Genomic DNA, 57,671 nt, shown 5'->3' on the forward strand with positions numbered 1-57,671 from the left:
GGCTTCGCTATCGGCATAGCGGTCGCTCAAGGGGTCTCGACTATCGGCATCGCTTCGTTTCCTGGGGAACGGGATGAAGGTACCGGTAAGGCTGCAGAGCTCGCCCTCTCCGAAGCCCCTCTTGCGGAGGTTCCAGCCGGCATAGGTTCCAAGCGGCGCCTGAACATAGGCCATCCTGATACCGCCGAGCGGATTGCCGTCCGTATCTACGGCGGGCAGATATACCGGATAGGCCTTGCCCCGCGACGGCGGTTGGGAGGAGTAATCCATCGCCCTGAGCTCGTTGAAGACCGGCCGCGCCACTTCGCCATTGATCTTCGGCAGTTTCAGCTTGTCCAGGCTGACGAGCGTTCCGTCTGTCAGGCTCGGATAGCGGCTGGGAGGTGGAGCCCTGTCCTCAGAGACCCAGTCCGCCATCGCCACATATAGCGCCCGCATGACCGGCGCGGCGCTCAGCGGATTTGTCGGAAAGGCGCAGGCCGCTTCCTCTCCGGATTTCGCAGACCAATCGTTGGAATGCGGCGCCCCCGCGATGAAATAGAGCCGCACATTGTCAGGCATCTCGATCTGTTTGCCGTCCGGCGACGTCGTGACCAGGGACGCGCGAGCCTGCCAGAACTCGGTCGAGGTGTCGGTATGCATTATCTTCGGGCACGTGTCCGTCGGGCTGCAGACCGAAAGAATGCTGCCGCTCTCGCCGCTCACGGGGTCACGGGTTTCGGTGTATGTGAAGGGGAACTGATCGCCCGGATAGTCGTGGTCCTCGTGCTGGCGCGAATAGCGGCCCGGCTGGGCGAAGCGGAAATTGGTGAAGCTCTTGCGCGAGCCGGCGATATGCGGGATCGCTCCGTCGAAGACCCTGTTACCTTTCTCGTCGGCGTTGAAGCCCTGAAAGATCATGTCGCGAAGGAAGCGCCCCGATTGGGAGATCCCCATGCCGATCGTGTGCTGCACGCCGTCGAGCGGATTTTCCGCCTCGTGACCTTGATTGCCACGCAGGAAAGAGATCAGGTCGCTGGTGGCGGCGAAAGCCAGGCCGGCCGGGACCGCATCCTTTGCCGAATAGACGAATTCATAGATCGCACCGGCATCCATGTCTGAAGGCCGGGTGATTTCGATTTCCGTCGGATTCAGATATCTGAAGCCCAGCCCCGGCCTTTGTTGCGGCGCGTCGCGCTCCCTGGCGCGGACCGTGAGCCTGGCCTTCGACGGATCGAGGTCGGCCGCCGGGTAAGTGAGTTTCGCCGTGCTCGATCGACCGGGTTTGTCGAAGATGAACTGTTCGCGCGACTGGCCCGTGACGCCGTCAAGGACGGGCAGGTCGATGTTCAGGAACTCGTCGGCAAGGCCCGTCTGCCAACCGCTCCAGACGATGGTGTCGCCGCGTTTCATGAGAAACCCATCGCCGGCGTCCGCGGCGGTGGCTGGGACACTATTAGACTTGGCGCGGTTAAGGAGTTGGAAGCTCAGGTTCCTGCCGCGGTTAGGCACCTCGTAGAAGAGAAAGGCCGAGCGCTGCGCCGCATTCGACGGCCTCAGGATCGAAACCTCGGTGCTGAACACGACGTCCCCCGACGCATTCGCCGGCGCCTTGTCGATATCGACGATACCGGCGCGGCGCGGCGACTTCGGATCGATGGCAAAAGCGGCGATCGCATCAATCCGTTCGTAGGTACCGATCTCGCCGAAGGCTTTGCCCTCAAAGGCAGGCCCGGACGCCTTGATCTCAAAGGCGATCACGCGGGCCCAGGAATTGCTCGGCAGCAGAGCGAAGGACAGCATGGCTGACATGAAGGCCAAGCGTTTCAACATGTATTTCCTCCAGTTTGGATGAACGGCACCGGGCATTCCTCGGTCGGCGACCCTGCCGTCAAACCAGGCCAGGTACGACGAAGACCAGCCAGGCGACCACCGGCCCGATGATGGCGATCAGCGCGCTGTAGACCAGTAGCTGGCGCAGCACGTGCTCGCGCTTGTCGTCCGGCGCGTTGGCAACGACGAGCGCGCCGTTCGTCGAAAACGGGCTGGTATCGACGATCGTCGTCGAGATGGCGATCGCGGCCACGACGCCAATGGCGCTGATCTCGCCCTGCAGGAGGAACGGCACTGCCAAGGGGATGATGGCGCCGAGCAGTGCCGTCGAGGAGGCAAAGGCGGAGACGATCGCCCCGGTGAAGCACAGGAGCAGCGCCACCAGGAGCGGCATGCCCAGACTTGAGATGCCGCTGGCGACATAGTCGATTGTCCCGGCCTTCTCCATGACGCCGACATAGGTGATGATGCCGGTGATCAGCAGCACGGTCGACCAGCTCACCTTGTCGATTGCCGCCTTCTGGGTTTTCGGCGACAGCAGCGCGAGCACGACGGCGACGGTGATCGCCACCAGGCCGACATTGAATTTGAAGACCAGGGCGCCGATGCCGAGCGCCGTCAAGCCGACCAGCGTCGTGATCCTCTCACTGTTCAGTCGCATCGTCGTAGCGGTGTCAGCTGCGGTGCCGTATGTGTGCGCCCGGATCGGCTTGGCAGGCGTGCCGCCATGGCCTCTGATCGACGCCGACACGCCTTCGGGATGCAGTTCGGGCAAGGGACCAAAAGATGCGGGTTTCTGCTTCATCACCCGCGCACCGCCGAACACGAAGAACACCAGCACCGCGATCGCCAGGTTGAAGAAGAAGCTGGAGAGGAAAAGGGATGTAGGCGCGAAAGGCAGGCCGGCCTTGACGACGATCTGGTTGGTGATGCCGCCATAGACGCTGATCGGCGAGAATCCGCCGGCCTGCGCGCCATGGATGACCATCAGGCCCATCATGGCCGGGTGGATGCGGTACTGCACGGCAAAGCTCAGCGCCACCGGCGCCAGAATGGCGACGGCCGCCGGCCCGAGCGCGCCGAATCCGGTGATGACGGCGGCGACCAGGAACATCACCCAGGGAATCCAGGCGACATGGCCGCGCACCAGCCGCACGGCGCATTCGACGAGCCAGTCGATCGTGCCATTGATCTGGGCGATGGCGAAGAGGAGGTAACGGCGACCAGCGTCAGGAACAGGTCGCTCGGGAAGCCGGCGAAGATGTCATTGGCCTTCATGCCGATGATCAGCGATCCGAGCACGAAGGTGCAGCCGAATGCCAGCGCTCCCATGTTGATCGGCTGGATCGTCGCGATGACGAACATGCCGATCAAGAGCAGTATGGATAGGATTTCGATGCTCATGATTCCCCTCCCTCCGGCGCGTCCAGCGCCGTAGTTGTCGTTTTCCGAGATTGAAGATGATGTCCGTGCGCCTTCCTCCCAGAGGGCGCGTGGTCACGTCCTGGCGTATAGGTCGGCGTATTGCTGCCGCAGCACGTTCTTCTGGACCTTGCCCATCGTGTTGCGCGGCAAGTCGTCTGCAAAGAGGATGCGTTTGGGTTGCTTGTAGCGCGCCAGCCGGTCCTTGAGCGCGCCGAGGATGGCGCTTTCGTCGAGCGCCGCCTCCGGCTTGCGTACGACGATGGCGGTGACGCCCTCCCCGAAATCGGGATGCGGGACGCCGATCACGGCGCTTTCGGCGACACCCTCGAGCTGGTCGATCTCGCCCTCAACCTCCTTGGGATAGATGTTGTATCCGCCGGAAATCACCAGGTCCTTGCTGCGGCCTGAAATATGGACATAGCCATCCCTGTCGATCTTGCCGAGATCGCCACTGATGAAGAACCCATCGGCGGTGAATTCCGCGGCGGTCTTTTCCGGCATCCGCCAGTAGCCCTTGAAGACGTTCGGCCCCTTGATCTCGATCATGCCGGTCTCCTCCGGCGGCAGGGCAGCGCCGGTGGCCGGATCGGTGACGCGCACCGTCACGCCGGGCAGCGGGAAGCCGACCGTTCCGGCGATCCTTTCTCCGTCGTAGGGGTTCGAGGTGTTCATGTTGGTCTCGGTCATGCCGTAGCGCTCGAGGATCGCGTGACCGGTACGCTTCCTGAACTCGACATGTGTTTCGGCCAGCAGCGGCGCGGAACCGGAAACGAAGAGGCGCATGTTCGCGACCGCCAGCCGGTCGAGGCGCGGGCTCTGCAGGAGGCGCACGTAGAAGGTCGGAACGCCCATCAGGAGCGTCGCCTGCGGCATCAGCGACAAGACCTCTTCCGGATCGAACTTCGGAAGCAGGAACATCGAGGCGCCGGCAAGCAGCGTTACATTCGTGGCGACAAACAGCCCATGGGTATGAAAGAGCGGCAGGGCATGGATCAGCCGATCGCCGGCGGTCACGCGCCAGCAGTCGCGCAAGGTCATGGCATTCGAGAGCAGGTTGCCGTGAGTGAGCATGGCGCCCTTGGACCGGCCGGTCGTTCCCGACGTATAGAGGATCGCTGCCAGGTCATCGGCGGTGCGCGAGGCATCGACGAAGTCGGCCGGTTCGTCGCGGGCGAGATCGAGCAATGAGCCCTTGCCGTCGGCGTCGAGCGTTTCGACGATGGCGCCGTGAGGCTCTGCGATTGTTCGGACACTCTCCCGGGCCGCCGAGGAAACGACGACCAGGCGCGGCTCGGCGTCGCCGATGAAATAGTCGAGTTCGGCGAGCGTATAGGCGGTGTTCAGCGGCAGATAGACCGCGCCGCTGCGCAGGCAGGCGAGATAGAGGATCAGCGCTTCGGGGCTCTTGTCGACCTGTACTGCGACCCGGTCGCCCGGGCGGATGCCGAGCGTATCGATGGCGCCGGCGATGCGGCTCGATAGGTCGCGCGCGTCCTGATAGGTCCAGGTCCGGCCGCCATTGAGCCGGATGAACGGCGCATCGCCGGAAGCGGCCGCCCGCATGGCGTCGAAAAGATGGTTGCTCACTTGCGCCCTCCTCCAATCTTGCCGTTCATGACCTGTGCGAACGGTCGCGAAAGTTCGCTCTTGCCGCCACGGCGGCTGTCCCCGTTTCGGCCGATGAGGATCTTGACGGCCGGCGATGCCGTCACTTCGCCGCGTTGCGCCAGCGCCTCGTGGTTGGCCTCGATGTCCTCGAGCTTGTAGAGGTAGTTGACCATCAGCCCGTGCGCCTGCTGCATGGCCTTGGCGGAGCGGTCGCCGAGGAAATTCAGCCTGTCCAGCCGGGCCCCGTTGCCGAGGTGGAAGCGGGCGACCGGATCGACGGGACGGCCTTCCGGCGTCCGTTCGACCAGGAAATAATGGGCTGCGAGCGGTAGCAGCACACGCTCGACCTCGCTTGCCGTGCTCGCGTCATTAACCCATGCCGGATCATCGAGCAGCACCAGGACCTTGCGGTCCTCGTCGGTCAGCAGCGGCTCGGCTTCCGGGCTGCGCGCCTTGGCGAGCCAACGCGCAAAGCCCGGAACCGGTGAAAGCGTGACGAAAGTCCTGAGGCCGGGCAGGTCGCGGCGCAGGTCCTCGACGACCTGCTTGATCAGGAAATTGCCGAACGAGATGCCGCGCAGGCCGTCCTGGCAGTTGGAGATCGAATAGAACACGGCGGTCGTCGCCTGGTCGGGATTGATCTGCTCCCTGCCTTCGTCGAGCACGTCCTTGATGGCGCTTGGGACGGATCGGGTGAGCGCCACTTCGACGAAGACGAGCGGCTCGTCCACCAGTCGCGGGTGGAAGAAGGCAAAGCAGCGCCGGTCGGCCGGCGCCAGGCGACGGCGCAATTCCTGCCAGCCGGCGATCTCGTGCACCGCCTCGTATTTGATGATCTTTTCGAGGATGTGCGCCGGCGTCGTCCAGTCGATCGGGCGCAGCGTCAGGAAGCCCCGATTGAACCAGGAGCCGAACAGATGCGCGAAGTCGGTGTCGACGGCGCGAAATTCCTCGGGCCGCTCCTTCAGTCCAAGCAGTTGCTGACGCATCTGGACGAGTTTGGCCGTGCCGTTCGGCGCCAGGTTCAGCCGGCGCAGAAGCTCCTGGCGGCGCGGTTCCGCCGCCTTGTGAAGCGCGATGATCGCCGTGGGGGTCTTTTCGGCACGGTACCTGTCGACCGCCTTGTCGAGCTTCGCCGTATCGGCACCGAATTTCTCAGAGAACATGTGCAGGAACTGCTGCACGCCGGCACTGTCGAGTTTGCTCCAGCGCTCGAGGATCTCGGCGGCAATGGCCATGCCGGAGGCTTCGCCGCGGCTCGACAGCAGCATTTCGCATAGCGTCGCGAGATCGGCTTCGACCGTGGCATCCGTGGTGCGCGAACCGGCAAACAACAGCTTGCGGCCGCGCTCGGTGATACCCTGGAGCATGTCGCTGAAAAAAGAGGTCCCGGGCATGCCACTCTCCTCCTGCTGCATGGGCGGGACGACCGACTAAGGCCTCCGCATTCGCCAGCGTTCTCATTTCTGAGGCTTGGCAGTATAGTATATAAGGTGACACACTGCGTGCACGACGTCAATCGTCGTGTATACAAGAACTTCAGTGCTGTATTATGAGGTCACGAACGAATGTCCGAGAATGTCGGCCGGTGGCTCCGGGACGAGATCGAGAACGCAATTCTTTCCAATGAGTTCGCCCCTGGCGAACGGCTGGACGAGATGGTTCTGGCCAGCCGCTACGGCGTATCGCGGACGCCGGTTCGCGAGGCGCTGATGCAGCTCAATGGGATCGGCCTCATCGAGATTCGGCCTCGGCGCGGCGCCGTCGTCATCGATCCGGGACCGCACCGCATCTACGAAATGTTCGAGGTCATGGCGGAGCTCGAGGGCCTGGCCGGGTCGCTTGCCGCCCGCCGCCTCGACGAGGGTTCCCGTCAGGCGATCACGGCGGCCCACAAGCGCTGCGAGCAATCAGCCGATGCCGGCGACAGTGACGCCTACTATTACGACAACGAGGAATTCCATAAGGCGATCTACGCGGCAAGCCGCAGCGACTTCCTCGAGGAGCAATGCATGCAACTGCATCGGCGGCTGCGTCCCTATCGTCGGCTGCAGCTGCGCGTGCGCAATCGCCTCTCGACGTCCTTCTCGGAACATTGCGGCATCGTCGGCGCGATCTTTGCTGGGGATGGGGAAGAGGCCCGCCGGCTGCTGCGGACCCATGTGGGCATCCAGGGCGAAAGGTTCAGCGATCTGGTCGCCAGCATGGCGACCAGATGACGGGGGCTAACGCCAAGCTGCCGTCTTCCGGATCCATTCCGTCGTCCGGCCTTCCGGGTCGGCGTTGAGCGTGATGTCGGTGACGACGGCGGCGCAATCGGCGCCATGGGCAAAGACGCCGTCGATCCGATCCGGATTGAGCCCGCCGATCGCTACAAGCGGCAGCGGCTGGACGCGATCGCGCCAGGCGGAAAGCCGCGCCAGGCCCTGCGGCGCCCATTTCATCTGTTTCAGGATCGTCGGATAGATCGGCCCCAGCGCCACATAGTCCGGCTCGGCGGCGAGCGCCGTTTCGAGTTCCGTCTCGTCATGGGTGCTGACGCCTAGCTTCAGCCCGGCGGCGCGGATCGCGCCGAGATCGGCCTCGGCCAGATCCTCCTGACCGAGATGGACGAAGCCGCAACCTTCCTCGATCGCCAGCCGCCAATAGTCGTTGACGATCAGTTGACAGCCGTGGGCGGCGCAGACCGACTTGGCAATACGGATCTGGCCGCGGATTTCTTCGTCGCTGGAGTCCTTGATCCTGAGTTGCACGAGCTTGACGCCGAGCGGCACCAGCCGTTCGATCCAGGCAGCACTGTCGACGATGAGATAGAAAGGGTCGAGTTTCACGAGAAGACCGCCTTTCCGATGACGGGGGTCGAAGGGACCGCCATGTCACGCGGCTCCAGCATGCCGGCGCCATGGGCCATGTGTCCTGCCTCAATCGCGCTGGCGAAAGCTTCGGCCATGGCGGCCGGATCGGCGGCCCCGGCAACGGCGGTGTTGAGCAGCACGGCGTCATAGCCGAGCTCCATGACCGTTGCCGCATGCGACGGGCGGCCGATGCCGGCGTCGACGATCAGCGGCACGTCGGCAAACGCGGCGCGCATGGTGCGTAGCGCGGCCAGGTTCCGTGGACCCACGGCGCTGCCGATCGGCGCACACCAGGGCATCAGCACCTTGCAGCCGGCCTCGAGCAGCCGTTCCGCCACCACCAGGTCATCGGTCGTATAGGGGAACACCTCGAAGCCTTCGCCGGTGAGGATGCCGGCCGCTTCGACGAGGCCGAAGACATCCGGCTGCAGCGTATCATGATGACCGATCACCTCGAGCTTGATCCAGTTGGTCGCAAACACGTCGCGCGCCATCCTGGCCGTCAGCACCGCTTCCGACACGGAATGGCAGCCGGCTGTGTTCGGCAGCACGTGGACGCCGAGCTCGCGGATGAGCTGGAAGAAGGCGCCGCCATTCTTGCCGCCGGCTGACTCGCGGCGCAGCGACACCGTAACGATATCGGTGCCCGAGCGGCGGACGGCCTCGGCAAGTATGGCCGGGGAGGGGTAGCGGGCGGTGCCGAGCAGCAGTCGCGACCGCACCTCGGTTCCATAGAATTGCGGCATGTTCAGCCTCCCTGCATGGGGGACAGGACCTCGATGCGGTCGCTGTCTTTCAGGAGATGGATTCGGCGATCGGCACTGTGCACCAGCTCGCCATTGACGGCCGTGGCGAGCCAGTCGCCGTCGTATTCGAGGAAAGCGAGCAGTTCGGCCAGGGTGGCCGCCTGGAGTTCGTGCTCCTCGCCATTGACGATGAGCTTCATCGGGCATGTCCTCTCTTCAATTGTCCGCCAACGACCAGCGTCGCGACCTCCTCGGCCAGCGCCGGAGACAGGAGGAAGCCGTGACGGTAGAGCCCGTTGACGGTGATGGTGTTCTTCTGCAGGGAGACGCGCGGCAGGTTGTCGGCAAAAGCCGGGCGCACACCGGTGCCGGTCTCGACGAGGCGCGCCTCGGCGAAGGCCGGATGCAGCGCATAGGCGGCGTTCAAGAGCTCCATCAGCGAGCGGGCGGTGATCGGACCGGCGTCATCACTTTCGATCATCGTCGCCCCGCACATGAAGAGCCCGTCGCCGCGCGGCACGATATACAGCGGGATGCGGGGATGCAGCATGCGCACCGGACGCGAGAGCGCGACCTCATCCGTATGCAGATAAAGCATTTCGCCGCGAACGCCGCGCAGTCCCGCAGCGTCGCCGATCCTTGCGGCGCCGGTGCAATCGACGGTCAGGTCGAAGTCGCTCTCGTCGATATCGCCGCCGAACGGGACACCGCGGGCTTCGAGGTCCGCCCTGAGTGTCGAAAGTGCATTGCGCGGGTCGAGATGCGCCTCCTCCGGAAAGAACAGCGCCTCGCGGAAACGGCCGGCAAGCGCCGGCTCGAGCGCGGCGATTTCCTCCGCCGCGAGCCAGCGGAAACCGGAGGTCCGTAACGCGAAGCGCCTGAGTTCGCCGCTGTCGCGCGGCGGCGCCACGATAAGCGTGCCGTCGCGATGCACGGAACCGGCGGGAAGGGCGGCTTCCCACCAGTCCACTGCGCCGATGCCGCGCGTGAGGACCGCTTCCTCGGCGCTTTCCCGCTCGCACCAAGGCGCCAGCATGCCGCCTGCATACCAGGAGGCGGCGCCGGCGACGCCCGGAGAGGGCTCCGAAACGGCGATCTCCACGCCGCGCGCGACGAGCGCATGGGCGGCCGCAAGGCCGGCGACGCCGGCCCCCTTGATCAGCACGCGCATTCTACTCTCCGGCGGGTTGGCCGGCACCGTCGAGCGGCATGTAGAGGTCGCCGCCGTCGCGGTATTTCGCAGCCATCGCTTCCAGGCCATCCTTCTGCGCCTCGGCGCGGATGTCGTGGGAAATCCGCATCGAGCAGAATTTCGGGCCGCACATCGAGCAGAAATGCGCGACCTTGTGCGCCTCCTTCGGAAGCGTCTCGTCGTGGAAATTGCGGGCCGTTTCCGGATCGAGCGACAGGTTGAACTGGTCCTCCCAGCGGAACTCGAAGCGGGCGCGCGACAGGGCGTCGTCGCGGATGCGAGCGGCCGGATGGCCCTTGGCGAGATCGGCGGCGTGGGCGGCGATCTTGTAGGTGATGACGCCCACCTTGACGTCGTTGCGGTCCGGCAGTCCCAGATGCTCCTTCGGCGTGACGTAGCAGAGCATGGCGGTGCCGAACCAGCCGATCATCGCCGCGCCGATGCCGGAGGTGATGTGGTCGTAGCCAGGGGCGATGTCGGTCGTCAGCGGCCCTAGCGTGTAGAAGGGCGCCTCGCCGCAGACTTCAAGCTGCTTGTCCATGTTCTCCTTGATCTTGTGCATCGGCACGTGGCCGGGGCCCTCGATCATCACCTGGCAGTCCTTCGCCCAGGCGATCTGCGTCAGTTCGCCGAGCGTTTCGAGCTCCGCGAACTGCGCCGCATCGTTGGCGTCGGCGATCGAGCCGGGGCGCAGCCCGTCGCCGAGCGAGAAGGAGACGTCATAGGCACGGCAGATGTCGCAGATCTCGTCGAAATGCTCGTAGAGGAAGCTTTCGCGATGGTGGTGCAGGCACCACTTGGCCATGATCGAGCCGCCGCGCGAGACGATGCCGGTGACGCGGTTGACGGTCAGCGGAATGTAATGCAGCCGCACGCCGGCATGGATGGTGAAATAGTCGACGCCCTGTTCGGCCTGCTCGATCAGCGTGTCGCGGAAGACTTCCCAGGTCAGGTCCTCGGCGATGCCGTTTACCTTCTCCAGCGCCTGGTAGAGCGGCACCGTGCCGATCGGCACCGGCGAATTGCGGATGATCCAATCACGGATATTGTGGATGTTGCGGCCGGTCGAAAGGTCCATGACCGTGTCAGCACCCCAGCGCGTCGCCCAGACCATCTTCTCGACTTCCTCGGCCATCGACGAGGTGACGGCGGAATTGCCGATATTGGCATTGATCTTCACCAGGAAGTTCCGGCCGATGATCATCGGCTCGGATTCCGGATGGTTGATATTGGCCGGAATGATCGCCCGCCCGCTCGCCACTTCCTGGCGGACGAATTCCGCAGTGACGAAATCGGGCACCGCCGCGCCGAAGCTCTCGCCGTCGCGCTGAAGCGTCTCTTTCGCCGCCTTGCGGCCGAGGTTCTCGCGGATGGCGATGAATTCCATCTCCGGCGTGATGATGCCGGCCCGGGCATAGGCAAGCTGGGTGACCGCTTGCCCCGGCCTGGCTCTCAGCGGCTGGTGGCGCAGGGGGAATTCCGGCGTCAGCCGCTCGCCGGTGGCAAAACCGTTGTCCTCCGCCTTGATGGCGCGTCCGTCGTAGCTTTCGACATCGCCGCGAGCAAGGATCCAGTCGCGGCGAAGGGGTGGCAGGCCTTGATCGATGCGGATGTCGGCGTCCTCCAGCGTGTAGGGCCCGGAGGCATCATAGACGGTGACCGGCGGCTCGCCGGATGTCGGATGCAGCGCGATCTCGCGCATAGGCACGCGGATATCGGCATGGATCTCTCCCGCCTTGTAGACCTTGCGGGACGCCGGAAGCGGCCCCTGCGTGACCGCCGGTGTCGCGGGGTGAGGCTTGAAAACGTTCATCTTGAGGCTCCAAAGTTTTCGCGTTGGAGACCCAGTTCTGAAGCCGGAAGGATGAAAAGACGTATCGCCGGTGGATCGCGGGAAATACGGAATCCTGGCATCAAGCGTCTGCACCGTCCCTACGCCAGTATGAACTGGATCAGGTTCAACGGGTCACTGCGCGCTCTAGCAGTATCTCAGCCCCTTGCCGGGACCCCCCTGGTGAATGGACGCCAATAGTCATCGATATCGGCGCGCCGTCAAGACTGTTTCTATCGGAAAGCGGGATCGGCGAGGTCGCGACGGTGGATGCCGCGTTGAAAGTCCGGTCTTGGCCGAGATGCAAGGAGATCGGCCCGGGCTGCGACCATCGCCCGGCAGGCCTGGGCCGCTTCGCCCCCTTTGATCACAAGTGATCCTGAAAAAGCGGATGTGCGCCTCCGTCTCCTGGAAATTATGAGGCGTCAATACAGCCGACAGAACCGGTACGCCGGTGTCAAGCTGGACGCGCATAATGCCGTCGAGCACGGTTCTGGCAACGAAATCGTGGCGGCAAATGCCGCCATCGACCACAAACGCGCAGCCGAGTATCGCTTGATATTTGCCGGTGCGCGCCAGCGTTTGGGCTTGGAGGGGGATCTCCAGTGCACCCGGTGCGTCGAAGAGATCGACTTCTGTTCGCCGGCCGCCGAGGGCTTCCCATTCATCGACGAAGGCGTTTGCGCTCTGGTCGACGATGTCGGCGTGCCAGCGTGTGCGGACAACGGCGACCCTGGTCTGGTTCGCCTTTACTGCAATGGTCATGAACTCGTGCCTTTCAGGAGTCGTGCGGCCTTGCCTCACGCTACCGAGACCAGGTGGCCCGGCTTCCAGGCCGCAGCCAGCCCGGCCCGCATCGCGAAGGCGCCCTGGATGACCTGGGTGGCCAGGATCTTCAACTGATCGGCAATTGCGGCGTCGCTCGGTTCTTCGCCGGGCGAGAAACGGCAGGAGGCGCTGTTGATGCCGACACCGAGCGGGGTCGGCCAGCCGCGCAGAGCATGGACGATGGAGCGCAGCGCGACCAGCGTCGTGCCGGCCGCCTGCGGGCCATAGGCGCAGGTAATGCAACCGACCGCGCGCCCGTCGAGATAGACCGCAGGGTCGTTGCGCATGTCTTCGGTGTAGTCGAGGGCGTTCTTGACGAGCTTCGGCCTTACCGCAAGCGTCGCGGCCCGCGCGCGGCCGCTGCCGGCAGCCGCCCCGAACATCGATCAGGCTTCGTCGCTGGCGGCGAAAAACCGTGAATTCCTGGATCGAATCGACCATCTGCTCGCCGAACAGCAACTGGCCCGTGACGAAAACCTGACCCCGTCGCGGCTGGCGCGCGCGCCGGCCCGGCAGGTATCCGGTGCAGTCAACCGGTTGGCGCGCAAGAACGTCTCTCACTATATCAACGATTTCCGAATTGCCGAAGCCTGCCGGCTCCTTCGGGAGACCGACATGCGGTGACCGCAGCGATGTTCGAATCCGGTTTTCAAACGAAGTCGAACTTCAATCGGGAATTCCGCCGGGTGACCTCCCTCAGCCCGGCTTCCTGGCGCGAGCGAAACCGGGCGTCTTCAATGTGTTCTACAGCGCCGCGCGTCTTATCAGGCGCGCAAAGATTGCTGTAGCACTTTGAATTGCTCCATGTTTATCCTTAAATTGGCTGCCATCTGAGGAAGCGTGCAGTAGTGCAGGCGCCTGAGCTTGTCGGGGTTTCTCACCCCTGCTCACTCCCGAAGCGATGCTTAATTGGGAGATGCCCGTCGGCCAGAGCGGTACTTGCCACCCATTTCCGTTCTCAGTTGGAACTTGTCGCCTCCGAAACGGAGGCGCGGGAAATCAGCGTCGTGGGCAGAACAATGTGCCGAGGTTCCGCAGCCTCGCCCTTCATGCGCGCCACCAGGAGCTTCGCCACGGCTTCGCCAAGCCGATAGACGGGCTGGTCGACGACGGTGATCGGCGGGGTCGTGACGCTCGTCCAATCCGCATCGTGGAAGGTGATCAGCGACACGTCATCGGGGATCCCGAGGGAAAGTTCGCGGATCACCTTGAACACTTCCAGAGCGATGAGGCTGTCGGAGGCCAGTATCGCGGTCGGCCGCTCGTGTGAGCCGAGAAGCTCGAGCGCAAGTTTGCGGGTTTCGGCGCGGCCGTTGGCGCCGAGCCGGATCAAACCGGTGGGATCGAGGATCCGCGCCCTTTCGCAGGCAGCGAGGAACCCTTCGATGCGCAGGCGAACCGAGGCGGTGTGAATGTCTTCGATGGTAGCGTACCGGTGCTCCGGCGTATCGCAGGCGGTGATATAGGCGATCTTGCGGTGACCCCGGCCAATCAACAGCTCTGTCGCCGCCTCTGCCGCTTCGCGGTCGTCGACCGTAACCGCGTCCACCGACAGGCCCGGTATGGCGCGGTCCAGAAGCGCCAGCGGCCTTCCGGATCGAACCACGTCCTCGAGATGCGACGTCTCACGAGCGCGCGAGGGCGTGACGATCAGACCGTCGACGCGTTTGGCGAGCAGGGTTTTGACCGCGGCTTTTTCGGCTTCGATGTCCTCGCCGGAGTTTGCGAGGATGACGTTGAACCCGGCGGTTTTGGCAATATCCGCGATGCCGCGTACCGCGGCACTGAAGAACGGGTTCTCGATATCGCCGACGACGACGCCGATCGTCCCCGATCGGCCGGTCGTCATGCTGCGTGCCAGCTCGTTCGGCCTGTAGTCGAGCCTGCGCGCCGCCTGCAGGACGTTTTCCCGGACGCCGTCGCTGACCGTTCCATAGCCGCCGAGAACGCGCGCAGCGGTGGCTTTCGATACGTTTGCGGCGCGCGCGACGTCGGCCACCGTGACAGAGGGTTTTCGCGGGAGATGCTCATCCATGCATTAGCATTACAAGAGATGTTGACGAGTGGTCAATGCGCAGCTAACAATCATCAAGTCCGAAAGAGACCGGTCTCATTCACAAAAGAGACCGGTCTCATCGGATAAACTGCACCGGCATGCCGAAGAGGCATTTCGCCGGACGGGCGGTGCCGACCTCCTGTCCGCACGCGACTGCTCTGCCTGAAAGACACGTCGGCGCAGCAATAACGGAACACCAGAGCGGAGAACCTATTGATGAACATGATGAAGACTGGAGCATCGTTGCTCACTCGAACGCGCGCCTCTTTCGTGGCGCTTGCGCTGTCTGTCCTCGGTGCCGCCGTTTCGGGCGCCACCGCCGAGGAAAACAAGCTGGGACTCATCGACCCCAAGGTGATCAGCGTCGGAACCATGGGGGACGCCAAGCCCTATACGTTCGCCACCGCCGATGGCCAGTTCACCGGTTTCGATATCGAGCTCTTCCTCAATGTCGCCGAGCGCATCGGCTACAAGAAGGATCAGGTCGTCTTCACCGGCCAGGAATTTTCGGCGCTGATGCCATCCGTCGCCAATGGACGCTTCGATGTGGCGGTTGCCGCCATCGGGACGACCGAGCAGCGCAAGAAAACGGTTGATTTCTCCGACGGCTACCTTGCCGGCTATCTGTCCATCCTCACGGCCGACGAGGCGATCAATAAGCCTGAGGGCCTGAAAGGCAAGCGCCTCGGCGTCGTGCAAGGAACATTGCAGGAAATCTACGCGCAAAAGAACTTCGCCGGCACGGATCTGGTCAAGTTCCCGGACAACAATTCGGCGGTCGTCGCTCTCAACAACGGGACGATCGACGCCCACTTCCTCGATTACGAAGCCGCCAAGGACTACACCGGCCGTTACGACAACCTGAAGGTGACGGTCAATATCCCGAGCTTCGATGCGCCCGCGGGCTTCGTCATCCGCCAGGGCAATGACGGCCTGCGCGAAGCGCTGAACGAGGGACTGCATGCGGCCATGCAGGACGGAACCTGGAAGACGCTTTACCAGAAGTGGTTCCCGGGCTCTCCGATGCCGGACGAATACCTTCCCAAGAACTAGTGATCCGCGCCCGGTCGCCCATAAGGCGGCCGGGCCGCCCGGATTGAAGGGGTAAGGACATTTCCATGAATTGGCTTGAAAATCTCCGCCGCAGCTTCCTCGATTGGGAAGCAATGGCGGAAGTGCTGCCGACGATGATTGCCGTCGGCCTGAAGAACACCCTTATTCTCGCGGCGGCCTCGACGGTGCTCGGCGTCGTCATCGGCATGGTGCTGGCGATCATGGGGATCTCGCGCTCGCCGTGGCTGCGCATCCCGGCAAGGGTCTATACAGACATCTTCCGCGGCCTGCCCGCGATCGTCACCATCCTTTTGATCGGCCAGGGTTTTGCGCGGCTCGGTCGCGACATCTTCGGGCCGTCTCCCTACCCGCTCGGCATCCTGGCGCTGAGCCTCATTGCCGGCGCCTATATCGGCGAGATCTTCCGCTCGGGTATCCAGAGCGTCGAGCGCGGGCAAATGGAGGCCTGCCGGGCGCTCAGCATGAGCTATGGCCAGGGCATGCGGCTGATCGTCGTGCCCCAGGGCGTGCGCCGGGTGCTGCCGGCGCTGGTCAACCAGTTCATCGGCAACGTCAAGGATTCGAGCCTGGTCTATTTCCTCGGCCTGCTTGCTTCGGAGCGGGAGATCTTCCGTGTCGGCCAGGATCAGGCCGTGGTCACGGGCAACCTCTCTCCGCTGCTGCTCGCCGGTGTCTTCTATCTGGTCATCACCGTGCCACTCACCCATGTCGTCAACGCGATCGACAACCGCCTGCGCCTCGGCAAGCAGCACCCGGGCGGGGTCACCAGCGGCCTCGACGAGGTCAGCGAGCTGGAGTCGGAAGGCAAGGCCAAGGACGAAACCCTGCCGGTCTTCAAGGGCGGCAGCCTGGAGGTACGCAAGCTCAGCATGGCCTATGGCGACCTCGACGTGCTGAAGGGCGTCGATCTGACAGTCAAGCCTGGAACCGTTACCTGCGTCATCGGCCCATCCGGTTCCGGCAAGTCGACGCTGCTTCGCTGCCTCAATCGCCTTGTCGAGCCGAAAGGTGGCGACATTCGTCTCGACGGCGAGAGCATTCTTGCCATGAAACCTGAGAAATTGCGCCGCCGGGTCGGCATGGTCTTCCAGCACTTCAACCTCTTTCCCGATCACACGGCACTCGAAAACGTCATGCTGTCGCTGGTGAAGATCAAGGGTATGCCGAAGGAGGAGGCCGGGCGGATAGCCATGGCGCGCCTCGACGATGTCGGGCTTGCCGGCCGCAAGCATCACCGCCCGGGGAGTCTTTCGGGTGGGCAGCAGCAGCGCGTCGCGATTGCGCGGGCCCTGGCGATGGAGCCGGAGGTTATTCTCTTCGACGAGGTGACGAGCGCGCTTGATCCGGAACTGGTGAAGGGCGTCCTGAGCCTGATGGCCGATCTTGGCCGCCGGGGCATGACGATGGTCGTCGTCACCCACGAAATGGGCTTCGCCCGCCGCGTCGCCGATCAAGTCGTCTTCATGGACGAAGGCAAGGTCATCGAAGCCGGCCCGCCGCAGCAGATCTTCGATCGCCCGCAAAGCGAACGGCTGAAGCGCTTCCTGGCGGAAGTCCTCTAGCCGTGTCGCCCGAAACACCCTTTGAGTCATAGGCCTGGAAGAAAATCCCATGCAGAAGAACAGAGTATCGAAAGTCGTCATCATCGGCGCGGGCATCTTCGGCGTATCCACCGGCCTGCAACTGGCGCGTCGAGGAATAGAGGTGACCATCGTCAATGACGGTCCCCCGGCAAACGGTGCCTCCGGCCGTTCGCTCTCCTGGCTCAATTCCTCGCGCATGCGTTCGCAGGCCTATCACCGCCTGCGCATGGCCGGTATCGACCGTTATCGGACGCTCAAAGCCCGTCAGCCGGATGCGGATTGGCTGTCGTTCGACGGTGGCCTCACCTGGGATGCGGACGACGAGACGAACGAGATCGAGGCCGCTTATCGCCACGAAGTCTCGCTCGCCTATGATGCGCTCCATCTGGCGCCAGACGCCGTCGCAAAGATCACCCCCGGCGTGGATGCAAGAGCGATCACCAGGCAGGGGGCGATTTTCAACCCCGGCGAGGGCTGGGTCGACCTGCCGAAGCTGATCGGCGTGCTGCTTGCCGAATTCGCCGAACGCGGCGGCACACTGGTCACCGATAGCGGCCGCGCTAGCGTGGTCGTAGAGGGCGGGCGTGCCTTGGGTGCTTCGACGTCCTCGGGAACGTTCTATCGCGGCGATGTCGTCCTTCTTGCAACGGGGCCGTCCGTGCCGAAGATGGTCGCGGAGGCCGGGCAGCGGATCGACGATGCAACGCCGGTGTCGCTGCTCGTGACGACGAAACCTGTCGAACTGCCCTTGAAGGCGGTGCTCAATACACCGCGCGTCGCGATCCGCCCGGCGCCCGAGCAGCGCTTCGTTCTCGATGCCGCCTGGTCCGAGGAGGAAGTCGTCGAGACATCGGAGGGAAACTACGAGGTGAGGGCCGAAACGCTCGAGGGTCTGCTCGCCGAGGCTTCCAGGGTTCTTGAGGGCAATCCAAGGCTGGAACTCGAAGGCTATGGCGTCGGCCGCAAGCCGATTCCGGGCGATGGCGAGCCAGTCTTCGGCGAACTCATGGCGATCCCAGGCTATTTCGTCGCCTTCAGCCATAGCGGAGCGACGCTTGGCCTGATCGCCGGCGAGCTTCTGGCTTTCGAAATCGCCACGGGTGAGAAGCACCCCATGCTCGCGAATTTCCGACCGGAAAGATTCGAAGCTGCCTGACGCCGCGAGCATGCTTGCCCGGCCGACCGTCTGGCCAGCCGGGCAGGCAGGTTTACGCGTTCAGCGATTTTGCCAAAGGCATGACGCGGATCCGCTTGCCGAGCGCCTTGTAGGCGGCGTTGGCAACGGCAGGGCCGATCGGCGGCACGCCGGGCTCGCCGATACCGGAGGGCGGGTTTGCGGAGGCGACGATGTGGACCTCGACTGCCGGCATCGCATCGATCCGCAGCGGCGTATACAGGTCGAAATTGCCCTGGTCGACCTTGCCGTCAGTCAGAGTGATTTCCTCGCCGAATATGGCGCTGAGCCCGAAGCCGATCCCGCCCTCGACCTGGGCGCGGACCTGATCCGGATTGATCGCCAGGCCGCAATCCACCGCCGCGACGACGCGTTCCACCTTGATCTGTCCTTTGCCGTCGGTCGAGACCTCGGCGATCTCGGCGACCACGGAACCGAAGCTCTCGGCGATGGCCACGCCGCGGAAGCGTCCTTCCGGCAAGGGCTTCTGCCAACCGGCTTTTTCCGCCACCAGCTTGAGAACCGTTGCGTGACGCGACTCCGGCTCGAGCATGGAGAGACGGAATTCGACCGGATCGCGTCCCGCCGCCTCGGCGACTTCGTCGAGGAAGGTCTCTGCGGCGAAGGCGGTGTGCGTCGAGCCGACCGAGCGCCACCATAGAACGGGAACGCCCACCTCCGTGCTCGTCAGGCCGACTGTCTGGTTGGGAATAGTGTAGGGCAGATTGCTTGCCCCCTCGACGGAGGTCGGGTCGACCCCGTTCTTGACCATACCCTCGAACGCCGTCTTTGCCACGATGGATTGGCCGACGATGTGATTGTTCCAGGCCACGAGTTTTCCGCCGTCGTCGATGGCGGCCTTGAGGCTGTGCACATAGGCGGGTCGATAGCGGCCCCCCCGCATGTCGTCCTCGCGGGTCCATTGCAGCTTTACCGGCGCACGGAAACCGATGGCCTTGGCCACATGCACCGCCTCGACGACGACGTCACCGTCGAAGACCGCCCGCCGGCCAAAGCTGCCGCCGGTCTTCATGACATGCAGGCGTACCTTCTCAGGGGCGATTCCGGCCGCATCTCCAGCGAGTTTCTGGTAAACGTCCGTGAACTGGTGCCCGCCCCAGATTTCCAGAGTGCCGTCTTCGTTCATGCGCGCGACCGCGTTCAGCGGTTCCATCGCCGCATGCGCCAGGTACGGGAACTCGAAACTCGCCTCGATGACTTTCGCGGCCTTAGCGAATTCAGCCTCGGCGTCGCCGTCCTTACGCGCGACCGCCGCCGGGGGCTTCTTCACGAGGTCGCGGTACATGGACATGAGCTGCTGCGTTCCACGCTTTTCCGCTCCTGCCTCGTCCCATTCGACGGTGACGGCTTCGCGTCCCTTGATCGACGCCCACATGTTTTCACCGACCACGGCGACACCGCGCGGCGTTTCAACGACGTCGACAACGCCCTTAATGGCGCGCGCGGCCGCCGCATCGAAGGACTTCACCTTGGCGCCGAAAAGCGGCGGATGGATGATCACCGCAGTCAGCATGCCGGGAAGCTTGACGTCGATCGTATATTGCTCCGTCCCGTTCGCCTTGCGGGCGCTGTCGAAACGCTTCAGTTCGGAATTGCCGATGAGCTTCCAGTCGCTCGGCTGCTTCAGCGTCACATCCGGGGGCACCGGCATTGTTGCCGCCTTGGCGGCGAAGACGCCGAAACCGCCGTTCTTGCCGGAGGGATGGGAGAGAACGCCCTTCTCGACGGCGATTTCGGCCGAATCGACACCCCACTCGGAGGCCGCGGCGGCAACCAGCATGGCGCGGGCCGCGGCACCCGCCTTGCGATAGCGTTCCCACGAGGTCACCATGGAGGTCGAGCCTCCGGTTCCCTGCATCGTACCGCCGAAGGCGATGTTGCCGTAGGCTTTGATATTGCCGGCAGCCCCCTTCACGTCGATCGTCGACCAGTCGGCATCGAGTTCCTCTGCCACCAGCGTGGCGATGCCGTTATAGGAGCCTTGCCCCATTTCGAACTGGGAGGAAAGGACGGTCACCGTTCCATCGCCATCGATCGTGAGATAGGGGGAAAAGGCATGTGAACCGTGTGTTGTCGCCGTCTCGCTCGCCGCCGCCGGCGACGCAGACAGGAGGCGGAAGCCGATGGCAAGGCCGGTGCCGGTCGCCAGCGCGCCGATCAGGAATTGCCGCCGCGAAGCCTCGACCCGCGCGGCGGGGAGGGTAACCGATTGCATCAATTTTGGTAGCATGGTTCAGCCCTCCAGGCGCTTTGCGGCTTCGTGAATGCCGGCACGGATGCGATGATAGGTGGCGCACCGACAGAGGTTGCCCGACATCGCAGCGTCGATGTCCTCGTCGTTGGGCTTCGGATTGCTCGTCAGCAGTTCTGTCGCCGACATGATCTGGCCCGACTGGCAGTAGCCGCACTGCGGGACGTCGAGATCGGCCCAGACGGCCTGCACCGCTTCTGCGACCTTGCCCTTCAGGCCCTCGATTGTGGTTATCTGCGCGCCTTCGATGTCGCCGATCATGGTCTGACAGGATCGGACCGCCGAACCGTCGACATAGACTGTGCAGGCGCCGCATTGCGCCATGCCGCAGCCGAACTTCGTGCCGGTTAATCCAACCAGATCACGGATCACCCAAAGAAGCGGCATATCCGCCTCGGCATCGACCGAATGTTCGACGCCGTTGATAGTCACAATTGCCATGGTGTTCTCCTCGCGTTGAGACGCGGATCTCGGGATGTTCGGAAAATACCGCTCGCGCGCCGCAGCCATTCGCCAGGCTGCAGCGGCAGATTAGAAGACAAGCTTCCGGCCCGGTAGATTCGATCCTGTCGGATAATTGCCTATTCCTGTCGCGGTGACGGGATCGTGATCATAGGCGCGGTTTGAGACGCGTCTGCGCTAACCGACGGAATCGCGCTTGGTGGAATCGCTGGAGTTTAGGATTGCCCGGATGTCGCGCAGCGGCGGGTGGCCGAAAGCGCGGCGATACTCGCGGCTGAACTGTGTCGGGCTCTCATAGCCGACGCGCAGCGCCGCCGTCGCCGCGTCGAGCGATTGCGACAGCATCAGTTCCCGTGCGTGGTGCAGGCGGAGGTGCTTCTGGAACTGCAGCGGGCTCATGGCGGTCATGGCGCGGAAATGGTGGTGCAACGTCGAGACCCCCATATTGGCGATCTCCGCCAGTTCTTCGACGCGCAGCGGCTGGGTGTAGTTCTCTTTCAGCCATGCGATTGCTCGGGCGACACGGTTGCTGTTGGTGCCGGCCAGCGCGAAGCGTCTGAGTCGCGCGCCCTGCTCGCCGGTGAGCAGCCGATAGAGGATTTCATTGTGAATGTGACTTGCCAGGAACGGTATGTCGGCCGGCGCATTTGCAAGCGAAATCAGTCTCAGAAAAGCGTCGAACAGTGCGGGTGTCGCGGCGCCGACGGCGACGCCGACGAGGTCGCGTTCGGGCGCCTCCGTCGGATGCAGGTCGTGGTCGGCGATGATCCGCCGCAGCCTCTCGAGATCGAGCCGGAGCGAAGCTGCCACATAGGGCTCGTCCAGGCTCGCCTCGCAGATCTGGCCGGTCGCCGGCAGTCCGAGGGCCGTCAGGAAAAAGCAGGAGTCGTCGTAGACGAGCGTCTGATTACCGACATGGACGCGTTTGCTCCCCTTGATGATCAAGGACAGGCTAGGCTCATAGACGGCGGAAAAAGGGCCGGCCGGCTCGACGACACGGTAAAGGGAAAGCTCCGGGACGGTGTGGCTGTAGCGCAGACCGTCCCACTGCAGCTGCGCGAGTTCGTCAAGGATACGCGCACGAAGCGGCGCGGTCTCCTCGCGTAGGCGCTGTCGCTCAATGATGGCCTTGGCCTCGCTCATGGGCATGGCTGTCGCCGCTCCGCCGGTAGATGTCAAATCATCTGTTTATCACATTCTTTTGAAGCGTGCAGGATTAGGCAAGAAATCGCAACTGCGGCGCTAGGGATGCCGTTGCTGATATACTCATTGACTCATCATACCAGTTCGTCTATCGCTTCCGTTATCGACATGCGGGAGATGCAGATGACTTCGATTGCCCTATTGGGCGCCGGTGGAAAGATGGGCTGCCGGCTCGCCAAGAACCTCAAACACTCGCACTTCGACGTTCGCCACGTCGAGGTTAGCGAGACAGGCAAAGCGCGGCTGGCAAAGGAACTCGGGCTCGAGACGGTCTCGATCGACACCGCACTCGAGGGGGCCGAGGTCGTCATCCTTGCGGTGCCGGATACGGTGATCGGCAAGGTAGCGGCCGGCATTGTCGACAAGCTGAGGCCAGGCACGATGATGATCGTCCTTGATGCCGCCGCACCCTTTGCCGGTCATCTGCCGCGGCGCGACGACCTGACCTATTTCGTCACGCATCCCTGCCATCCGCCGATCTTCAACGACGAGACGGAGCTTGCCGCGCGCAAGGATCATTTCGGCGGCGTCGCCGCCAAGCAGCACATCGTCTCCGCGCTGATGCAGGGGCCGGAGGCGGACTACGCCAAAGGCGAGGAGATCGCCAAGATCATCTGGGCGCCGGTCATGCGTTCGCATCGGGTCACCGTCGAGCAGATGGCCTTGCTCGAGCCCGGCCTGTCGGAGACGGTCTGCGCATCGCTGCTCGTCGTCATGCGCGAGGCCATGGACGAATGCGTCGCCCGCGGCGTGCCGAAAGAGGCGGCCCGCGACTTCCTGCTCGGCCACATGAACGTGCTCGGCGCCGTGATCTTCGAAGAGGTCGAGGGCGTCTTCTCGGATGCCTGCAACAAGGCGATCGAGTTCGGCAAGCCGATGCTGATGCGCGACGACTGGAAGCGCGTCTTCGAGCCGCAGGAGATCGCCGACAGCATCCGACGCATCACCTGATCGCGTGAGACACCGGGGCCATGGGGCGGCTCCGGTCATTTTTCAACCTGGGAGGAGAGAACCGATGAAACTAACACGCAGAATGACCGTGGCCGCCTTTGCCGCATTCCTGGCGGCGGGCTCCGCTATTCCCGCTTACGCGGCGGACCTGATTGCGATCATCACGCCGTCGCATGACAACCCGTTCTTCAAGGCCGAGGCGGTCGGGGCCGAGGCGAAGGCCAAGGAACTCGGCTACGAGACGCTCGTCCTCGTGCATGACGACGACGCCAACAAGCAGTCGCAACTGGTCGACACCGCGATCGGCCGCGGCGCCAAGGCCATCATCCTCGACAATGCCGGCTCGGAAGCCTCGATCGCCGCCGTGCAGAAGGCGAAGGACGCCGGCGTGCCGTCCTTCCTGATCGACCGGGAAATCAACGCCACCGGCGTCGCCGTCTCGCAGATCGTCTCCAACAACTACCAGGGTGCCCAACTCGGCGCCGAGGAATTCGTCCGACTGATGGGCGAGTCCGGCAACTATGTCGAACTGCTCGGCCGCGAAGCCGATCTCAACGCCGGCATCCGCTCCAAGGGCTATCACGACGTCATCGACGAATATCCGGAGATGAAGATGGTGGCGCAGCAGTCGGCGAACTGGAGCCAGACCGAGGGCTACAGCAAGATGGAAACCATCCTGCAGGCCAATCCCGACATCAAGGGCGTCATCTCCGGCAACGACACGATGGCAATGGGCGCGATCGCCGCGCTGCAGGCCGCCGGCCGCAAGGACATCATCGTCGTCGGCTTCGACGGTTCCAACGACGTGCGCGACTCGATCAAGTCCGGCGGCATCAAGGCGACCGTGCTTCAGCCGGCCTATGCCCAAGCGCAGATGGCGGTCCAGCAGGCGCATGAGTACATCACCACCGGCAAGAAGCCGGCGGAAGAAAAGCAGCTCATGGATTGCGTGCTGATCAACAGCGAAAACGCCGACCAGCTCGAGACATTCGCACTCACCAACTGATCGCCGTTTGGCGCGCGACGGCAGCAGCCTCGCGCGCCTGCATTCCCTATGGAGTAGGTCTCGATGCCAATTACGAGGGGCGCGTCCGTCATCGTCCTTGCGGTAGTGCTGGCGCTCGCCGGCTGCAAGTTCATCAAGACGCCAACGGCGGAGGAGGCGGCGCAATCCGCCACCGGTGGCTTCGATCCGGATCGGATGGTCGCGGAGATTTGGGACAGCAAGGTCGTGCCCTATCTCGACAGGAAGGCGGGACCGTTCTCCGAGGTTGCCTCGCTCGCCGCAAGCAATCTGGAAGCGGCCGGCGCAAAATATGGGCACAAGGAGAAGCAGGGCAGTGCGCCCTGGACCTTCGCCGCGCGCCTTTCCGGCACCATCGTCAAGGCGGAGACGAAGTCGCGCTCGGCCTATGTAGACGTCGATGCCGACAGCGACGGCAAGGCGGATGCGCGCGTCCAGATCGGTCCGGCGATCCGCGGCACGGCGATCCGCGACAGCCTCGACTTCGTGAACTTCAACGAGTTCAAGAACCAGATTGAGTGGGCACAATACGGCAAGGCCTTCAATACCCATGTGAACGGCCTGGTGCTCGAAAAGCTCTCGCGCGACCAACTCGTCGGCAAGAAGCTGGATGCGGTCGGGGCCTATCCCGCGCCCGCCAAGGGGCAGTTGCCGGTCTTCGCGCCGGCGCAGTTGACGGTGGGTGGATGACCATGTGGCCGCCTGAGAACGACGATTGCGTGCTGCGCCTTGAGGACGTCACCAAGGTCTATTCCGGGATCGTCGCCGTGCGCCACGCCAACCTGACGCTGCGGCGCGGTGCCGTAAACGTGCTTGTCGGCGAGAATGGCGCCGGAAAGTCGACGCTGATGCGCATCATCGCCGGCGTCGAAAAGCCCTCGCTCGGTCGCATTCTGCTCGATGGCAAGGAGGTCAACTTCCACTCGCCGGCCGATGCCCAGCGCTACGGGATCGGCATGGTCTTCCAGGAGCTCAATCTCTTCGGCAACCTATCCGTTGCCGAAAATATCTTCGCGACACGTGAAGTGACCCGCGGCCTGCGCGGCATCGATCATCGCGCCCAGATCGACAAGGCCAACCATTTTCTCGACAGACTGGATGCCGGTATCGACGCCGAGACCCTCGTCGAGGATCTGCCGATCGGCCAGCAGCAATTGGTCGAAATCGCCAAGGCGATCTCGCTTAATACCCGCATCCTCATTCTCGACGAACCGACCTCGGCGCTTTCGGCGGCGGAAGTCGACGTGCTCTTCAGGGTCATTCGCGAATTGAAGGCGCAAGGAGTGACGATCGTCTATATCTCACACCGCCTCGAAGAGCTGATGAGGATCGGCGACTACATCACGGTGCTCCGCGACGGTCAGATCACCGGCCACGCATTGGTCAGGGACATCGATACCAGGTGGATCGTCCGTTCGATGATCGGTTCGGATGCGAAGGATTTCGCCAAGTCGATCGATCATCGCCTCGGTGAAGAGGCTTTCCGCGCCGAAGACATCTGCCTGCCGCGGCGCACCGGCGGGCTTGCCGTCGACCACGTGTCAATCTCGCTGCGCGCCGGCGAAGTCCTCGGTATTTACGGGCTGATGGGTGCCGGGCGAAGCGAGTTCTTCGAGTGCGTCATCGGCCAGCACCGCCATTCGACCGGGCGCGTCCATGTCGGCGGCGTCGAGGTTTCCGCTTGCGATACCTCCGAGCGGATCCAGCAAGGCCTGGCGATGATCCCGGAGGATCGCCAGCGCGAAGGGCTGGTGCAGGCGCTCTCGATTGCCGGCAACCTGACGCTGGCGAGCCTCGAGCGCTTTCTGCGCTTCGGTTTCCATATTGTCGGCGAGAAAGAGCAGGAGGCGATAAAGGCGGCGATCCGCGACCTCTCCATCAAGGCGCCGAATCCGGATTTCGAGGTCACTTCGATGTCGGGCGGCAACCAGCAGAAGGTCGTCATTGGCAAGGCGCTGATGACCAGGCCGAAGGTGTTGTTGATGGACGAGCCGAGCCGCGGCATTGACGTCGGCGCCAAGGCCGATGTCTTCCGCACCATGCGGCAGCTCGCCGGCGAGGGGCTGGCGATCCTGTTTTCCACTTCCGACCTCGAAGAGGTGATGGCGCTCTCCGACCGCATTGCCGTCATGAGCAATGGACGGCTCGTCACCGTCATCGACCGCGCCGAGGCGACGGAAGAGATGATCGTGAAGGCTTCGGCCGAAGGCCACAAGACGACAAGGGAACACGCCTGATGACGACGGCAACGACGACCACCAACGCCGCGGATGCCCCGAACGGCTCTCTCCTGCTGACCCTGATGAAGCTCAGGACGTTCATCGCGCTCTTCGCGGTGATCGCCTTCTTCTCGGTCTTCGCGCCGAACTTCCTTTCGACCGCGAACCTCATCCTGATGTCGAAGCACGTGGCGCTCAACGCCTTCCTCGCCATGGGCATGACCTTCGTGATCATCACCGGCGGCATCGACCTCTCCGTCGGCTCGATCGTCGGGCTCTGCGGCATGGTGGCGGGCGGCCTGATCCTGAACGGCATCGATTTGCAGTTCGGCTACACGATCTATTTCAATGTCTTCGAGGTGTGTCTCATCACGCTGGCGGTCGGCATCGTGATCGGTGCGATCAACGGCCTGCTGATCACCAAGCTGAATGTCGCGCCGTTCATCGCGACGCTCGGCACGCTTTATGTCGCGCGCGGTTTCGCGCTGCTGTCGTCGGACGGCCAGACCTTCCCGAACCTCGTCGGCAAGCCGGAACTGTCGACGACCGGCTTCGCCTTCCTCGGCTCCGGCCGGCTGCTCGGCCTGCCGGTGTCGATCTGGATCCTCATCGTCGTGGCGCTTGCCGCCGCCTATGTGGCGAAATGCACGCCGATCGGCCGCCATATCTTCGCGGTCGGCGGCAATGAGCGGGCCGCCCGCATGTCCGGCATCCGCGTCGATCGGGTGAAGATGTTCGTCTACATGTTCTCCGGCTTCTGCGCGGCGATCGTCGGCCTGGTCATCTCGTCGGAACTGATGGCCTCGCACCCGGCGACCGGCAACTCCTTCGAGCTAAACGCCATCGCCGCCGCCGTGCTCGGGGGCACGTCGATGTCCGGCGGCCGGGGCACGATCGGCGGCACCATCATCGGCGCCTTCGTCATCGGCATACTTTCCGACGGTCTTGTCATGATGGGGATTTCGTCGTTCTGGCAGATGGTCATCAAGGGCATCGTGATCATCGTTGCGGTCGTCGTCGACCAGGCGCAACGCCGGCTGCAGCAGCAGGTGACGCTGATGCAACTCGCAAAGAAGGGTTGAGTAATGGCAGTTCTGAAGGGTGCGCTGATTGGTTGCGGTTTTTTCGCGGTCAACCAGATGCATGGTTGGCGCGACGCCGAGGGGGCGCGCATCGTCGCAATCTGCGACCGCGATCCCGCAAGGCTTCGGGCAATTGGCGACGAGTTCGGCATCACGCGACGCTACACCTCGGCCGAGGATCTGTTTGCCGATGGCGGCTTCGACTTCGTCGATATTGCGACGACCGTCAGAAGCCACCGCCCGCTCGTGGAGATGGCCGCGCGGCATGGCATTCCGACGATCTGTCAAAAGCCGATTGCGCCGACGATGGAGGACGCCAAGGCGATGGTCGCCGCCTGCGCCGCGGCGGGCGTACCGCTGATGGTGCACGAGAATTTCCGCTGGCAATCGCCGATCCGGGCCGCAAAGGCCGCGATCGACAACGGCGCGATCGGCGAGGTGTTCTGGGGCCGCGTGAGCTTCCGGTCGGCCTATGACGTCTTTTCCGGCCAGCCGTATCTGGCGACCGGCAAGCGCTTCATCATCGAGGATCTCGGCATCCACGCGCTCGATGTCGCGCGTTATCTCTTCGGCGATGCGACGTCGGTGACCGCCCGCACGCGCCGGGTCAACCCGCATATCGTCGGCGAGGACGTTGCGACCATGATGCTCGACCATCGGGCCGGGATCACCTCGCTTGTCGATTGCAGCTACGCCACCAAATTGCCGGTCGAGCCCTTCCCCGAAACCTTGCTGGAGGTGGACGGAAGCAAGGGCACGCTGCGGCTCTCGCAGGGCTACCGCCTTCACGTCCACTCGCGGGACGGCACGGAGATGACGGATGTCGCGCCGCGTCTTCTTCCCTGGGCATCGGCCCCCTGGCACAACATTCAGGAGAGCGTCAGCCTCATCCAGCAGCACTGGGTCGACTGTCTGCGCACCGGCCGCGAGCCGGACACCTCCGGCAGGGACAATCTCAAGACGTTCGCATTGGTAGAGGCATCCTATCGCAGCGCCGCCAAGGGCAAAACCGTGCCGGTCGAGGACTTCCTCCAATGACGGCCTCGCGCGCCTTTCTCCTCTTCGGCACCGAAGAGCAGGAGCCGGAAGCGCGCCGACTCGAAGCAGGTCGCTTCAGCGCCGAGCTTGTCGGCGGCAATCTGCGCACGATCCGCTTTTCCGGCAAAGAGGTGCTGCGGGCGATTTCCTTTCTCGTACGCGACCGTGATTGGGGAACATGCGAGGCCGTGGTCGGCGACTTGGCGATCGAAGAGGAAGAGGCGGCGGCTATTGTCCGATACAACGCCCGTTTCCAGGCGCCCGACGGAGCAATCCTCGGTTGCCGGGCGACGATCGAAGTCTTCCCCGACACTCTCAACTTCGATGCGCGCTTTACGCCCGATCGCGATTTCGAAACGGCGCGCGCCGGCTTTGCAATTCTGCATCCGATCGTCGGTGTGGCCGGCCGGCCAATCACAGTCGAGCATGGAGACGGATCGATCGAGCGATCGGTTTTTTCCCGATCTGATCGAGCCCTGGCAGCCCTTCAAGGATATCGCCGCGATCACCCATGAGATCATGCCCGGGGTCGAGGCCGAGTGCCGCATGGCGGGCGACGTATTCGAGATGGAGGACCAGCGGAACTGGACCGACGGCTCCTACAAGACCTATGTGAGGCCGCTGGCGCTGCCCTGGCCCTATGTGCTGAAAGCCGGGGATACGGTTCATCAGGCCATTCGGCTGTCGATCCGGCAGATCGGCGCGGCTACCCCGAAGGTCGAGCAAACGCCAAGCCGGATCGAAGTTTCACTGAGGCGCGATCAAGGAACACTGTCGGCAATCGGCATCGGGTTGAGACCCGACGAGGTAAGCGACGAACTGCTCGACGCAGGTCTGATCCGCGAGCTAGGTGCCGGCCATTTGATCTGCCACTTCGATCCCGATGCCGGCCATGGCGCAGCAGCGTTGAGGCACTTCCGGCAAATGGCCGATGCCTCCGGCGCGGCAGTGACGCTCGAATGCTTCGTGCCGTGCCGGCGCCCGGTGGATGAGGAACTGAGCGACATCGCCCGGATGGTGCGCGCCAGCGGCCTGAAGCTCGCAAGTCTCGCCGTTTCCCCATCGGTCGATCGCCATTCGACGCCGCCGGGCAGCGTCTGGCCGGCATGCCCACCGCTCGAAGATGTCTATGCCGCCGCGCAAGGAGCTTTTCCGGGTGTACCGCTTGGCGGCGGGATGTTCAGCTATTTCACCGAGCTCAACCGCAAGCGCGCGCCGGCCGATCGGCTTTCCTATGTGACTCATTGCACCAACCCGATCGTCCACGCCGCCGACGACCTGAGTGTCATGCAGACCTTCGAGGCGCTGCGGTACGTGACGCGGTCCGTCCGGGCGATCTATGGCGACAAGCCCTATCGCATCGGTCCCTCGACCATCGCCATGCGCCAGAATCCCTATGGGAGCCGGACGAAGGACAATCCGCTCGGCAAGCGCATCGCGATGGCGAACCGCGATCCGCGCCACAATGCGCTCTTCGGTGCCGCCTGGACGCTTGCCTATGCGGCGACGGTCGTGGAAGCGCAGCCAGAGGTGTTGACGCTTTCGACGCTCGCCGGCCAATTCGGGCTAGTGGCCGGACCGGGCGAACCGGTCAAAGAGGGCCATCCACGGCCGTTGTTCCATGTCCTGCGTTGGCTTGCTGAGCTTTCGGGCGGCAGGCGCATCGCCGTCGACACACCCGCGCCCGATCGGGTCGTCGGACTCGGCACGGCAAGCGGCCGCGCGACGCTCCTGTTCGCCAACCTGACGTCCGAGCCTCAGGAGTTGGTGCTCACCGAAGGCGGAGCGGACGGGTGCCGGCTCACGGAACTCGACGAGGCATGGCTTCGGGCGGGCGGGAAAACGCCGGAGGCGAGGGCGCACAAGGGCGAAAAATTCGTGCTCTCCGCCTATGCGGTCGTCCGTATCGACATCCCTTGATCTTGTGCTGGTGAGGGGGCGAGGGCCGCCTCGTTCGCTACGCGCTCTGGCTCTCGACCTTGCCTTTGGGCGCATAGAGCGCTCGCGAGCGCTCGAGATGCTTGATCATCGCCTGTTCGGCTTCATCGGGATTGCCGCGCCGGATGCAGTCGATGATTTCGGCGTGTTCCGAGAGCGTCACGTTTTCCTTGCCGGTCCAGATCAGCATTTCCGTGTGATATTCCTTGAGCCAGCCGAGCATGGCTTCGCTCACGGCACTGAAGATCGGATTGCCGGAAATCTGCGCGATACGGCCATGAAACGCCATGTCGGCGGCAATGAAGGCGTCGGAATCGCCGAGCGCGGCACGCTGCCGCTTCAAGGTCTCCTCGAGCGCGGCGACGTCGGCGGGCGATCCTCGGCTTGCCGCCTCGCGCACCATGCCGCGTTCGAAGAAAATGCGCGCGTTTTTCAGGTGTTCAAGCGAATCCGAAGACGCCGAAAGCATGATCTTGGCGGCGACGTCCATTTGTTTCAGCAGCGATTGCGCCGTCGGCTGCAGCACCTTGGCACGCTCGCCGTGCGAAATCTCGATCAGTCCCATATTGGCGAGCGCCTGCATCGCTTCACGGATGGCGGGGCGGCCGACCTGGAAACGCTCCATCAGCATCCGTTCCGATGGCATCTCGTCGCCAGGCTGCAACTCGCCGGTCTCGATCAGCGCCTTCAGCCGGGCGAAGACCTCGTCAGAGAGCTTTCTGCGAACGATCGGTTCGGATTGAATCGCCATGTGAACTCCACCGCTATTGTCGCTTATCCTTCTTTATGCACGTTTTCTGTGGCGAGGAAATCTCACCCTTGCCGGCTGACTCACGTGATTTCTCTTGCGTAACTCAGGTACTCATTATACCAGTTGAGGCGAGCGAGGCTACTTATTTCACGAAGAGCGAAGTGCCGTGATCCGCATCACCTACCGCATCGAGACCCCGGGCGACGTTGTGGCGCTGGCGGCCAAGATCGCCAGCGATCAGTCGACCGGAACCTTTGTGCCGGTCCCCGGCGAAACCGAGGAATTGAAGGCGCGCGTCGCGGCCCGGGTCGTCGCAATAAGAAATCTGGAGCCGACCGACCGCCCCTCCTGGCCGGAGGAGGCGGGCGAGGCGAAACGCTTCAACCGGGCCGACGCTGATATCGAATTTCCGCTCGATGCGGTCGGCACGGATCTCGCCGCGCTGATGACGATCGCCATCGGAGGGGTCTATTCGGTCAAGGGGATGACGGGCGTTCGGGTGGTCGACATGAAGTTGCCGCCGGAATTTTGCGCCGCCCATCCCGGGCCGCAGTTCGGCGTCGCCGGGAGCCGCCGGCTGACCGGTGTCGAAGAGGGCCCGATCATTGGCACAATCGTCAAGCCCGCCTTGGGCTTGAGGCCGGAGGAGACGGGTGAACTGGTGGGTGAACTGCTCTCCTCCGGCGTCGATTTCATCAAGGACGACGAGAAGCTGATGAGCCCGGTCTATTCGCCGCTGAAGGAGCGCATCGCCGCGATCATGCCGAGGATCCTCAACCACGAGCAGAAGACCGGCAAGAAGGTGATGTATGCCTTCGGCATCTCCCATACGGACCCCGACGAGATGATGCGCAACCACGATCACGTCGTTCAGGCGGGTGGCAATGCGGGGGTCGTCAACATCAATTCGATCGGAATGGGGGGTCTTGGCTTCCTACGCAAGCGCTCGGGGATCGTGCTCCACGCGCACCGAAACGGCTGGGATATCCTGACCCGCCACGGCGGTCTCGGAATGGAATTCTCCGTCTGGCAGCAGTTCTGGCGGCTGATCGGCGTGGACCAGTTCCAGATCAACGGCATCCGCGTCAAATATTGGGAACCGGACGAGAGCTTCGTGAAATCCTTCAAGGCGGTCAGCACGCCGCTCCTTTCCGAACGCGATTGTCCGCTGCCTGTGGTCGGCTCCGGCCAATGGGGCGGGCAGGCGCCCGAGACCTATGCCCGCACCGGCGGCTCGACCGATCTGCTTTATCTCTGCGGCGGCGGCATCGTCAGCCATCCGGGCGGCGCTGGCGCCGGGGTCAGGGCGGTTCGTCATGCCTGGGAGGCGGCGGTCGCCGGTATTCCGCTTGCCGATTATGCCAAGGATCATCCGGAACTCGCCCAGTCCCTGGTGAAATTCGCCGACGGCAAGGGCACCTGACCCACTCAAGTTGAGCCATGGAAGGCCGCGCATGCAGACACCATTGCTGAGTTACTACGGCGACGACCTCACCGGCTCCACCGACGTCATGGAGGCGCTCTTCTCGCACGGCGTCGAAACGGCCCTTTTTCTCAAAATTCCGGAGGCGGCGCTGCTTGAACGCTTCGCCCATTGCCGCGCCTTCGGTCTTGCCGGCACGAGCCGTAGCCAGACACTGGACTGGATGGCGGAACATCTCCCCGCTGCCTTTGTCTGGCTGAAATCGTTGGGGGCTGAGATCGCCCATTACAAGGTCTGTTCGACCTTCGATTCGAGCCCGACGGTCGGCAATATCGGCAAGGCGATCGAGATCGGTCGGGAGGTGTTCGGCAAGGCGCCGGTGCCGCTGGTGCTCGGCGCGCCGCAAATTCGCCGTTACACGGCCTTCGGCAATCTCTTCGCCGCCTGTCGCGGCGAGACCTACCGGATCGACCGCCATCCGGTGATGAGCCGGCATCCGGTGACGCCGATGGACGAGGCAGACGTCCGCCTGCACCTGTCGCGGCAGACGTCGTTGAAGACGGGGCTGGTCGATATCGCCCAACTCGCCTCGGGTGAAGCCGACGCGGTCACCGATTTCGCCTTCGCCGAGGGAAGCGACATCGTTCTCCTCGACGTCGCGGGGGCGGAGAGCCAGGCCGCCGTCGGTCGGCAGCTTTGGCGCAAGCGTATGTCCGGCGGCCAGTTTGCCTGTGGTTCCTCCGGCCTCGAATATGCGCTCGTGCGCGAATGGCGCCGGCTTGGCCTGCTCGGCGAAGCGCCCGCCTTTACGGCGCCCGGACCGGTCGAGCGGATCGCCGTCGTTTCCGGCAGCGTCTCGCCGACCACCGAACGGCAAATCCGCCACGCCCTCCAAAACGGTTTCGAGGGGATCGGGGTCGATCCGGTCGCGCTTGCCGCCGCGGAGGGCGGTGCCGCGCTCGAGAATGCGATTGCGCGGGGCCTTGCGGTTCTTGCGGAGGGGCGGAGCGTCATCCTCTATACGGCGCTTGGCCCTTCGAGCGACCGCGGCAATGCGATCCGCCTGGAGGACGGGTCCCGGCACCGGATAGGCGAGCGGCTCGGCTTGCTGCTCACTGAGCTGGTGAAAAGGGCCGGCCTTCGCCGCGCCGTCATCGCCGGCGGCGACACGTCGAGCCACGCACTGAGCCAGCTTTCCGTCGACGCGCTGACCTTGCGGCTGCCGCTGCCGCAATCGCCGGGATCGCCGCTTTGCACCGCCCATAGCGCCGACCCGCTGATCGACGGCATGCAGGTGGCGCTGAAAGGCGGCCAGGTCGGCCTGGACGATTATTTCGCGATGATCCGCGACGGGCGACCAGCCGCATAGCGAACCTATTCGCCCGAGAGGCGCCTGCCGCGCAGTCTGCGACCTTGTCATCACGAATGCACATGGTCTCATCACTTCGTTTCATGGGTCGGGCAGCCATTCGGCCTTGACAGCCAGCCGCTTCGACTTACAAATCTAGTTGTCAGACATCTTACATAAACGGGAACTGTCCGCTGACGGATTTGAACAGGAGGATTGCGTGAGGAGACTGTTTGCAAAGCTGGCCATCGGCGCTGCCGCACTGGCGTTCGTGACCGCCGCACAGGCGGGCGAAACGCTCGACCGGGTCATGGACAAGAAGGCCATGGTCGTTGCCACCAATAGCGGCTGGCCGCCCCAGAGCTATCTCGACGACAACAACGAGATGGTCGGCTTCGACATTGACGTTTCGAAGGAGATCGCCAAGCGACTCGGCGTCGAAGTCAGCTTCGAGACTCCCGATTGGGCGACGCTGACCGGCGGCCGCTGGCAGGGGCGCTACGATCTCGGCGTCGGTTCCGTCACCCCGACCAAGGCGCGTGCGCAGGTGATCGACTTTGCCGGCATCTATTACTACAGCCCCTATGTCTATGTCCTTCACAAGGACAGCCAGGCGAAGTCCGTCACTGATCTGAACGGCAAGATCATCGGCGTGGAGACCGCCACGACCTCCGAGGACTTCATTCGTCGCCAGCTCGAGATCGACGCGCCCGGCCTTTCGCCGGTCGAATACAAGCTCGAGCCCGGCGAAATCCGCACCTTCGCCGATTCAATGCTTCCCTTCGACGATCTGCGCCTTGGCAACGGCGTACGGCTTGACGCCGTCATCGCGCCGGAACAGACCGCCATGAACGCCATCAAGAATGGCTACCCGCTCCGGGTTCTCGACGGCGAATACGCCTTCAAGGAGCCGCTGGTCGTGATTGCCGAAAAGGTCGATCCGGACTGGACGAAGAAGGTCGGCGATATCATCGCCGAGATGAAAAAGGACGGTACGCTCGCGACGCTGACCACCAAGTGGTACGGCAAGGACTATAGCGCCGACTGATCCTTGCTGCGGGCGGCTGTGCCGCCCGCAGCCTTGTCATGCGTCGATCTCTGCGGGTGATCATGTCCTATCCGAATACCTATTACAAACAGACGATGGCCGACACGAAGGTCAGACCAGTTCTCTCCGAAGCCGTCGAATGCGACACTGTTGTCGTTGGCGGAGGCCTCGCTGGTCTGACAACGGCGCTCCAGCTCGCCCGCGCCGGCCAGTCCGTGGTGGTCCTCGAGGCCGAGTGTGTCGGCTTTGGCGCTTCGGGCCGGAACGGCGGCTTCGTGAGCCCGGGTTATGCCACCGGCACTGCGGAGATCGCCAGAAGGGCCGGCGGCGAAGCAGCCCGGCAGTTGCATCTTCTCTCGATAGAGGGTGTCGATTTCGTCCGGCAGACGATCGAAACGCTGAAGATCGACGGCGCCCGGCCTCAGGCCGGACTTGTCAGTGTGCTGCGCCATGACGATGGCAAGAGCATGAGAGCGCATGCGGACGAGATGAGGCGCGCCTACGGCTACGAGCTCGAATATCTCGACACCGACCAGGTTCGTTCCGTCCTGAAGTCGAAGCGCTATTTCCACGGTCTGCGGGACGGCCGAGCCTTTCACATTCATCCGTTGAACTACCTTCGCGGCGTAGCGGACGAGGTCGAGCGTCTCGGCGGCCGGATCTACGAGCGATCGGCGGCCATTGGAACGGCGCTTAACGGCGCCGAAAAGACCGTCCAGACGATCCGCGGAAAGGTCCGGGCGCGCCAGGTCGTCTTCAGCACCGGGGGCTATACCGGCCCTCTGAACGGCCGATTGAACCGCGCGTTCCTGCCGATCGCCACCTATGTGATGCTGAGCGAGAAAGCGCCGGAGCTCATCCGCACTGCGGTCGCCACCAGCGACGCGGTCGGCGACAATCGCCGCGCCGGCGACTATTACCGGCTCGTCGACGGCGGTAAACGGCTGTTGTGGGGCGGGCGGATCACGACGCGGGCGGCCTCGCCGGCGGCGCTTGCACGGGAGTTGCGCCGCGAGATGGTCGGGACCTATCCGCAGCTTGAGGAACTGAAGACGGAACTCGCCTGGTCCGGCCTCATGTCCTATGCGCGCCATCTGATGCCGCAGATCGGCGAGATGCAGTCGGGCGCCTGGCATTGCACCGCCTTTGGCGGCCATGGGCTCAACACGACCGCGATCGGCGGAAAGCTTGTCGCCGAGGCGATCCTCGGCCAGTCCGACCGCTACAAGCTCTTCAAGCCCTTCGGGCTCGTCTGGGCCGGCGGCTATGCCGGCCTCGCGGTCGCTCAACTCACCTATTGGAAATTGCAGGCCCAGGACTGGTGGCGCGAGCGCGCTGCCTGAACGCCGGAGAGTTTGGATGATTGGTCGCTTGGTACTGACTTACCCGGACGCGGCGCGACGCACCGGCGTTTTCCTTATGCTCGCGCTCGTCACGGTTGCCATCTACGGCCTCGGCATCAGTCCGGCCTGGATCGCGCATGTGCTGCCGTCGGCTTCCGACTGGATCGCCGCCCATCCCGCGCTTGGGCAATTCCTTGGGGCATTGCTGATAGCTATCACGGCGGCGGTGAACTGGAAGGCGTTGCGCCAGCTGCCGCGCCACCTGCAGGTGGTCGGCGTCTGGATGGAGCTTTTCGCGCTCCTGATGCTGTTCTTCTATTCCTTCGATCTATCCTTCGCCTTCATCGCGAAGAAGATCGGCTTTCTCGTCTCGCAGGGCGTCGTCACGACACTCTACATATCGGTGATCTCGATAGCGGTCGCGACGATCATCGCACTGGCCGGAGCGATCGCGAAGCTGTCGAAGAACGGCGTCATCTACGGTTTCGCCACCTTCTACACCTCGCTGTTTCGCGGCCTGCCGCTATTGATGCAGATCTACATCATCTATCTGGGTCTGCCCCAGGTCGGCTACGTCATCAGCGCCGTTCCTGCCGGCATTCTGGCGCTGTCGCTGTGCTACGGCGCCTATATGACCGAGATTTTCCGGGCCGGCATCGAGAGCATCCCGCGCGGCCAGACGGAAGGCGCCACGGCTCTCGGCCTGAGCTCCGCCCAGACCATGGGACTGGTGATCCTGCCGCAGGCGATGCGCGTCATCATTCCGCCGACCGGCAACCAGTTCATCGCGATGCTGAAGGATTCATCGCTCGTATCCGTCGTCGGTGTCTGGGAGCTGATGTATCTCGCCCGCACCCAGGGGCAGACGGAGTTCCGCCATATCGAGATGCTGATCACCGCCTCGATGATTTATTGGCTTCTCTCGGTCTGCCTGGAGTATCTCCAGTCCCGCATCGAAGCCCGGTTCGGTCGCTTCGATGTCCGTTGATGCGAATGTCGAGCCGGCAAGTGCATCTGCGCGCCGCGGCGCTGGGCTTCATCGCCTATGCAGACACCGCGTTATGATCTTCATGAGTTGGGGGCGCATCGTCGAAGGGGCGAACCGGCGGCGTTCTTTGCTCACCCGAAGTGTGAACGTGCCAGCCTGTTCCAGAGTCAGTTGCTTCCTTGAGAATGGCAGCGCCATAAGCGCACGACTAGATGCGGCAGACCTGTACCTCAGAGCGGCTGCGGGTCTTGCGGGAAACCGCCGATATGGGTGCAGGTGAGGGAGGCGAGGTCGCGACCGGCTTGCAAGCATTCTGCAAGCGACCGGCCTTCCGCCCGGGCTGCGATGAAGCCGGCGATGAAACTGTCTCCGGCACCCGTCGTGTCTACGACCTCGACGGGCCGGATACCGGCCGAGGCTCGCTCCTTGCCGTCGATTGCAAGCGAGCCACGCTCACCGCGGGTCACCACGGCAAGCCGGGCGCCGCGTGACAGGAAGTCGGCGGCCAGGCGTTCGGCCTCAGTGTCATTCTCGCCCGCCGACCCAAATGCGATCGACAACCCCTCGACCCCGAGGTGCGCGACCGAAGCGTTGACCGAGATGTCTTGCGAGACGCTGACACCCGCCGCCGAAAGGGCGTGACGCAGCGCCCCTCCGTCATCGAGCCAGCCGATATGAACGTGATCCATCGTCTTCAGGATCTCGATTGCGGCCCGGTCCGGCCGATATCCGGCGCAGACTCCGAAGTCCTCGTGGACGAAAATCCGGTCGCCCGCGGACGTCATATCGATGTCCGTATAGGCGGTATTGCCGTCGCTTTCCCGCAGATGATCCAGCCTCACTCCATTTTCATGCAGGAGCCGACGTATCTTTGCGCCGTCCGGGTCCCGTCCGACGGCGCCGAAATAGAATGAGTGATGACCGAGTCGCGCAAGCTGCACTGCAACATTGACCGCATTTCCGCCGACATAGGATTGGGCGAGCGGCGGACGATAGCGATCGATGCAGTTGTCGCCGACGGCGGCAAGGCGGAAGGAGGTCATGGCTGTCCCTGACAATTGCCCAGCGGAGCCGCGAATGCTGTTGCACCCGCGACCCTTCGTGCCGCTTGCCGGCTCAATACGCAACGCGCTTGTAGTAGCGCCGCGTCGTCAGCGGATGATTGCGCATCACTTCGAGATGCGCGCTGATGCGCTCGAGCACTGTCGCAAGGACGATGGGCGAGACGAGACCACGCACTTCGGCCGATATGCCGGGCAGGTCGAACTGCGCCGTATCGAGCACCGTCAGCTTGTCCGTATAGATCGGAGCGAAATTCTCAACGCGCTCGGCGAGCGGCCGCAAGCTGTCCTCGCCCTTGAAGAGAATGACGCTGACGCCCTTCTCGACAAGTTCCAGCGTGCCGTGGAAGAAGTCCGAGGCGTGCACGGGACGGGTGCGGATCCACTGCATCTCTTCGAGAATGCACATGCCGTAATAGGATGCTTCCGGCCAGGCGTTCCCCGCCGCGGTGATGATGTGATAGTCCGAGCCGGCGAGAATCTTGGCGAAGTGTTCAGCCTTGGCCTCGTAGCTGCGCTTCACGTCCAGCAGCAACTGCGGAAGCCTTTCCAACTCGCCGACGATCTGCTCGCAATTGTCAATTTCGCCGCGGTGCCGGAGGATCGACAGCGCAATGAAGAGCGATTGCAGGTAGAAGGATTCGCAGGACGTGTCGTCTTCGGCGAAGTTGACGAAGGTATGATCACCGCCTTTGCCGAGCGGCGTGTCCTCGTGCCCAACCAGCGTCAGCACGGTCGCGCCGATCTCCTTGACCTTGTCAAGCAGCACCACGCTTTCCTTCGTGGTGCCGGAGAGGGACGGTATGACGACGATCGACTTCTCCGTCAGATTGGCCGAGCCGGTCACGACAAGCTCTGCGGCAAGATCGGCGAAGACGGGGAAGCATGATTTTCGCTGGAGCAACTGCACGGCCGGCTGCATCAGGATGGCGGCGCCGCCGGTTCCCAGGAAGAAGATATTCTCGGCGCCCTTATCGAGGCAGGCCCGAATGACCGCGTCGAGGCGCGGCCCGAGGGCGACGGCGCCGGACTGGATCCGAAGAAATCTCTGTTCGTCAAAATTCAGCATGGTTCCCTCTCGATGGTGGCAGGCGATCATCGGCCTGGATGTTGTAAGACAACTGACGACATTGGGAGGTTGTGTCAAGAGGCGAAGAGGTTCTTTAGGGAACGATCGTCGTCCGTCGGGTTCCTGAATTGCAGCCTCTGCCTGCATGCCCTTGACCGCAGCGAATTTGTCAGACAAGAAGGTCGCGTCCGCCAGCGCATTGGAGAAAGAATTGGACGAACCGCTTCGCGATACGCGCACTCTGGTTATCCAGCTTCGCGATCGAATCGCCGACCTGATCCGCGAGGAGGGGCTGAAACCCGGCGACAAATTGCCGACCGAGGCGCAACTGACGCAGCGTTTCAAGATCTCGCGACCGGCCCTGAGAGAGGCCCTGAAACTGCTCGAACAGGATGGCGTCATCTATGTCGAGCACGGGCGCGGCCGGTTCGTTTCCGCCATGTCGGCCGTCCAGGTGGACAGGCCGATCACCGTGTTCGAGAGCGTCACCGACATGACGCGCCACTACGGCTATGCGACCCTCAACAAGGTGCTTTCGATCGCAGAGGAAATGCCCGACGCGGTCACCGCTGAACAATTGAAGCTAGGGCAGGGCGAGCGCGTCATCCGTCTCGAAAGGCTGCGCCTGCAGAAGGACGAGCCGATCCTCTATTGCGTCGATTACATTCCGCGCAGCATCATTCCGAACCGCCTCTACGACATCGACTGGAGCGGCTCGCTGCTCGATCTGCTTGATCGCTTCCGGCACCGGCCGCGCATGTCTTCGGCCACCGTTTCGGCCGTCATGCTGCCGGAGGACGTGATCGAACGCCACGATCTCAGAGACTTCGGACCGGCGCTGCTCATTCGCGAAACCTGTTTCAGCACGGCCGGCGCCCCCGTCGTCCACGCCATCGACTATCATCGCGGCAGCCACTTCACCTTCAGCTTCGCACGGAAGTAGCCTCTCAGTCGCCTTCGTCGGGGATATTGAGGAGGTGGCCGCAGGCCTTGCAGTGGACGGCATCGAGGTCGTGCCTCTGCAGCCCGCATTGGGGGCAGGGGAAGTTCACCTTGTGCGGACGAACCACGGCCTGGGCGAGCCTGACGAAGAGCGATATACCGATGATCATCGTCACGACGGAGGTGAGCTTGCCCAATGTGCCGGGCAGCGTGATGTCGCCAAAGCCGGTCGTGGTGACGGTCGCCACGGTAAAGTAAAGCGCATCGACGAACCCTTCGCCGCCTTCCTGTGCATAGAAGAAGGTCGTGTAGACGAAGCCGGTCATCATGAACAGAAAGACGAGGAAATTCAGGCAGGCGCGGACCACGTCCTGAAGGTGCGCGCCGCCAACGCGGCGCAAGCCCTCGCGAAGCAGCGGGCTTCTCCCGATCGCCCAGATCCGCATGGCCCTCAAGAACGCGAAATTGAACAACAGGTCCGGAAACAAAAGCGTCGCGAGGATGACCACGTCGACCCATGTCGTCGGCCTCTTGAGAAAAACCGGGATAGAAGGAGCCGCGAAAACGCGCGCCAGCAGTTCGATGCCGATCCAGGCCGCGATCGTGTAGTCGATGATGAGATAGGAGGGGCCCGCCCGGAGATAGGGGCCTAGTATGAAGAAGGCGAGGATGCTGAGATCGATAAATGCCAGCAGTGCCTGCCAGCGCAGCGCCCAGGAATCGCGGCCGCGTTCAAGGCGTCGCAGTGCAATCCGCAGCGATCGGAAATTTGTGAAGGCGGATCGCCTGCGCTCGGTCGTGTCCATGGGCTGGAGATAGGCCCGGGAGGTTCGCCGTCAAGCGATTGCGTCCAGCATCGATCGGGCGCCGTCAAGGCTCCTCGGCGGCGGTCCGCCCGGCATAGTCCACCCGATTTATCCCGTGGCGCTGCAGCTTGTCGTAGAAGGTCTTGCGGGGAATGCCAAGCGCCTGCAGCGTCTCCCTGACGTCGCCGCGATGGGCGGTCAGTGCCTCCTTGAGGATATCGGCTTCGTAGCGCTCCAGTCGCTCGGGCAGTGTGCCGGCGCTCGGCGCAGGCGCGCCGGCCGTCTTGACCTGAGTCTCCTCTACGCCAAGCGCTACCCGTTCGGCGAAGTGCGAAAGCTCGCGCACATTGCCGGGCCAGGGGTGCGACATCAGGTGATCGCGCACGGCGACGGAGATCGTCGGCACCTCTCGCCCGAAGCGTTCCGCGGCGCGTTTCAGGAAATGCGAGAAGAGCAGCGGAATGTCCTCGCGCCGTTCGCGGAGCGGCGGGATCGACAGGGTCACGACGTTCAGCCGATAGTAGAGATCCTCGCGGAACTCGCCGCGCTCGGCCGGATCGCCTAGGTCGATCTTGGCCGCCGCAACGACGCGAATGTCGACCGGGCGGACAGTGTTGGTGCCGAGCGGCGTGATCTCGCGGACTTCGAGCACGCGCAGCATCTTGACCTGCGTTGACGGCGGCATCGCCTCGATCTCGTCGAGAAACAGCGTGCCGCCGCTCGCATGCTCGATCCGGCCGATGCGCTTCTTGACGGCGCCGGTGAAGGCGCCGGGCTCGTGGCCGAAAAGCTCGCTCTCGATCACCGTTTCGGGCAGCGCGCCGCAATTCAGGGCGACGAAATTGCCGCTCCGGCGCCGGCTCCACTGGTGCAGAAGCGTCGCCACGACCTCCTTGCCGCTGCCGGTCTCGCCGGCGACCAATACGTCGACGTCGGTGTCGGCGATATGCCTCAGCGTCTGCCGCAGCCGTTCCATCACCGGCGTCTGGCCGATCAGCGGCAGGCTTTCGGAAGCCGCCTCCGCCGCCTGCCGAAGCGCGCGGTTCTCCATCACCAGCCGACGCTTCTCCTCCGCCCGCCGGGCGCTCTGGACGAGCCGGTCGGCGGCAAACGGCTTGGCGATGAAGTCATAGACGCCGTCCTGGATGGCCTGGACGGCCATCGGTATGTCGCCATGGCCGGTCACCAGGATGACCGGAAGGTCCGCGTCGAGCTCGGCGATCTTGCGGTAGAGGGCCAGCCCGTCCATGCCCGGCATGCGGATGTCGCTGATGACAACCCCCTCGAAGCCGGGATCGAGTTCCGCGAGCGCCTCCGATGCACCGGCGAAGGGCGCGACCGTAAAGCCAGCGAGTTCCAGGGTCTGCTGCATCGCCTTGCGCAGGTCGCGGTCGTCATCGATCAGGAACGCGGAGGGGGCGCCGCTCATTGCATGTCAGCCTTCTTCAGATGCACGGTGAATGTCGTTCCGGACGGGCCGCTATCGACCTCGATCGTTCCGCCATAGTCGGAGACGATCTCCTTCGAGATGGCGAGTCCGAGACCGAGGCCTTCCTCCTTGGAGGTGTTGAAGGGGGTGAACAGCTCGTCCCGGATGGCGGCCGGAATGCCTGGGCCGTTGTCGGCGACCGTAAGCAAGATGCCACCCGCCGTCTCCTCGCATCGCACCCGGATCGCAGCGCCGTCGCGGTCGCCGATCGCTTCCAGCGCGTTCTGCAACAGGTTGATCAGCACCTGTTCGAGCCGGATTCGATTGCCGAGCGCCTTGAGGCCGTCCGGCGGCAGTTCGATGCGGATCACGTCCATGCGGCCGGCAAAGCGGCTGCGCAACAGCAGAAGCGCCCCCTCGACGACGTCCCTCATCGCCGTCGGCTCGGCGGCGAAGTGACCCTTGCGGGCGAAGCGCCGCAACTCGTCGGTGATGGCGCCGACGCGCTCGGTGAGTTCGGCGATGCTCGTCATGTTCTCGGAGGCCGTTGCGCTCTGGCCGCGGTCGAGGAAGACGCGGGCATTGTCCGCATAGGCACGGATCGTCGCGACCGGCTGGTTGATCTCATGGGCGACCCCGGCGGCGACCTGGCCGAGGATCGCCAGCCGATTCGCCTGGACGAGATCCTGCTGGACGGCCTGCAGCTTCTCGGCCGTATGCCGGTGGTCGGCGATCTCGGTTTCGAGGCGGTCGCGTGCCATGCTGAGGTCACGCGTCCGCTCCTCGACCTTCACTTCGAGCTCGTTGCGCGCCAGCCGCTCCGCCGCCGACCGCATCGCAACCAGCTGTCGCCGGCGCAAGAGAAGGGCGGCAAGCGCGAGAAGCGGCACCAGTGCGGCAAGCATGATGAGCCGCATCTCCCGTGCGCCCGCCGCGAGCGCTGCCTTGAGCGGCGACAGTTGTTCGAGCCGCCAGGTCGTCGACGGCACTAGCGTTTCTATGCGCAGGAATGCCTCGCTGCCATCACCGGGCAGCAGCGCCTCCAGCGTCGAGGAGCCGTCCGGCCAGGCTTCGATCCGATGGAAGGGCAGCGGCAGCAGCGGCGCATCGCCGAACTGCAGGCTCTCGCGAATGTCGGCGACGCGGTCGTCGGGGATCTCTTTCGTCGCCATGAAGCGCCAGGAGGGCAGGCTGGTGATCAACACGATGCCGCGGCGGTCGGTGACATAGGTCGGTTTGTCCGTGACACGCCAGTCGGCCTCGACGCCGTCGAATTCCAGCTTGGCGACGATGACGCCGAGCGGTCCCTCCGGCCCGTCGACACGGTGCGAGATGTAGAGGCCAGGCCGCCTGCTCACCGTTCCCATGGCAAAATGCTCGCCCTTGCCGTCGCGCATCGCCTGGCGGAAATAGTCGCGGAAGGCGTAGTCGTTGCCGACGAAGCTCGTCGCCTCCCGCCAATTGCTGGCGGCTACCGCGACGCCATCGCGGTCGATCAGATAGACGACGGCCGCTTCGGCACTTGTCGCGAGACTTTCGAGCCTGCGATTGATCGGCTCCAGCGATCGAGGGTTGGGCGAGACCAGCGCTTCGCGAATGGCGGTGTCGTCGGAAAGAACCAGGGGCAGAGCCCGCTGCCGTTCGACGACCGCCCTTAGCAGCGAGGCCTTCAGGCTGGCATCGAGCCGGCTCTGCTCGGCAAGGTCGGCCAGCGCCTGCGATCGGCCATAGGCGCCGGCGAACAGCAGGCCTGCGACCAGGAGTATGAGCGTCACGGCCGCGAAGACGAGCCATGATTGCCGCGCCCGGCGACGCAGCGCGCCCAACTCGTCCGTGCCCGGCGGGTATTTCAACATAGCGACATTGTGCATGTTTTCGCCCAGAGCGCCAGCCGCGCTGTGCGGATTTCCGCACGCGCGACGAGGGGTGCTTGGGTGCGTTCGGCAAAAACTAAGCGATTTCAATGGCCTGAGGCATAAGCGGCGAACTGGCACGCTTGTTGCTTACGATCTCCACAAGGCAGCCGCGCGCTGTCGATCTTCGGAAAAGTGGCCCGGGAGGCCCGGCGCGTTGCCGGACTGGGCGACCCACGTGGAGGATAACACATGATCATCGAACATTCCGCGGAGGTCCGCGGCAAGACACCCTTTTACCGCCATCTCTATGTCCAAGTCTTGGCGGCGATTGCCGCAGGCATCCTGCTCGGGCATTTCTACCCTGAGCTCGGCACTCAGCTGAAGCCGCTCGGCGACGCCTTCATCAAGCTCGTCAAGATGATCATCGCACCGGTCATCTTCCTGACGGTCGCGACCGGCATTGCCGGCATGACCGATCTCGCCAAGGTTGGCCGCGTCGCCGGCAAGGCGATGATCTACTTCCTGACCTTCTCCAGCCTCGCGCTCGTCGTCGGTCTCATCGTCGCCAATGTCGTGCAGCCGGGTGCGGGCATGCATATCGATCCGGCCTCGCTCGATGCGAAGGCGATCAGCACCTATGCGGCGAAGGCCCATGAGCAGTCGATCACCGGCTTCCTGATGAACATCATTCCGACGACGCTCGTCGGCGCCTTCGCCGAGGGCGACATCCTGCAGGTGCTGTTCATCTCGGTGCTCTTCGGCATCTCGCTCGCCATGGTCGGCAAGAAGGCCGAGCCGGTCGTCGATTTCCTGCAGGCACTGACGCTGCCGATCTTCCGGCTGGTGGCGATCCTGATGAAGGCCGCCCCAATCGGTGCCTTCGGCGCCATGGCCTTCACCATTGGCAAATATGGCGTCGCCTCGATCGCCAACCTCGCCATGCTGATCGGCACCTTCTATCTCACATCGTTCCTGTTCGTCTTCGTCGTGCTCGGCGCCGTGGCGCGCTACAATGGCTTCTCGATCGTGGCGCTCATCCGCTACATCAAGGAGGAGCTGCTGCTCGTTCTCGGCACCTCGTCCTCTGAAGCCGCACTGCCGGGCCTGATGAACAAGATGGAGAAGGCCGGCTGCAAGCGCTCGGTCGTCGGCCTGGTCATTCCGACCGGCTACTCCTTCAATCTCGACGGCACCAACATTTACATGACGCTGGCAGCGCTGTTCATCGCCCAGGCGACCGACACGCCGCTGTCCTACGGCGACCAGATCCTGCTCCTGCTCGTTGCCATGCTGAGTTCGAAGGGTGCTGCCGGCATCACTGGCGCAGGCTTCATCACGCTCGCCGCGACGCTCTCCGTCGTGCCGTCCGTGCCGGTTGCCGGCATGGCGCTGATCCTAGGGATCGACCGCTTCATGTCCGAGTGCCGGGCGCTCACCAACTTCGTCGGCAACGCTGTCGCGACGCTGGTCGTGGCGAAGTGGGAAGGCGAGCTGGACCAGGCGCAGCTCTCGGTCGCGCTTGGCGGCGATGCATCCATCGAGACCATTCCGGCGGTGGTTCAGCCTGCCGAATAACTTGCCTCCCAGGGCAACGCACGATAAGTGCGAATTTGGCGCGGTCCGTTAACTCGGTTCGCGCCTTTTTTCTGGAACTAACGAGGATACTCAGATCCCGTGCAGCACCTGCGTGGCCTTGACCGCCGCCGAAGCGCGGTTCTCGACGCCGAGCTTCACATAGATCTGTTCGAGATGTTTGGTGACGGTGCGCGAACTCAAGCCCAGGATCTCGCCAATGTCGCGGTTGGATTTTCCCTTGGCGATCCACAGCAGCACCTCCGATTCGCGCTGGGTGAGCTGGAAATGCTGGCGGAGCATCTCGTCGTCGTTCATGCCGTTTTCGGCGGTCAGCCGAAAGAGATATTCGTTGGCGCCGATCGCGCCGAGATAGGAAATCTGCAGGCCCGTCTGGCCGGCCCGATGGAGCGACAGGTTGCCCTGTCTTTCGCCGCCTTGCCGCTCCCGCATCCACGCGGCGATGCGGGCAGTGACGATCGCAAGTCCGTCGTCGCTGCCGGTGGCGGCGTTGACGAGGCGGGTCGCCTGCGGCGTCGACCAGCGCACCGTGCCGTCGCCGCGCACGGCAAGCAGATGCCGGCCGGCGGCGTCGAGCGCGACGCGGGCGCTCTGGGCCGAACGCGCATTGGAAAGATGGACGCGGATGCGGGCGCACAGTTCGTCGATATTGATCGGCTTGGTGAGGTAGTCGACGCCGCCGGCCTCAAGCGCCCGCACCACGTGTTCCGTCTCGGTGAGCCCTGTCATGAACACTACCGGCACCTGGGCGACCGAGGCATTCGCCTTCAGCCGGGTGCAGGCCTCGAACCCGTCCATGCCGGGCATCACCGCGTCGAGCAGGATGATGTCAGGCGTGATGCGGTCGGCGATGTTGAGCGCCGCATTGCCGGAAGTGGCGATCAGCACGGAAAAACCGGACTGCTCCAGCGCCTCGGTCAGGAAACCGAGAGCCTCTGGAGAATCGTCGACGAGCAGCACGATGTCGCGCGGGTTGGTGGCCTCAGGCACGGGCGTTCGTCTCCTCGGAAAGCAGCCGTTTCAGATAGGCGTCGTAGCCCGACAGGTCGAAGGCGCGGACGTAGGCGCTGACCGCCTCGGCAAAGGGCTGGTTCTCCGGGTTCAGGGCAATCTCCGTCAATCTCGCCTCGATGCCCCTCACGTAGCCGATTTCGCCGAGCTGGATCAATTCCCTGACGTGATGGTCGCCGGGGCTTGTCACGGTACCGGTCTTGCCAATGGGCGACAGGTCCTTGACGTCGCCTTCGTGGATCCATTCCAGGCCGAGATGGATTGCCAGCTTGTCTGTGAGCTGGCGCACGCCGAAGGGCTTGGCGAGCGTGTCGTTGTGACCGATCGCGCCGGCCGCCGAGCCGTCGCCGATATTGGCGGACAGCATGATCGCCGGCGCCGTCTGGCCGTGTTCCCTCAGCTTCGTCACCAGTTCCCAGCCGTTCATGCCGGGCATCGAGATGTCGATCAGGAAGAGGTCGGGCCGCGTCGCTTCGATGAGCGCCAGGCAATCGGCGCCACTCGCCGCCGTCAGCACGGTGAAGTCGAGCGGCACGAGCACCTCGCGCATCAGGTCGCGGTGGTCCGCATTGTCGTCGACGACGAGGATGGTGCGGTGCGGTCCCTTGTAGGAACGGATCTTGCGCACCGGATCCTTCAGCGCCGCCGGGCGGTCGATGGCGGACAGCATCAGCCGCACCTTGAAGGCGGTGCCCCTGTTCTTTTCGCTGGTGACGGAGATTTCCCCGCCGAGCGTCTGGGTCAGCAGACGCGTTATGGTGAGCCCCAGACCGAGACCGGGCATGCGGTGTTCCGCGTCGCCACGCTGGAAGGGATCGAAGATCTTCGGCAGGTCTTTGTCGCTGATGCCGCGGCCGCTATCCTCGATGGTGAAGGTCGCCACCTGGCTGCGATAGGCGATCTCGAAGCGGATGTGGCCCTGATCGGTGAATTTCACCGCGTTCGAAAGCAGGTTGACGAGAATTTGCCGGAGCCGCTTCTCGTCGGTGCGCACATATTGCGGCAGCGAGGCGGCCCGGTTGTGCTCGAAGCCGATGCCCTTGGCCTGCGCCTGCGGGCGGAACATGTCGATGATCTGGTCGAGGAAGTCGTGAATGTTGATCTCGTTCGAATAGACCTGCAGCTTGCCGGCCTCGATCTTGGAGATGTCGAGCAGGCCGTCGATCAGCCCCGAAAGATGGTCGGCGCTGCGCTTGATCACCTTGATCGCGCCCTGCCGCGACGACGGGATCGTCTCGTCGCGTTCGAGGATCTGAGCGTAGCCGAGCACGGCGTTGAGCGGCGTTCGCAACTCGTGGCTCAAGCCGACGACGTAGCGGCTTTTGGCGCGGTTCGCAGATTCGGCCGCTTCCTTGGCGTTCTGCAGCGCTGCGTCGGTCTTCTTATGGGCTGCGATCTCTTTCAGGAGCAGCGTGTTTTGGCGGGAGGATTCCTCCTCCGCCACGACGCGGCTGTCGTGGGCAAGCACATAGAACCAGGAGACGACGCCAGCAAGGATGGCGAAGACGAAGAAGACGACGGCGATGGTCCGCTCGACGACGGCTGCGGTCTCCGGCGAGGCGGCGGTCGTCTGGTGGGCGATCATCGCCAGGATTATGCCGATGCCGGTGATCGAGATGACCGCCGAAATCGCATAGCGGCCGAGCCTTGTCGCGAGCTTCGCCACGACCATATCCGGCAGCAAAGCCTTGGCGACGGTGGAGATCTGCGTGTTCAGCCGCGCCTTCGGCTTGCACATGTCGTGGCAGCGGCTGTCGAGCGAGCAGCAGAGCGAACAGATCGGCGCCGCATAGGCCGGGCACCAGGCCATGTCCTCCGGTTCGAACGGATGCTCGCAGATCGAGCAGGTGATCTCGCTCTCGCGGAACCAGCTTTTGCGCGGCTTGCGGGCGAGATAGAACTTGCCCTCCGTCCACCAGGCGATGAGCGGCGAGACGACGAAGGCCGTGACGAGGGCGATATAAGGCGCGAGCGAGGCGGCAACCTCGCCCATGGCGCCGAAATGCGCGGCGAGCGCCAGCAGCGCCGATACCCCCATGGTGCCGAGGCCGACGGGATTGATGTCGTAGAGATGGGCGCGCTTGAACTCGATGCCGGGGGGTGACAAGCCAAACGGCTTGTTGACGAAGAGATCGGCTGAGATGGTGCAGAGCCAGGCCATGGCGATGATCGAGAAGATGCCGAGCGTCTCCTCGAGCAGACGGTAGATGCCGAGCTCCATCAGGAGCAGCGCGATCGCCACGTTGAAGACCAGCCAGATGACGCGGCCCGGATGGCTGTGGGTGAGCCGTGAAAAGAAGTTCGACCAGGCGAGCGACCCGGCATAGGCATTCATCACGTTGATCTTCAGCTGCGAGACGACGACGAAGGCGACCATCAGCATGAGCGCAGCCGTCTCCGACGGGACGATATAGCCGAAGGCGGTGTAATACATCTGTGCCGGGTCGGCGGCCCTGGTCGAGGGCACGCCGGCGCTGAGCGCGAGCACGACGAGAAAGGAGCCGGCCAACAGTTTCGGCGCGCCAACGATCACCCAGCCGGAGCCGGCGAGAAACACCGCGATGCGGTGATGCAGCTTGCGCTGCCCGTCCGGCGGCAGGAAGCGCAGAAAGTCGACCTGCTCGCCGATCTGCGCCATCAGCGCGAAGATTACCGCGGAAGCCGCGCCGAATTCGACGAGATCGAAGGGCGCGACGGTGCCGGCTGGTCCGGAGGCGTGGTGGATGCCGGCATAGGCGAGCCACAGGCCAACCTTTTCCCAATCCGCAAGCGCGATGAAGGCAAACGGCAGGATGTTGAGGACGATCCAGAAGGGCTGGGTGACGAGCTGGAACTTGCTGATCAGTCGCACGCCGTGGGTCACCAGCGGGATCACCATGACGGCGCTGACGATGTAGCCGATCCACAGCGGCACGCCGAGCGCCAATTCCAGCGCCCCGGACATGATCGACGCTTCGATCGCGAAGAGGATGAAGGTGAAGCTCGCATAGATGAGCGAGGTGATCGTCGAGCCGATATAGCCGAAGCTTGCGCCGCGCGTCAGAAGGTCGATGTCGACGCCGTGGCGGATGGCATAGCGGCTGATCGGCCAACCGACCAGCAGGATCATCACGCTCGCGACAAGGATCGCGACGATCGCATTGGTGGTCCCGTAGGACATCGTGATGGCGCCGCCGATCGCCTCCAGCGCCAGGAAGGAGATGGCGCCGATCGCCGTCTGCGAGATGCGCTCGGAGGAAAAGCGCCGCGCGCTCTTGGCGGTGAAGCGCAGGGCATAGTCTTCGAGCGTCTGGTTGGCGACCCAGCGATTGTATTCTCGTCGAACGGGAATGATGCGCTGGCGTGCCGCCATGGTCCCTCGTGTCTTTCTGCGTCCCCCGGCAGGGCCGGCCCCGCCTTCGTAACATAGACGCGCCGCGCATGAAATTGCTGCGGTGCGGGAAAAGCGCATTGGCCCGAATTGGCGCGCAGCAGCCCGTCTTGACAAAGAGATGTCCTGCTTATGTCGGCCGCGGTGGTGGTCCGGTCAATGCTGGGCGTCAGCCCGTCGGCCTATCAGGAGGCCTGCGAGGTGATGAGGCCGGAAAAATGCGGCGGCGGCGATTGCTTGTATCCTCGAGCGCGGCGGGCATATCAATTCACCGGGCGGATATCTCCGGGAGCTCACACGCAAGGCGACGCGCGGCGAATTCTCGCTTGGGCCGGTTCTCATGGCGCTTCTGAGAGCAGATAGGCAAAGTGACAAACAGGTGGGGTGAATGGGAACCGGAATATCAAAACCCTGACAGCTGTCAGGCCTGACAGCTGTCAGGGTTTTTCGGCCTCCAGCATAAGGGCCTCTCGAGCGCGGCACAGCGCGGCACATGGATTCGAATTCCCCATCCTTTTGACCTGCAAATTTGCGATTACCGGCCGGACGGGGGACGGGGAACGGCAACTTCCGACCCGATGACAGCCGCTGTCGTGGTGCGGCCGATGCCGGGCGTCAGCCCATCCCTTACGATGTTACGGGCTTGGGGAGCACCACATTTGCCGTCGGCTGCATTATTGGAAAGGCAGGCCATATCAACTCGGCCGGCAGCTAGCCCTGATGCGGGCAAAGTAAGAGTGCGGACATGAAAGCTGGATAGGCCGATTGCGGAGCGGCTGCTAAGCTAAGTCCGAATTGGAGGAAAGGAACGTCGCATGCCGTCTGAGTCACGATCACCACGCCTCGCTGTTCTCATCGATGCCGACAACACCTCGGCAAAGATTGTCGACGGGTTGTTCGAAGAGGTTGCAAAGATCGGCGAAGCCAGCGTCCGTCGGATCTATGGCGACTTCTCGGGCACGCGTTCCAAAGCCTGGGCGGAGGTGCTCGCGAAACATGCCATCATCCCGCAACAGCAGTTCGCCTACACGACAGGGAAGAATGCTTCCGATATCACGCTTGTGATAGACGCCATGGATCTTTTGCACAGCGGCCGCTTTGATGGCTTCTGCCTCGTCTCTTCCGATAGTGATTTCACGCGCCTTGCCGCACGTATCCGCGAGCAGGGCATCGACGTCTTTGGCTTTGGCGAACAGAAAACTCCGGAGAGTTTCCGCCAGGCCTGCCGTCGGTTCTTCTACACCGAGAATCTTCTTCCGGGCGCATTGAAAGACGATCAGAGCGCCGCGTCGGCCGGAAAGTCCTTGCAACCGGCGAGCGCCGCTGTGCCGTTGATCAAAAAGGTTCTTGCCCAAGAGGAAACCGACGACGGCTGGGTCAATCTTGGCGCGGTGGGCAAGCAATTGCTCAATTTGGCGCCGGACTTTGATTCGCGCACCTTCGGGTTCCGAAAGCTCAGCGATCTCATTCGCAAGACAAACCAGTTTGAAGTCCAACAAACCGAAGGACGTCCGGTCAGTATTCGCCTGAAGCAACGCGCAAAAAACTAGTGGCGATTGCGAGGATGGGCCATCCGCCTTAAATTCATCATCAGCACGAAATCAGGCTTCACAGCCGCCCGCCGCCGTTTCCCACCTCAGTCGACAAGGAGCGTTGTCATGAAGACGGACAAGGAAGAACTGATCAGGAAGCGGGCCTATGAGCTGTGGGAGAGAGCAGGGCGACCGGAGGATGATGGTCTCAAGTATTGGTTTCAGGCTGCGAACGAACTTGAGTCAGGAAAAATCAATGGGGCAGAGGTGCTGGAAAATGCTGCGGTTCTTGGCGAACCCCACGAACCTGCAATTGCTACCAAAGCGAAAAAGACGCCAAAATCCGCGGTGAAGAAGCAGCCAGACAGCGCGAAGCCGCTGAAAACGAGCACCGTTTCCAAAACCAGAGATAGGAAAGGCAAACGGACTGAGGGCCGTTAGACGGTAAGATGACTAGCCGCCACCCGTCCCAACTTCCGTTCCGCCAATAATTCGGCTTTCCGTCGAATCCAGAACGGTCTATCTGTGCTGCCGCATATGACGAGCCTGACCGGCAAAGGGTTCGGCAGGCCAGGATCAAGGGAAGACGCTATGGCAACGGGTACAGTAAAATGGTTCAACGCAACAAAAGGCTTTGGTTTCATCCAGCCCGACGACGGCGGCGCCGATGTCTTCGTACACATTTCCGCAGTGGAGCGGGCGGGCCTGCGGGAGTTGAAGGATGGTCAGAAGATCACCTACGAGCTGGTGGCGGATCGTAAGTCCGGCAAGATGTCGGCGGACAATTTGCAGGCCTAACCGATTCCTCAGACGCGAGCCTTGGAAAGGCCGGGGTCAACTCGGCCTTTTCCGTGTGGAGCATTCAGCGACTGGTAACAATGCTGCACTCGGCCGCGGCGTGAACGCTCTTGAATATGTTGCCCCGCGATACCACGTTCGAAGTATCGAGGCGATTCATCTCCTCCCGAATCGCTTCGATCCGACGGACAGCAGTTTTCTCCCAGGCTGTCGGTCACTTATCGGAGCCCGGCGCACCTCCTCCCGCGCCGGGCTTTTGTCGTTTTCACAGGAACTCTATCCGGATTCTGCCATTCTTATTGCTCAATGCCCGCAAAGAGGAATTCCAAGGAGGAGGGATCGTGGAAATCAGCGCCAGTGACCGCGAGCTGATAGCGGTGATGAAACAGTATTTTGCAGCGAAAACCGAGTTGGAGAGCTTGAAAGAACAATTGGAGGCGGCACGGCAGGCAGCCGGCGCGGCGATCGGCGTGTTCTACGATCCCCGCCAGAACGCAGAGCACGCCGCCGACCTGCAACGCTCGTATCGCTTGAAGGGAGAGATGGTGTCGCTGATGCAGCGTGCTGAAGCGTGGGGTAGGGCAGCATCGGCCGCTGACCGGAACGATACTTCGGAGCCGGAAGCGGAGCCTGAAGAATGGCAGTCGTTTGAGAGGCGAGCCGATACATTGTTCGGCGCGTAGTCTCGCCTAGACGATCAGCCGGGCCGCTCGTCCGTTCCGCGTTGTTGTAGTAGCTCGCCGCCTGCGTCACCGACTTGTGCCGCGACTGCTGCATCGCCTCCGGCAGTGGAATGTCACGATGGGCAGGTTCCGTCACATAGTCCGACCTCAACCCATGCGCCGAAAACAGCTTCGGATCGAGCCCGGCCTGTTTGGCGCGAGCCTTGAGGACGAGGTTGACCGATTGCGGCGTCAGCGCCCGCCGGTCGACATTGCCCCATTGATCGATGCGCCGGAACACCGGCCCACCCTTGATCGCTGCTTCCGCCAGCCACTGCTTCAAGGCGGTCACTGGCCGGCCGATCAGCAGCACATGCTCGCTGGTCGTCGCAAATGGTCGTCTTCGTGTGGCCGAGGTGAATACTGAGTCAAGGGAGAGAAGGGGAGTTCTTGTCGGCCGGATCGGCGCGCACCGGTTCCTCGTCAACAAGATCTTCGACCCGCAGTCCCGACACTTCCGACCGGCGGCCGCCGCCGGAGGCAAACGCGGTTATAAGCAGGGCCCGATCACGCACGCCCACCAGCCGATCGCTGGCGCATGTTTCGAGGAACTAAAGCGCCGGTCAGGCCACGCCAACGCGTCAGGATCGACCAGATGGTCAGCCGCCGGCGCACCGTGCCCGGTGCGTGCGGGCCGCAGGCCCTGAGCAGGCGTTCGGCGCGCAATTCGGCCCCGACCTCCGCCGGCATTGCCGTGGGCCGGATCGTCGGCACGCTTGACCGGATCCCGAGATGGTGGGCAACGAATTTCAGGAGCAGCGATTCCGGCGCCGGCCAGGGGAGGGGGGCGCCCGTCGCCAGTTGGCGCCAGGCCTCGAGATAGCCCAAATCCGAGGCAAGCGCCCGCAACGTGTTCGCCCATACCCTCGTCGGCGAGATACTTGAGCGTGGCGACGTCGTCGTCAGTAGGTAGTTCGGCGAGCTGGTCGCGACGGTCGAACGGCAGGATGGCGTCGAGCGCGTCGAGTCCTCGGCGCGGCGCAGGATCGCATCCTCGCCGATTGTCACAGGATTCCCTTTGCCACATGAACGCCTTTCCGACTGGCGCTTTCCTAACGGCCTTCACGCGTATGCCAAAGCCGCAGCACGGAGATCGTCGTCCGCCGAATCTCATACCGTATTTCGTAATGGCCAACGAGAATTCGCCGAACCTCTCGAGGGTCGAATTCCTCCAGCCGTTCGCCGATGCGCGGTTGTTCGAGCAGGCGTGCTGGAGCGCTCGTCAACGATTGCACAGTACGAGCCGCAGCTTGCCGATTTACCGGTGCCAGGAAATCATAGAGGCGCCCTAGATCGGCGACTGCCTTACTCGTCCACTCAAGCTTCGTCACAGCGGCAAGGGTAGCGGCTTGTCATCATCTAGACTGTCGGCCCAGGCCTGGACGGCCTGGTGATCGATAACGCGGCCAGCGTCGACGTCGGCAAGCGCTTCCAGAGTCAAGCGTCGGCGCTCCTCTTCCTGATCGACCCAGGCGGTCAGCGCCTGCTTGACGATCCACCCGCGCGAGCGCTCAAGCCGTGCCGCGATCTGATCGACTTTCTCGGCGAGGGGCAGTGGTACGTGCGCCGTCAGCACCTTCGTTTCCATATTTGGCTCCTGCCGATTCAATATCAATCACAGTGATTAATATTGATTACTAGTGAGGCGAAATCAAGGGTTGGAGGCGCGGTCGGGACGTCGTTTGGGACAGGCTCCATCTTGAGGATCCGCCTCAGAGTAGCAGCAAAGGCGCCGCAAACGGTAAGAAAACAGGCTCAAATCCATCACTGTCGATCCTGGGGCCCTATCGATAGTGATGCGACGCGAAAATCGCCGTCTGGGTGACGGAAAATTGGGCCGAGTTCATTCCGTTTGTGAGATTATAAGCGTTAATTCAGTTGGTTAATGGATCATGAATTTGTGCTACGGGGCATTGTGAGAATTGGCGCAGGCGGCGAACACGCTGGCCACTCTGGTGAGTGGATCGTCATTGGTAGGTCCCAGGAGGGCGCGCAGCTCGGCGAATTACGCGCCGGTGCTCCAGCCTCGATGTTCTGCCGCCCTTCCTGCAGGCGATCCTTGCCCTTAGACTTAGACTAAGACTAGGTCCGCATCCGGCTGGTCAGCGGGCATCGTCCGACCTACCGAGCGCTTTTAGGATGAACCGGATCTGCTCACGCAGGCCCGCTTCGGTGTCTTCGCCGTGTCAAAGGCAGTGCTCGATCAGAATAGGATGGAAGAACGGCATGAACGCGGTCTTGACTGCGCGCGCCGCTTCGGCGGGATCTTCCACCTCGCACTCGCCCGTTTCAATGCCCTCGCGGATGATTGCCTCGAGGATCGTCACCATCTGCTCAGTATGCGCCTTGATGACCAGCCGGTTCTCCCGCATGGCCGTTACAATCAGGTCATGCATGCGCCTGTCGTTGAGCAGTTTCGTCTTGTTGTGGTGGTGAACGGCGGTCAGGAGCTCCTCGAGCTTCTCCAAGGGCGGCGCGCTCCTGCGTGCGATCTTAAAGGCGACCTCAACGGTACCGTTCAAGACCCGCCTGCAGATGGACTCCTTGATTGCCTCCCTCGAGGGAAAGAAACGGTAGACGTTCGCGCGGCTCATGCCGAGTTCGGAGGCAATATCGGCCACGGACGTCTTAGCGTAGCCGATACGGCGAAAGTGCTCCTCCGCCACTTCCAGGATGCGCGCGCGTACCTCGTCGGAATCAATTCCCGTTCGGAACAGAAGATCCATGGTTTTCTCCAGAACCGGTGAATCGGATCTACCGGGCTCACTGTGAACGATCATCTGTAGCGGCAAGATCGTGCAACCGGCTTTGCGTGTGTCCAGGCAGGGCCAGCGCGCGAGACCTTGCACTGTGTCCGCCCGACGACCCATCCCTACTCGGCCGCCATTGCTGGGCGCACTTCCAGTTCCTCGGTCGGATCCTCATGGATCTCATCTGCAGTCGGCTTGATCCTGAACCACGCGGCGTAGAGCGCCGGAAGGAAGAGCAGGATCATCACCGTGCCGACCCCCGTGCCGCCGATCAGCGTATACGCCATCGATCCCCAGAAGACGGAATGTGTGAGGGGAATGAAGGCCAACACGGCGGCAAGTGCGGTCAGGATCACGGGCCTCGTGCGTTGCACCGCGGCCTCGATGACGGCGTGATAATCATCAAGACCGGCAGCACGGTTCTCCTTGATCTGTTCGGTCAGGATCAGCGTATTGCGCATCAGGATGCCCGCCAGTCCTATCAGGCCCAGGATGGCGTTGAACCCGAAGGGCTGATTGAAGGTGAGCAACATCGGCACGACGCCGACAAGGCCAAGCGGTGCCGTCAGCATGACCATGGCCATCGTCGAGAAGGATCGCACCTGCAGCATGATGACGATCAGCATGGCGGCAATCATGGCCGGGAAAACCTTGCCCAGCGCGGTATTCGCCTTGCCAGCCTCCTCGATCGATCCACCCAGCTCGATGCGATAGCCGGCCGGGAGCGATGCGATCAGCGGCTGAAGGGCGGTCATGATCTGCTTGGAGACCTCCGGAGGCTGGGTCGCCTCATTGATGTCCGAGCGGATCGTGATGACGGGCGTGCGATCGCGGCGCTTCAGGATCGGCTCTTCCAGACGGATTTCCGAGTGGCCGATCTGGTCCAGCGGAATCGGGCGGCCGTCGCGGCTCATCAGCGAGAAATCCGCCAACGCGTCGGATCCAGCCGCTCGCCGCCGGCGCTGCGTGCGACGATCGGAACGTTGCGAATGTCCTCGCGCACCTGCGTAACGGGGATACCGCTGAGGACGAACTGCAGTTGCTGGGCCGCCTCGGCCGGCGAGAGGCCGATGAGGTTCAGTCGCTCCTGATCCGGGATGAAGCGGAGAACAGGCGTGCGATTGCCCCAATCGCGGTTGGCCTGCCGCATGTCGAGGGCCTTCTCGGAAATGCTGTATAGCTGGGCGGGATCAGGTCCCATCACCCGAAACTCGACCGGGAACGGGGTGTACGGCCCGAACACAAGCTGGGTGACGCGTACATAGGCCGCAGGTGCAAGGCCCTGTGACACGGCTTCGCGCAGCCGATGCTTCAAAGCCTCGCGCGCCTCCGCGTCGGGCGTCAGCACGACGATCTTGGCGAAGGCGGGGTCAGGCAGCTCCGGTGCCATCGCAAAGAAGAAGCGGGGAGCGCCCTGACCGACATAGCTCGTGACAATCTTGGCCTCAGGCTGCTCGT

General features: G+C 63.3%; 46 protein-coding genes, 6 pseudogenes and 1 riboswitch (2 of these 53 cut by a window edge). Of the genes and pseudogenes, 24 read left to right on the forward strand and 28 right to left on the reverse strand.

What is annotated here, in order from left to right; translation table 11 throughout:
• The 4 genes and pseudogenes from USDA257_RS11050 to USDA257_RS11065 form a co-directional block, all read right to left on the reverse strand.
• Positions 1 to 1,812: the 5' portion of an alpha/beta hydrolase domain-containing protein gene (locus USDA257_RS11050; protein WP_014763036.1), read on the reverse strand. It extends 117 nt beyond the left edge of the window; the window shows 1,812 of its 1,929 coding nt (coding positions 1-1,812); its start codon is at positions 1,810 to 1,812; its stop codon lies beyond the left edge, outside the window.
• A 58-nt stretch (positions 1,813 to 1,870) separates the two neighbouring features.
• Positions 1,871 to 3,216: pseudogene (locus tag USDA257_RS11055) on the reverse strand (SLC13 family permease).
• Positions 3,217 to 3,309: 93 nt separating this feature from the next.
• Positions 3,310 to 4,824 (reverse strand): malonate--CoA ligase, encoded by a 1,515-nt coding sequence (locus tag USDA257_RS11060; RefSeq protein WP_014763037.1) that lies wholly within the window; start codon positions 4,822 to 4,824, stop codon positions 3,310 to 3,312.
• Positions 4,821 to 6,242 (reverse strand): malonyl-CoA decarboxylase, encoded by a 1,422-nt coding sequence (locus USDA257_RS11065; RefSeq protein ID WP_014763038.1) that lies wholly within the window; start codon positions 6,240 to 6,242, stop codon positions 4,821 to 4,823. The genes USDA257_RS11060 and USDA257_RS11065 overlap by 4 nt, the downstream gene beginning before the upstream one ends.
• 171 nt (positions 6,243 to 6,413) lie before the next feature.
• Here USDA257_RS11065 and USDA257_RS11070 point away from each other — a divergent pair, with 171 nt between their 5' ends.
• Positions 6,414 to 7,064: a GntR family transcriptional regulator gene (locus tag USDA257_RS11070; protein ID WP_014763039.1), complete on the forward strand. Its 651-nt coding sequence runs from the start codon at positions 6,414 to 6,416 to the stop codon at positions 7,062 to 7,064.
• 6 nt (positions 7,065 to 7,070) lie between these two features.
• Here USDA257_RS11070 and USDA257_RS11075 read toward each other — a convergent pair whose 3' ends face one another.
• The 7 genes and pseudogenes from USDA257_RS11075 to USDA257_RS11105 all read right to left on the reverse strand — a co-directional run bounded on the left by USDA257_RS11075 (position 7,071) and on the right by USDA257_RS11105 (position 12,584).
• A complete protein-coding gene (locus USDA257_RS11075; RefSeq protein WP_014763040.1) occupies positions 7,071 to 7,676 on the reverse strand; it encodes a thiamine phosphate synthase in 606 nt (201 codons plus the stop codon).
• A complete protein-coding gene (locus USDA257_RS11080; protein ID WP_014763041.1) occupies positions 7,673 to 8,446 on the reverse strand; it encodes a thiazole synthase in 774 nt (257 codons plus the stop codon). The genes USDA257_RS11075 and USDA257_RS11080 overlap by 4 nt, the downstream gene beginning before the upstream one ends.
• A 2-nt stretch (positions 8,447 to 8,448) precedes the next feature.
• Entirely contained in the window at positions 8,449 to 8,646 is a 198-nt protein-coding gene (gene thiS / locus USDA257_RS11085; protein WP_014763042.1) for a sulfur carrier protein ThiS, read from the reverse strand.
• Positions 8,643 to 9,617, reverse strand: coding sequence for a glycine oxidase ThiO (gene thiO / locus USDA257_RS11090; RefSeq protein ID WP_014763043.1), 975 nt, complete (start codon positions 9,615 to 9,617; stop codon positions 8,643 to 8,645). The genes thiS and thiO overlap by 4 nt, the downstream gene beginning before the upstream one ends.
• A gap of 1 nt (position 9,618) precedes the next feature.
• Positions 9,619 to 11,451: a phosphomethylpyrimidine synthase ThiC gene (gene thiC / locus USDA257_RS11095; protein ID WP_014763044.1), complete on the reverse strand. Its 1,833-nt coding sequence runs from the start codon at positions 11,449 to 11,451 to the stop codon at positions 9,619 to 9,621.
• A 98-nt stretch (positions 11,452 to 11,549) separates the two neighbouring features.
• A riboswitch (TPP riboswitch) is annotated at positions 11,550 to 11,661 on the reverse strand.
• Positions 11,662 to 11,702: 41 nt separating this feature from the next.
• Positions 11,703 to 12,234: pseudogene (locus USDA257_RS11100) on the reverse strand (6,7-dimethyl-8-ribityllumazine synthase).
• 35 nt (positions 12,235 to 12,269) lie between these two features.
• Positions 12,270 to 12,584, reverse strand: coding sequence for a hypothetical protein (locus USDA257_RS11105; RefSeq protein ID WP_223843418.1), 315 nt, complete (start codon positions 12,582 to 12,584; stop codon positions 12,270 to 12,272).
• A gap of 25 nt (positions 12,585 to 12,609) precedes the next feature.
• Here USDA257_RS11105 and USDA257_RS38760 point away from each other — a divergent pair, with 25 nt between their 5' ends.
• Positions 12,610 to 12,921 (forward strand): hypothetical protein, encoded by a 312-nt coding sequence (locus tag USDA257_RS38760; RefSeq protein ID WP_370055864.1) that lies wholly within the window; start codon positions 12,610 to 12,612, stop codon positions 12,919 to 12,921.
• 334 nt (positions 12,922 to 13,255) lie between these two features.
• Here USDA257_RS38760 and USDA257_RS11115 read toward each other — a convergent pair whose 3' ends face one another.
• Positions 13,256 to 14,332 (reverse strand): LacI family DNA-binding transcriptional regulator, encoded by a 1,077-nt coding sequence (locus tag USDA257_RS11115; RefSeq protein WP_014763047.1) that lies wholly within the window; start codon positions 14,330 to 14,332, stop codon positions 13,256 to 13,258.
• Between the two features lie 237 nt (positions 14,333 to 14,569).
• On the opposite strand from USDA257_RS11115, the gene USDA257_RS11120 reads away from it, so the two are divergent.
• The 3 genes from USDA257_RS11120 to USDA257_RS11130 all read left to right on the forward strand — a co-directional run bounded on the left by USDA257_RS11120 (position 14,570) and on the right by USDA257_RS11130 (position 18,166).
• Positions 14,570 to 15,406 (forward strand): ABC transporter substrate-binding protein, encoded by an 837-nt coding sequence (locus tag USDA257_RS11120; protein ID WP_014763048.1) that lies wholly within the window; start codon positions 14,570 to 14,572, stop codon positions 15,404 to 15,406.
• A 65-nt stretch (positions 15,407 to 15,471) separates the two neighbouring features.
• Positions 15,472 to 16,989, forward strand: coding sequence for an amino acid ABC transporter permease/ATP-binding protein (locus tag USDA257_RS38400; protein ID WP_014763049.1), 1,518 nt, complete (start codon positions 15,472 to 15,474; stop codon positions 16,987 to 16,989).
• Between the two features lie 49 nt (positions 16,990 to 17,038).
• The gene (locus USDA257_RS11130; RefSeq protein ID WP_014763050.1) at positions 17,039 to 18,166 is read left to right on the forward strand and encodes an NAD(P)/FAD-dependent oxidoreductase; all 1,128 of its coding nucleotides are present in this window, start codon (positions 17,039 to 17,041) and stop codon (positions 18,164 to 18,166) included.
• A gap of 52 nt (positions 18,167 to 18,218) precedes the next feature.
• Here USDA257_RS11130 and USDA257_RS11135 read toward each other — a convergent pair whose 3' ends face one another.
• The 3 genes from USDA257_RS11135 to USDA257_RS11145 form a co-directional block, all read right to left on the reverse strand.
• A complete protein-coding gene (locus tag USDA257_RS11135; RefSeq protein WP_014763051.1) occupies positions 18,219 to 20,435 on the reverse strand; it encodes a xanthine dehydrogenase family protein molybdopterin-binding subunit in 2,217 nt (738 codons plus the stop codon).
• Between the two features lie 3 nt (positions 20,436 to 20,438).
• Positions 20,439 to 20,897: a (2Fe-2S)-binding protein gene (locus USDA257_RS11140; RefSeq protein WP_014763052.1), complete on the reverse strand. Its 459-nt coding sequence runs from the start codon at positions 20,895 to 20,897 to the stop codon at positions 20,439 to 20,441.
• Positions 20,898 to 21,095: 198 nt separating this feature from the next.
• Positions 21,096 to 22,067 carry an AraC family transcriptional regulator gene (locus USDA257_RS11145; protein ID WP_014763053.1) on the reverse strand — a complete coding sequence of 324 codons (972 nt, stop codon included), beginning with the start codon at positions 22,065 to 22,067 and terminating at the stop codon, positions 21,096 to 21,098.
• Between the two features lie 177 nt (positions 22,068 to 22,244).
• On the opposite strand from USDA257_RS11145, the gene USDA257_RS11150 reads away from it, so the two are divergent.
• From USDA257_RS11150 to apnL, 7 genes and pseudogenes are all read left to right on the forward strand, one after another.
• Positions 22,245 to 23,072, forward strand: a complete 828-nt coding sequence (locus tag USDA257_RS11150) for a phosphogluconate dehydrogenase C-terminal domain-containing protein (protein ID WP_041414094.1) — start codon at positions 22,245 to 22,247, stop codon at positions 23,070 to 23,072.
• Between the two features lie 64 nt (positions 23,073 to 23,136).
• Complete coding sequence (locus USDA257_RS11155; RefSeq protein ID WP_014763055.1) at positions 23,137 to 24,078, forward strand: D-ribose ABC transporter substrate-binding protein; 942 nt, start codon at positions 23,137 to 23,139, stop codon at positions 24,076 to 24,078.
• 63 nt (positions 24,079 to 24,141) lie between these two features.
• Complete coding sequence (locus USDA257_RS11160; RefSeq protein WP_014763056.1) at positions 24,142 to 24,786, forward strand: DUF2291 family protein; 645 nt, start codon at positions 24,142 to 24,144, stop codon at positions 24,784 to 24,786.
• A 2-nt stretch (positions 24,787 to 24,788) separates the two neighbouring features.
• Positions 24,789 to 26,333 carry a sugar ABC transporter ATP-binding protein gene (locus USDA257_RS11165; RefSeq protein ID WP_014763057.1) on the forward strand — a complete coding sequence of 515 codons (1,545 nt, stop codon included), beginning with the start codon at positions 24,789 to 24,791 and terminating at the stop codon, positions 26,331 to 26,333.
• The gene (locus USDA257_RS11170; RefSeq protein WP_014763058.1) at positions 26,333 to 27,397 is read left to right on the forward strand and encodes an ABC transporter permease; all 1,065 of its coding nucleotides are present in this window, start codon (positions 26,333 to 26,335) and stop codon (positions 27,395 to 27,397) included. The genes USDA257_RS11165 and USDA257_RS11170 overlap by 1 nt, the downstream gene beginning before the upstream one ends.
• A 3-nt stretch (positions 27,398 to 27,400) precedes the next feature.
• Positions 27,401 to 28,435, forward strand: a complete 1,035-nt coding sequence (locus USDA257_RS11175) for a Gfo/Idh/MocA family protein (protein WP_014763059.1) — start codon at positions 27,401 to 27,403, stop codon at positions 28,433 to 28,435.
• Positions 28,432 to 30,355, forward strand: a pseudogene (gene apnL, locus USDA257_RS11180) (D-apionate lactonase). Before USDA257_RS11175 ends, apnL begins: the two are co-directional and overlap by 4 nt.
• A gap of 37 nt (positions 30,356 to 30,392) precedes the next feature.
• Here the strand turns inward: apnL and USDA257_RS11185 are convergent.
• Positions 30,393 to 31,124: a transcriptional regulator NanR gene (locus tag USDA257_RS11185; RefSeq protein ID WP_014763061.1), complete on the reverse strand. Its 732-nt coding sequence runs from the start codon at positions 31,122 to 31,124 to the stop codon at positions 30,393 to 30,395.
• Between the two features lie 166 nt (positions 31,125 to 31,290).
• Between USDA257_RS11185 and oiaX the strand changes: the two genes are divergently transcribed.
• From oiaX to USDA257_RS11210, 5 genes are all read left to right on the forward strand, one after another.
• A complete protein-coding gene (oiaX, locus tag USDA257_RS11190; RefSeq protein ID WP_014763062.1) occupies positions 31,291 to 32,547 on the forward strand; it encodes a 3-oxo-isoapionate-4-phosphate decarboxylase OiaX in 1,257 nt (418 codons plus the stop codon).
• A gap of 31 nt (positions 32,548 to 32,578) precedes the next feature.
• Positions 32,579 to 33,916 carry a four-carbon acid sugar kinase family protein gene (locus USDA257_RS11195; protein ID WP_014763063.1) on the forward strand — a complete coding sequence of 446 codons (1,338 nt, stop codon included), beginning with the start codon at positions 32,579 to 32,581 and terminating at the stop codon, positions 33,914 to 33,916.
• 199 nt (positions 33,917 to 34,115) lie between these two features.
• Positions 34,116 to 34,943 carry a transporter substrate-binding domain-containing protein gene (locus USDA257_RS11200; RefSeq protein ID WP_014763064.1) on the forward strand — a complete coding sequence of 276 codons (828 nt, stop codon included), beginning with the start codon at positions 34,116 to 34,118 and terminating at the stop codon, positions 34,941 to 34,943.
• A 62-nt stretch (positions 34,944 to 35,005) separates the two neighbouring features.
• The gene (locus tag USDA257_RS11205; RefSeq protein ID WP_041414098.1) at positions 35,006 to 36,286 is read left to right on the forward strand and encodes an NAD(P)/FAD-dependent oxidoreductase; all 1,281 of its coding nucleotides are present in this window, start codon (positions 35,006 to 35,008) and stop codon (positions 36,284 to 36,286) included.
• Between the two features lie 16 nt (positions 36,287 to 36,302).
• A complete protein-coding gene (locus USDA257_RS11210) occupies positions 36,303 to 37,274 on the forward strand; it encodes an amino acid ABC transporter permease (RefSeq protein ID WP_014763066.1) in 972 nt (323 codons plus the stop codon).
• Between the two features lie 230 nt (positions 37,275 to 37,504).
• Here USDA257_RS11210 and USDA257_RS11215 read toward each other — a convergent pair whose 3' ends face one another.
• A complete protein-coding gene (locus tag USDA257_RS11215) occupies positions 37,505 to 38,317 on the reverse strand; it encodes a PfkB family carbohydrate kinase (protein WP_014763067.1) in 813 nt (270 codons plus the stop codon).
• Between the two features lie 73 nt (positions 38,318 to 38,390).
• Positions 38,391 to 39,404 (reverse strand): SIS domain-containing protein, encoded by a 1,014-nt coding sequence (locus USDA257_RS11220; protein WP_014763068.1) that lies wholly within the window; start codon positions 39,402 to 39,404, stop codon positions 38,391 to 38,393.
• Between the two features lie 211 nt (positions 39,405 to 39,615).
• Here USDA257_RS11220 and USDA257_RS11225 point away from each other — a divergent pair, with 211 nt between their 5' ends.
• Positions 39,616 to 40,347: a GntR family transcriptional regulator gene (locus tag USDA257_RS11225; protein ID WP_014763069.1), complete on the forward strand. Its 732-nt coding sequence runs from the start codon at positions 39,616 to 39,618 to the stop codon at positions 40,345 to 40,347.
• Between the two features lie 4 nt (positions 40,348 to 40,351).
• On the opposite strand, the gene USDA257_RS11230 is transcribed toward USDA257_RS11225, so the two are convergent.
• From USDA257_RS11230 to USDA257_RS11240, 3 genes are all read right to left on the reverse strand, one after another.
• Complete coding sequence (locus USDA257_RS11230) at positions 40,352 to 41,152, reverse strand: potassium channel family protein (RefSeq protein ID WP_014763070.1); 801 nt, start codon at positions 41,150 to 41,152, stop codon at positions 40,352 to 40,354.
• Between the two features lie 64 nt (positions 41,153 to 41,216).
• Positions 41,217 to 42,581 carry a sigma-54-dependent transcriptional regulator gene (locus tag USDA257_RS11235; protein ID WP_014763071.1) on the reverse strand — a complete coding sequence of 455 codons (1,365 nt, stop codon included), beginning with the start codon at positions 42,579 to 42,581 and terminating at the stop codon, positions 41,217 to 41,219.
• Positions 42,578 to 44,452, reverse strand: coding sequence for a sensor histidine kinase (locus USDA257_RS11240; RefSeq protein ID WP_014763072.1), 1,875 nt, complete (start codon positions 44,450 to 44,452; stop codon positions 42,578 to 42,580). The genes USDA257_RS11235 and USDA257_RS11240 overlap by 4 nt, the downstream gene beginning before the upstream one ends.
• 234 nt (positions 44,453 to 44,686) lie before the next feature.
• On the opposite strand from USDA257_RS11240, the gene USDA257_RS11245 reads away from it, so the two are divergent.
• Entirely contained in the window at positions 44,687 to 46,012 is a 1,326-nt protein-coding gene (locus USDA257_RS11245; RefSeq protein WP_014763073.1) for a dicarboxylate/amino acid:cation symporter, read from the forward strand.
• Between the two features lie 90 nt (positions 46,013 to 46,102).
• Here the strand turns inward: USDA257_RS11245 and USDA257_RS11250 are convergent, their stop codons facing one another.
• Positions 46,103 to 47,020, reverse strand: a complete 918-nt coding sequence (locus tag USDA257_RS11250) for a response regulator transcription factor (RefSeq protein ID WP_014763074.1) — start codon at positions 47,018 to 47,020, stop codon at positions 46,103 to 46,105.
• Positions 47,013 to 50,393 (reverse strand): hybrid sensor histidine kinase/response regulator, encoded by a 3,381-nt coding sequence (locus tag USDA257_RS11255; RefSeq protein WP_014763075.1) that lies wholly within the window; start codon positions 50,391 to 50,393, stop codon positions 47,013 to 47,015. Before USDA257_RS11255 ends, USDA257_RS11250 begins: the two co-directional genes overlap by 8 nt.
• A 147-nt stretch (positions 50,394 to 50,540) precedes the next feature.
• Here USDA257_RS11255 and repC point away from each other — a divergent pair.
• From repC to USDA257_RS11275, 5 genes and pseudogenes are all read left to right on the forward strand, one after another.
• A pseudogene (repC, locus tag USDA257_RS33845) lies at positions 50,541 to 50,799 on the forward strand (replication initiation protein RepC); the annotation flags it as partial.
• A gap of 427 nt (positions 50,800 to 51,226) precedes the next feature.
• Positions 51,227 to 51,961 (forward strand): NYN domain-containing protein, encoded by a 735-nt coding sequence (locus tag USDA257_RS11260; RefSeq protein WP_014763076.1) that lies wholly within the window; start codon positions 51,227 to 51,229, stop codon positions 51,959 to 51,961.
• A gap of 108 nt (positions 51,962 to 52,069) precedes the next feature.
• The gene (locus tag USDA257_RS11265; RefSeq protein WP_014763077.1) at positions 52,070 to 52,384 is read left to right on the forward strand and encodes a DUF2934 domain-containing protein; all 315 of its coding nucleotides are present in this window, start codon (positions 52,070 to 52,072) and stop codon (positions 52,382 to 52,384) included.
• A 150-nt stretch (positions 52,385 to 52,534) separates the two neighbouring features.
• Complete coding sequence (locus tag USDA257_RS11270) at positions 52,535 to 52,741, forward strand: cold-shock protein (RefSeq protein ID WP_014763078.1); 207 nt, start codon at positions 52,535 to 52,537, stop codon at positions 52,739 to 52,741.
• A gap of 341 nt (positions 52,742 to 53,082) precedes the next feature.
• Positions 53,083 to 53,424 carry a hypothetical protein gene (locus tag USDA257_RS11275; protein ID WP_041415134.1) on the forward strand — a complete coding sequence of 114 codons (342 nt, stop codon included), beginning with the start codon at positions 53,083 to 53,085 and terminating at the stop codon, positions 53,422 to 53,424.
• A 7-nt stretch (positions 53,425 to 53,431) separates the two neighbouring features.
• Here USDA257_RS11275 and USDA257_RS11280 read toward each other — a convergent pair.
• From USDA257_RS11280 to USDA257_RS11295, 5 genes and pseudogenes are all read right to left on the reverse strand, one after another.
• Positions 53,432 to 54,471: pseudogene (locus USDA257_RS11280) on the reverse strand (tyrosine-type recombinase/integrase); the annotation flags it as partial.
• Between the two features lie 44 nt (positions 54,472 to 54,515).
• Entirely contained in the window at positions 54,516 to 54,794 is a 279-nt protein-coding gene (locus tag USDA257_RS33850) for a type II toxin-antitoxin system RelE/ParE family toxin (protein ID WP_080605563.1), read from the reverse strand.
• Positions 54,791 to 55,051 carry a CopG family ribbon-helix-helix protein gene (locus USDA257_RS11285; protein WP_014763081.1) on the reverse strand — a complete coding sequence of 87 codons (261 nt, stop codon included), beginning with the start codon at positions 55,049 to 55,051 and terminating at the stop codon, positions 54,791 to 54,793. The genes USDA257_RS33850 and USDA257_RS11285 overlap by 4 nt, the downstream gene beginning before the upstream one ends.
• A 598-nt stretch (positions 55,052 to 55,649) precedes the next feature.
• A complete protein-coding gene (locus tag USDA257_RS11290) occupies positions 55,650 to 56,189 on the reverse strand; it encodes a TetR/AcrR family transcriptional regulator (protein WP_014763082.1) in 540 nt (179 codons plus the stop codon).
• A 146-nt stretch (positions 56,190 to 56,335) separates the two neighbouring features.
• A pseudogene (locus USDA257_RS11295) lies at positions 56,336 to 57,671 on the reverse strand (efflux RND transporter permease subunit) (it continues 1,752 nt past the right edge of the window).

It is taken from the genome of Sinorhizobium fredii USDA 257 (assembly GCF_000265205.3).
Taxonomy (GTDB): domain Bacteria; phylum Pseudomonadota; class Alphaproteobacteria; order Rhizobiales; family Rhizobiaceae; genus Sinorhizobium; species Sinorhizobium fredii_B.

Coding starts and splice junctions, on each gene's coding strand:
- USDA257_RS11160 (WP_014763056.1), top strand. CDS start 24,142: ATGCCAATTACGAGGGGCGCGTCCGTCATCGTCCTTGCGGTAGTGCTG.
- USDA257_RS11185 (WP_014763061.1), bottom strand. CDS start 31,124: ATGGCGATTCAATCCGAACCGATCGTTCGCAGAAAGCTCTCTGACGAG.
- USDA257_RS11105 (WP_223843418.1), bottom strand. CDS start 12,584: ATGCGCAACGACCCTGCGGTCTATCTCGACGGGCGCGCGGTCGGTTGC.
- USDA257_RS11170 (WP_014763058.1), top strand. CDS start 26,333: ATGACGACGGCAACGACGACCACCAACGCCGCGGATGCCCCGAACGGC.
- USDA257_RS11150 (WP_041414094.1), top strand. CDS start 22,245: ATGACTTCGATTGCCCTATTGGGCGCCGGTGGAAAGATGGGCTGCCGG.
- USDA257_RS11290 (WP_014763082.1), bottom strand. CDS start 56,189: ATGGATCTTCTGTTCCGAACGGGAATTGATTCCGACGAGGTACGCGCG.
- USDA257_RS11270 (WP_014763078.1), top strand. CDS start 52,535: ATGGCAACGGGTACAGTAAAATGGTTCAACGCAACAAAAGGCTTTGGT.
- thiS (WP_014763042.1), bottom strand. CDS start 8,646: ATGAAGCTCATCGTCAATGGCGAGGAGCACGAACTCCAGGCGGCCACC.
- USDA257_RS11145 (WP_014763053.1), bottom strand. CDS start 22,067: ATGCCCATGAGCGAGGCCAAGGCCATCATTGAGCGACAGCGCCTACGC.
- USDA257_RS11235 (WP_014763071.1), bottom strand. CDS start 42,581: ATGAGCGGCGCCCCCTCCGCGTTCCTGATCGATGACGACCGCGACCTG.
- USDA257_RS11155 (WP_014763055.1), top strand. CDS start 23,137: ATGAAACTAACACGCAGAATGACCGTGGCCGCCTTTGCCGCATTCCTG.
- USDA257_RS38400 (WP_014763049.1), top strand. CDS start 15,472: ATGAATTGGCTTGAAAATCTCCGCCGCAGCTTCCTCGATTGGGAAGCA.
- USDA257_RS11080 (WP_014763041.1), bottom strand. CDS start 8,446: ATGCCGCAATTCTATGGAACCGAGGTGCGGTCGCGACTGCTGCTCGGC.
- USDA257_RS11070 (WP_014763039.1), top strand. CDS start 6,414: ATGTCCGAGAATGTCGGCCGGTGGCTCCGGGACGAGATCGAGAACGCA.
- USDA257_RS11240 (WP_014763072.1), bottom strand. CDS start 44,452: ATGCACAATGTCGCTATGTTGAAATACCCGCCGGGCACGGACGAGTTG.
- thiO (WP_014763043.1), bottom strand. CDS start 9,617: ATGCGCGTGCTGATCAAGGGGGCCGGCGTCGCCGGCCTTGCGGCCGCC.
- USDA257_RS11175 (WP_014763059.1), top strand. CDS start 27,401: ATGGCAGTTCTGAAGGGTGCGCTGATTGGTTGCGGTTTTTTCGCGGTC.
- USDA257_RS11215 (WP_014763067.1), bottom strand. CDS start 38,317: ATGACCTCCTTCCGCCTTGCCGCCGTCGGCGACAACTGCATCGATCGC.
- USDA257_RS11130 (WP_014763050.1), top strand. CDS start 17,039: ATGCAGAAGAACAGAGTATCGAAAGTCGTCATCATCGGCGCGGGCATC.
- USDA257_RS11205 (WP_041414098.1), top strand. CDS start 35,006: ATGTCCTATCCGAATACCTATTACAAACAGACGATGGCCGACACGAAG.
- USDA257_RS11245 (WP_014763073.1), top strand. CDS start 44,687: ATGATCATCGAACATTCCGCGGAGGTCCGCGGCAAGACACCCTTTTAC.
- USDA257_RS11140 (WP_014763052.1), bottom strand. CDS start 20,897: ATGGCAATTGTGACTATCAACGGCGTCGAACATTCGGTCGATGCCGAG.
- USDA257_RS11210 (WP_014763066.1), top strand. CDS start 36,303: ATGATTGGTCGCTTGGTACTGACTTACCCGGACGCGGCGCGACGCACC.
- USDA257_RS11230 (WP_014763070.1), bottom strand. CDS start 41,152: ATGGACACGACCGAGCGCAGGCGATCCGCCTTCACAAATTTCCGATCG.
- USDA257_RS11265 (WP_014763077.1), top strand. CDS start 52,070: ATGAAGACGGACAAGGAAGAACTGATCAGGAAGCGGGCCTATGAGCTG.
- USDA257_RS11255 (WP_014763075.1), bottom strand. CDS start 50,393: ATGGCGGCACGCCAGCGCATCATTCCCGTTCGACGAGAATACAATCGC.
- USDA257_RS11260 (WP_014763076.1), top strand. CDS start 51,227: ATGCCGTCTGAGTCACGATCACCACGCCTCGCTGTTCTCATCGATGCC.
- USDA257_RS11065 (WP_014763038.1), bottom strand. CDS start 6,242: ATGCCCGGGACCTCTTTTTTCAGCGACATGCTCCAGGGTATCACCGAG.
- USDA257_RS11220 (WP_014763068.1), bottom strand. CDS start 39,404: ATGCTGAATTTTGACGAACAGAGATTTCTTCGGATCCAGTCCGGCGCC.
- USDA257_RS11115 (WP_014763047.1), bottom strand. CDS start 14,332: ATGGATGAGCATCTCCCGCGAAAACCCTCTGTCACGGTGGCCGACGTC.
- USDA257_RS11285 (WP_014763081.1), bottom strand. CDS start 55,051: ATGGAAACGAAGGTGCTGACGGCGCACGTACCACTGCCCCTCGCCGAG.
- USDA257_RS11135 (WP_014763051.1), bottom strand. CDS start 20,435: ATGCTACCAAAATTGATGCAATCGGTTACCCTCCCCGCCGCGCGGGTC.
- USDA257_RS11195 (WP_014763063.1), top strand. CDS start 32,579: ATGCAGACACCATTGCTGAGTTACTACGGCGACGACCTCACCGGCTCC.
- USDA257_RS11165 (WP_014763057.1), top strand. CDS start 24,789: ATGTGGCCGCCTGAGAACGACGATTGCGTGCTGCGCCTTGAGGACGTC.
- thiC (WP_014763044.1), bottom strand. CDS start 11,451: ATGAACGTTTTCAAGCCTCACCCCGCGACACCGGCGGTCACGCAGGGG.
- USDA257_RS11120 (WP_014763048.1), top strand. CDS start 14,570: ATGAACATGATGAAGACTGGAGCATCGTTGCTCACTCGAACGCGCGCC.